General features: G+C 31.2%; 51 protein-coding genes and 1 riboswitch (2 of these 52 running past the window's edge). Of the genes, 27 read left to right on the top strand and 24 right to left on the bottom strand.

The features are described 5' to 3' along the window. From MHM83_RS11395 to MHM83_RS11405, 3 genes are all read right to left on the bottom strand, one after another. Nucleotides 1-76: the 5' end (the start) of a hypothetical protein gene (locus tag MHM83_RS11395; RefSeq protein ID WP_239179863.1), read on the bottom strand. Its footprint begins 635 nt before the window's first position; 76 of the gene's 711 nt are visible here — the first part of the coding sequence; its start codon is at nt 74-76; its stop codon lies beyond the left edge, outside the window. Nucleotides 77-183: 107 nt separating this feature from the next. Continuing rightward, nucleotides 184-405 carry a VF530 family DNA-binding protein gene (locus tag MHM83_RS11400; protein WP_073183920.1) on the bottom strand — a complete coding sequence of 74 codons (222 nt, stop codon included), beginning with the start codon at nt 403-405 and terminating at the stop codon, nt 184-186. An 18-nt stretch (nt 406-423) separates the two neighbouring features. Further along, nucleotides 424-969 carry a TlpA family protein disulfide reductase gene (locus tag MHM83_RS11405; protein WP_047788723.1) on the bottom strand — a complete coding sequence of 182 codons (546 nt, stop codon included), beginning with the start codon at nt 967-969 and terminating at the stop codon, nt 424-426. Between the two features lie 300 nt (nt 970-1,269). Here MHM83_RS11405 and gcvT point away from each other — a divergent pair, with 300 nt between their 5' ends. Then, nucleotides 1,270-2,352 carry a glycine cleavage system aminomethyltransferase GcvT gene (gcvT, locus tag MHM83_RS11410; RefSeq protein WP_073183917.1) on the top strand — a complete coding sequence of 361 codons (1,083 nt, stop codon included), beginning with the start codon at nt 1,270-1,272 and terminating at the stop codon, nt 2,350-2,352. A 259-nt stretch (nt 2,353-2,611) separates the two neighbouring features. Here the strand turns inward: gcvT and MHM83_RS11415 are convergent, their stop codons facing one another. Genes MHM83_RS11415 through MHM83_RS11430 form a run of 4 tightly spaced genes read right to left on the bottom strand, consistent with a single transcriptional unit; the run spans nt 2,612 to nt 6,924 of the window. Continuing rightward, on the bottom strand, nt 2,612-3,718 hold the full coding sequence (locus tag MHM83_RS11415) for an efflux RND transporter periplasmic adaptor subunit (protein WP_047788721.1): 1,107 nt from the start codon (nt 3,716-3,718) through the stop codon (nt 2,612-2,614). Nucleotides 3,719-3,740: 22 nt separating this feature from the next. Beyond that, nucleotides 3,741-4,985: an ABC transporter permease gene (locus MHM83_RS11420; RefSeq protein WP_159491010.1), complete on the bottom strand. Its 1,245-nt coding sequence runs from the start codon at nt 4,983-4,985 to the stop codon at nt 3,741-3,743. Between the two features lie 2 nt (nt 4,986-4,987). Continuing rightward, nucleotides 4,988-6,217, bottom strand: a complete 1,230-nt coding sequence (locus MHM83_RS11425; protein WP_167713780.1) for an ABC transporter permease — start codon at nt 6,215-6,217, stop codon at nt 4,988-4,990. 2 nt (nt 6,218-6,219) lie between these two features. Then, nucleotides 6,220-6,924 (bottom strand): ABC transporter ATP-binding protein, encoded by a 705-nt coding sequence (locus tag MHM83_RS11430; protein ID WP_073183911.1) that lies wholly within the window; start codon nt 6,922-6,924, stop codon nt 6,220-6,222. Between the two features lie 149 nt (nt 6,925-7,073). Here MHM83_RS11430 and MHM83_RS11435 point away from each other — a divergent pair, with 149 nt between their 5' ends. Beyond that, nucleotides 7,074-7,487, top strand: coding sequence for a thiol-disulfide oxidoreductase DCC family protein (locus MHM83_RS11435; protein ID WP_239179864.1), 414 nt, complete (start codon nt 7,074-7,076; stop codon nt 7,485-7,487). A gap of 80 nt (nt 7,488-7,567) precedes the next feature. Here the strand turns inward: MHM83_RS11435 and MHM83_RS11440 are convergent, their stop codons facing one another. From MHM83_RS11440 to MHM83_RS11455, 4 genes are all read right to left on the bottom strand, one after another. Then, on the bottom strand, nt 7,568-8,839 hold the full coding sequence (locus MHM83_RS11440; protein WP_239179865.1) for a CARDB domain-containing protein: 1,272 nt from the start codon (nt 8,837-8,839) through the stop codon (nt 7,568-7,570). Nucleotides 8,840-8,853: 14 nt separating this feature from the next. Next, nucleotides 8,854-9,942 (bottom strand): YncE family protein, encoded by a 1,089-nt coding sequence (locus tag MHM83_RS11445; RefSeq protein WP_239179866.1) that lies wholly within the window; start codon nt 9,940-9,942, stop codon nt 8,854-8,856. A 4-nt stretch (nt 9,943-9,946) separates the two neighbouring features. Beyond that, nucleotides 9,947-11,827 (bottom strand): TonB-dependent receptor plug domain-containing protein, encoded by a 1,881-nt coding sequence (locus MHM83_RS11450; RefSeq protein WP_239179868.1) that lies wholly within the window; start codon nt 11,825-11,827, stop codon nt 9,947-9,949. A 31-nt stretch (nt 11,828-11,858) separates the two neighbouring features. Further along, nucleotides 11,859-12,052, bottom strand: a riboswitch (cobalamin riboswitch). 9 nt (nt 12,053-12,061) lie between these two features. Further along, the gene (locus tag MHM83_RS11455) at nt 12,062-13,000 is read right to left on the bottom strand and encodes an ABC transporter substrate-binding protein (protein ID WP_239179870.1); all 939 of its coding nucleotides are present in this window, start codon (nt 12,998-13,000) and stop codon (nt 12,062-12,064) included. Nucleotides 13,001-13,101: 101 nt separating this feature from the next. Between MHM83_RS11455 and MHM83_RS11460 the strand changes: the two genes are divergently transcribed. The 6 genes from MHM83_RS11460 (at nt 13,102) to MHM83_RS11485 (ending at nt 17,928) form a co-directional block, all read left to right on the top strand. Further along, nucleotides 13,102-13,605: a bifunctional adenosylcobinamide kinase/adenosylcobinamide-phosphate guanylyltransferase gene (locus tag MHM83_RS11460; RefSeq protein WP_239179872.1), complete on the top strand. Its 504-nt coding sequence runs from the start codon at nt 13,102-13,104 to the stop codon at nt 13,603-13,605. 3 nt (nt 13,606-13,608) lie between these two features. Further along, a complete protein-coding gene (cobT, locus tag MHM83_RS11465) occupies nt 13,609-14,646 on the top strand; it encodes a nicotinate-nucleotide--dimethylbenzimidazole phosphoribosyltransferase (protein WP_239179874.1) in 1,038 nt (345 codons plus the stop codon). Nucleotides 14,647-14,648: 2 nt separating this feature from the next. Then, nucleotides 14,649-15,419, top strand: a complete 771-nt coding sequence (locus tag MHM83_RS11470; RefSeq protein WP_239179876.1) for an adenosylcobinamide-GDP ribazoletransferase — start codon at nt 14,649-14,651, stop codon at nt 15,417-15,419. Further along, a complete protein-coding gene (gene cobC / locus MHM83_RS11475; RefSeq protein ID WP_159615013.1) occupies nt 15,404-15,931 on the top strand; it encodes an alpha-ribazole phosphatase family protein in 528 nt (175 codons plus the stop codon). Before MHM83_RS11470 ends, cobC begins: the two co-directional genes overlap by 16 nt. A 12-nt stretch (nt 15,932-15,943) precedes the next feature. Beyond that, nucleotides 15,944-17,056: an ABC transporter substrate-binding protein gene (locus tag MHM83_RS11480; RefSeq protein WP_239179878.1), complete on the top strand. Its 1,113-nt coding sequence runs from the start codon at nt 15,944-15,946 to the stop codon at nt 17,054-17,056. A gap of 104 nt (nt 17,057-17,160) precedes the next feature. Beyond that, nucleotides 17,161-17,928, top strand: a complete 768-nt coding sequence (locus tag MHM83_RS11485) for a hypothetical protein (RefSeq protein WP_239179880.1) — start codon at nt 17,161-17,163, stop codon at nt 17,926-17,928. A gap of 53 nt (nt 17,929-17,981) precedes the next feature. Here MHM83_RS11485 and MHM83_RS11490 read toward each other — a convergent pair whose 3' ends face one another. The 8 genes from MHM83_RS11490 to MHM83_RS11525 all read right to left on the bottom strand — a co-directional run bounded on the left by MHM83_RS11490 (nt 17,982) and on the right by MHM83_RS11525 (nt 27,509). Then, nucleotides 17,982-18,590, bottom strand: coding sequence for an alpha-ketoglutarate-dependent dioxygenase AlkB family protein (locus MHM83_RS11490; protein ID WP_239179882.1), 609 nt, complete (start codon nt 18,588-18,590; stop codon nt 17,982-17,984). Between the two features lie 131 nt (nt 18,591-18,721). Then, entirely contained in the window at nt 18,722-19,918 is a 1,197-nt protein-coding gene (locus MHM83_RS11495; protein ID WP_239179884.1) for a hypothetical protein, read from the bottom strand. A gap of 84 nt (nt 19,919-20,002) precedes the next feature. Further along, on the bottom strand, nt 20,003-22,450 hold the full coding sequence (locus MHM83_RS11500) for a M1 family metallopeptidase (protein WP_239179886.1): 2,448 nt from the start codon (nt 22,448-22,450) through the stop codon (nt 20,003-20,005). Between the two features lie 103 nt (nt 22,451-22,553). Beyond that, nucleotides 22,554-25,286 (bottom strand): IPT/TIG domain-containing protein, encoded by a 2,733-nt coding sequence (locus tag MHM83_RS11505; RefSeq protein ID WP_167713771.1) that lies wholly within the window; start codon nt 25,284-25,286, stop codon nt 22,554-22,556. An 82-nt stretch (nt 25,287-25,368) separates the two neighbouring features. Next, nucleotides 25,369-25,929: a DUF4252 domain-containing protein gene (locus MHM83_RS11510; protein WP_167713770.1), complete on the bottom strand. Its 561-nt coding sequence runs from the start codon at nt 25,927-25,929 to the stop codon at nt 25,369-25,371. A gap of 57 nt (nt 25,930-25,986) precedes the next feature. Next, nucleotides 25,987-26,502 carry a DUF4252 domain-containing protein gene (locus MHM83_RS11515; protein ID WP_047788704.1) on the bottom strand — a complete coding sequence of 172 codons (516 nt, stop codon included), beginning with the start codon at nt 26,500-26,502 and terminating at the stop codon, nt 25,987-25,989. Nucleotides 26,503-26,542: 40 nt separating this feature from the next. Next, the gene (locus MHM83_RS11520) at nt 26,543-27,013 is read right to left on the bottom strand and encodes a hypothetical protein (protein ID WP_047788703.1); all 471 of its coding nucleotides are present in this window, start codon (nt 27,011-27,013) and stop codon (nt 26,543-26,545) included. Continuing rightward, a complete protein-coding gene (locus tag MHM83_RS11525; protein ID WP_047788702.1) occupies nt 27,000-27,509 on the bottom strand; it encodes an RNA polymerase sigma factor in 510 nt (169 codons plus the stop codon). Before MHM83_RS11525 ends, MHM83_RS11520 begins: the two co-directional genes overlap by 14 nt. A 158-nt stretch (nt 27,510-27,667) precedes the next feature. Between MHM83_RS11525 and MHM83_RS11530 the strand changes: the two genes are divergently transcribed. Then, a complete protein-coding gene (locus MHM83_RS11530) occupies nt 27,668-29,116 on the top strand; it encodes a S41 family peptidase (RefSeq protein ID WP_159616594.1) in 1,449 nt (482 codons plus the stop codon). 162 nt (nt 29,117-29,278) lie between these two features. On the opposite strand, the gene MHM83_RS11535 is transcribed toward MHM83_RS11530, so the two are convergent. Together MHM83_RS11535 and MHM83_RS11540 are read right to left on the bottom strand one after the other, a co-directional pair. Then, nucleotides 29,279-30,172 carry a DUF72 domain-containing protein gene (locus MHM83_RS11535; protein WP_239179888.1) on the bottom strand — a complete coding sequence of 298 codons (894 nt, stop codon included), beginning with the start codon at nt 30,170-30,172 and terminating at the stop codon, nt 29,279-29,281. Further along, a complete protein-coding gene (locus tag MHM83_RS11540) occupies nt 30,169-31,128 on the bottom strand; it encodes a patatin-like phospholipase family protein (protein WP_239179890.1) in 960 nt (319 codons plus the stop codon). Before MHM83_RS11540 ends, MHM83_RS11535 begins: the two co-directional genes overlap by 4 nt. Nucleotides 31,129-31,278: 150 nt before the next feature. Here MHM83_RS11540 and MHM83_RS11545 point away from each other — a divergent pair, with 150 nt between their 5' ends. From MHM83_RS11545 to MHM83_RS11625, 17 genes are all read left to right on the top strand, one after another. Next, nucleotides 31,279-32,325 carry a WD40/YVTN/BNR-like repeat-containing protein gene (locus MHM83_RS11545; RefSeq protein ID WP_239179892.1) on the top strand — a complete coding sequence of 349 codons (1,047 nt, stop codon included), beginning with the start codon at nt 31,279-31,281 and terminating at the stop codon, nt 32,323-32,325. A 178-nt stretch (nt 32,326-32,503) separates the two neighbouring features. Further along, nucleotides 32,504-35,449: an amidohydrolase family protein gene (locus MHM83_RS11550; protein ID WP_239179894.1), complete on the top strand. Its 2,946-nt coding sequence runs from the start codon at nt 32,504-32,506 to the stop codon at nt 35,447-35,449. Between the two features lie 19 nt (nt 35,450-35,468). Next, the gene (locus MHM83_RS11555) at nt 35,469-36,767 is read left to right on the top strand and encodes an amidohydrolase family protein (RefSeq protein WP_239179896.1); all 1,299 of its coding nucleotides are present in this window, start codon (nt 35,469-35,471) and stop codon (nt 36,765-36,767) included. Nucleotides 36,768-37,272: 505 nt separating this feature from the next. Next, on the top strand, nt 37,273-38,070 hold the full coding sequence (locus MHM83_RS11560) for a TrmH family RNA methyltransferase (RefSeq protein WP_239179898.1): 798 nt from the start codon (nt 37,273-37,275) through the stop codon (nt 38,068-38,070). A 238-nt stretch (nt 38,071-38,308) separates the two neighbouring features. Then, nucleotides 38,309-38,926, top strand: a complete 618-nt coding sequence (locus MHM83_RS11565) for a hypothetical protein (RefSeq protein ID WP_159616608.1) — start codon at nt 38,309-38,311, stop codon at nt 38,924-38,926. 210 nt (nt 38,927-39,136) lie between these two features. Next, entirely contained in the window at nt 39,137-40,153 is a 1,017-nt protein-coding gene (locus tag MHM83_RS11570) for a hypothetical protein (protein ID WP_239179900.1), read from the top strand. Nucleotides 40,154-40,234: 81 nt separating this feature from the next. Continuing rightward, entirely contained in the window at nt 40,235-41,563 is a 1,329-nt protein-coding gene (locus MHM83_RS11575; protein WP_159616612.1) for a hypothetical protein, read from the top strand. Nucleotides 41,564-41,888: 325 nt separating this feature from the next. Beyond that, nucleotides 41,889-42,686, top strand: a complete 798-nt coding sequence (locus MHM83_RS11580) for a hypothetical protein (RefSeq protein WP_239179902.1) — start codon at nt 41,889-41,891, stop codon at nt 42,684-42,686. A 94-nt stretch (nt 42,687-42,780) separates the two neighbouring features. Then, on the top strand, nt 42,781-43,641 hold the full coding sequence (locus MHM83_RS11585) for a hypothetical protein (protein ID WP_159616616.1): 861 nt from the start codon (nt 42,781-42,783) through the stop codon (nt 43,639-43,641). A gap of 151 nt (nt 43,642-43,792) precedes the next feature. Then, nucleotides 43,793-44,080, top strand: a complete 288-nt coding sequence (locus tag MHM83_RS11590) for a YciI family protein (RefSeq protein WP_159616618.1) — start codon at nt 43,793-43,795, stop codon at nt 44,078-44,080. A gap of 287 nt (nt 44,081-44,367) precedes the next feature. Further along, nucleotides 44,368-45,678: an erythromycin esterase family protein gene (locus tag MHM83_RS11595; protein WP_159616620.1), complete on the top strand. Its 1,311-nt coding sequence runs from the start codon at nt 44,368-44,370 to the stop codon at nt 45,676-45,678. A gap of 321 nt (nt 45,679-45,999) precedes the next feature. Continuing rightward, nucleotides 46,000-47,343: an adenylosuccinate lyase gene (gene purB / locus MHM83_RS11600; RefSeq protein ID WP_239179904.1), complete on the top strand. Its 1,344-nt coding sequence runs from the start codon at nt 46,000-46,002 to the stop codon at nt 47,341-47,343. Beyond that, nucleotides 47,343-47,759 (top strand): hypothetical protein, encoded by a 417-nt coding sequence (locus MHM83_RS11605; protein WP_159494876.1) that lies wholly within the window; start codon nt 47,343-47,345, stop codon nt 47,757-47,759. Before purB ends, MHM83_RS11605 begins: the two co-directional genes overlap by 1 nt. Before the next feature lie 3 nt (nt 47,760-47,762). Next, nucleotides 47,763-48,539 (top strand): TerC family protein, encoded by a 777-nt coding sequence (locus MHM83_RS11610; protein WP_047790579.1) that lies wholly within the window; start codon nt 47,763-47,765, stop codon nt 48,537-48,539. Between the two features lie 60 nt (nt 48,540-48,599). Further along, nucleotides 48,600-48,908, top strand: coding sequence for a hypothetical protein (locus MHM83_RS11615; protein ID WP_073183522.1), 309 nt, complete (start codon nt 48,600-48,602; stop codon nt 48,906-48,908). A gap of 44 nt (nt 48,909-48,952) precedes the next feature. Then, entirely contained in the window at nt 48,953-51,355 is a 2,403-nt protein-coding gene (locus MHM83_RS11620; protein ID WP_073183525.1) for a TonB-dependent receptor, read from the top strand. A gap of 13 nt (nt 51,356-51,368) precedes the next feature. Continuing rightward, a complete protein-coding gene (locus MHM83_RS11625; protein ID WP_239179906.1) occupies nt 51,369-51,935 on the top strand; it encodes a type 1 periplasmic binding fold superfamily protein in 567 nt (188 codons plus the stop codon). A 344-nt stretch (nt 51,936-52,279) separates the two neighbouring features. On the opposite strand, the gene msrA is transcribed toward MHM83_RS11625, so the two are convergent. After that, on the bottom strand, nt 52,280-52,936 hold the full coding sequence (gene msrA / locus MHM83_RS11630) for a peptide-methionine (S)-S-oxide reductase MsrA (protein WP_239179909.1): 657 nt from the start codon (nt 52,934-52,936) through the stop codon (nt 52,280-52,282). Between the two features lie 144 nt (nt 52,937-53,080). Between msrA and dnaX the strand changes: the two genes are divergently transcribed. Beyond that, nucleotides 53,081-54,784 (top strand): DNA polymerase III subunit gamma/tau, encoded by a 1,704-nt coding sequence (gene dnaX, locus MHM83_RS11635; protein ID WP_239179911.1) that lies wholly within the window; start codon nt 53,081-53,083, stop codon nt 54,782-54,784. Here the strand turns inward: dnaX and MHM83_RS11640 are convergent. Then, the gene (locus MHM83_RS11640; protein WP_047790574.1) at nt 54,773-56,596 is read right to left on the bottom strand and encodes a cation:proton antiporter; all 1,824 of its coding nucleotides are present in this window, start codon (nt 56,594-56,596) and stop codon (nt 54,773-54,775) included. The genes dnaX and MHM83_RS11640 overlap by 12 nt on opposite strands. A 58-nt stretch (nt 56,597-56,654) precedes the next feature. Further along, nucleotides 56,655-57,671 carry the 3' end of a penicillin-binding protein 1C gene (pbpC, locus tag MHM83_RS11645; protein WP_239179913.1) on the bottom strand. Its footprint extends 1,338 nt past the window's final position, so 1,017 of the gene's 2,355 nt are visible here — the last part of the coding sequence; its start codon lies off the right edge, out of view — the gene reads right to left on this strand; the stop codon is at nt 56,655-56,657.

Here is a 57,671-nt window from a genome sequence, read left to right on the forward strand (position 1 = left end):
GTTCCTTTACTGTTTTGGAACAAGAAATAATTAGCAGAAATAAAACAGGAAGTATGTAAAAAGTGGGTTTCTTCATCTAATATCAAAACTACACAAAAATGAGTAGACTATAAATACTAAGTTTGTGTATTTAACCTTTAGCTTGTACGGTATTTTATACTAAACTCTAAAGGGTTGTTTGATTTAATTACTTATCATTTCTAAGTACAACCTTTCTACTTTAGCTCTCGCCCAAGGTGTTATTCTTAAAAATTTTAAACTAGAGGTATAGGTTGGATTCTTTTTAAAGGCATTTATATTCAACATCTCTCCCATTTCTTCCCAACCATATTCCAAGTATAATTCTTCTAACATGGTGGCTAGTTTTATTCCGTGAAGCGGATTGTTTGGTTGTTCTTGACTCATGCTACAAAGGTAAATATTCTATTGTAGTAATTCGTCTAACAAAATTCTAAATTTATCACTATTCCAATCGGCAGGTCCTTTTTTATCTACGACAATAGTTCCATTCTTATCAATTATAAACGTCGCAGGAATTGAATTGCTTACCAGTTGACCTGGTACTTTTGATAAAATGTTATACGTTGGTAAATCATACCCTTTGTCTTTATAAAAAGCCTCAATAGTCGTCCAGTCTTCGTTACTCACAAATACAAATTCAACCTTGTCTTTATAATCGTCATATAACTTTTGAATACTTGGCATTTCGGCAATACAAGGTGGACACCAAGTTGCCCAAAAATTTACAAAAACTACTTTGTTCTTAGTTTCATTAAAATCTATATTCGAAGTATTTAAGCCTTTAAGATTCCAATTGTAGTCGTTTAACATTTCTCTTTTTTCTTCAGTAATAGTTGAAGGAGAAAACGAAACTAACCTAATAAAATAAATTTTAGTTGGTGGGTATAATAATAGGCCAATTATTATAACAAATGCAATGTTTAAGATTGTTTTTTTGTTCAGCTTCATTAAGTTTATCCTTTGATTCAGGTTGTCGTTTCAAACGTTAAGAAATTACAACAACTTTTTCTTTTAATTTTTCATCAAATCTACTATTCTTAGCTAAAACAAAGAAAATATTAACAAACATTTGGGTAATATACTCTTACATATTACTCAGATTCAACTGTATTGTTTGCTAATTTTTCAATACTTTAGCATCACTTTTTTAAACAAACAATACACAATAATAAAACCAACATGAATAAAATAATGTTTACTTATTATTTTATTCGTTAAAAGGTTACAAAAACAATAAAAAACAAACACATGAAAAATACAGCTTTATCACATGTACATGAGGCTTTGGGAGCAAAAATGGTTCCTTTTGCAGGTTATAATATGCCTGTACAATACGAAGGAGTAACTGCTGAACACGAAACTGTTAGAAAAGGAGTTGGTGTTTTTGATGTAAGTCATATGGGAGAGTTCTTTTTAAAAGGAGAAAATGCTTTGGCTTTAATTCAAAAAATATCTTCTAACGACGCTTCTAAATTAGTTCCTGGAAAAGCACAGTACAGCTGTATGCCGAATGCTGATGGAGGAATTGTAGATGATTTAATTATTTACATGATTGCTGAAAATGAGTATATGTTGGTAGTAAACGCTTCTAATATTGAAAAAGATTGGAACTGGATTTCTCAACACAACGATTTGAATGTTGAAATGGAAAATCGTTCTGAAGATTGGTCGTTATTAGCTATTCAAGGTCCTAAAGCTGCAGAAGCAATGCAATCGTTAACTTCAGTTGATTTATCGAATATTAAATTCTATACTTTTGAAATCACTGATTTTGCTGGAATTCCGAATGTAGTAGTTTCTGCTACTGGATATACTGGTTCTGGTGGATTTGAAGTATATGTAAAAAATGAAGATGTTGAACAACTTTGGAACAAGGTTTTTGAAGCTGGTAAAGATTGGGGAATTAAGCCTATTGGGTTGGCTGCTCGTGATACTTTACGTTTAGAAATGGGATATTGCTTATATGGTAACGATATTGACGATACGACCTCTCCTTTAGAAGCTGGCTTAGGATGGATTACTAAGTTTACGAAAGACTTTGTAAATGCTGAAGCTTTAAAAGCTCAAAAAGAAGCGGGTGTTACTCGTAAATTAGTTGCATTTGAATTAACTGAGCGTGGTGTTCCTCGTCATGATTACGAAATTGTTGATACCGATGGAAACAATATTGGTCGTGTTACTTCAGGAACGATGAGTCCGTCGTTAGGAAAAGGAATAGGGTTAGGATATGTTACTATTGAAAACTCTAAAGTTGATAGTGATATTTTTATCCAAGTTCGTAAAAAACAAATTCCTGCTAAAGTAGTGAAGTTACCTTTTTATAAAGGTTAATAATATTTCTTAAAAAAAAGCAGCTTTTAAAAGCTGCTTTTACCCCTTAAAGAATAATTTAATTTTCCCCAAAAAATTAAATTAAATGCTCATTTTTACTTTGAGCACTTCAAATATCTAGAACAAAAAAGCCTTTTTAGTTTTAACTTCCTTAAATGACACCTTTTTAGATATGAGTGTGTTATTTTATTCCTTAAAAGTAAAAAAGCAGCTCCTAAAAGAACTGCTTTAATACTGTAAATCAATAATTTAAATATTATTAATCTTTTTTCTCATCGTCTTTTGATGCTTTGTTCCAGATTTTAATTTCATCAGAAGCAGTAACTCCTTCTAAAACTTCAATATTTACTCCGTCTGAAACTCCTAGTTTTAACTCACGCTTTTCAAACTCCTCATCTCCCTTTTTTATTTCTACATAAGGCTCTTCTGTTTTCTTATCAAAACGTAATAACGATTCTTTAATAGATAAAACACTATCTTTTTTCTCTAATACTATATCTGCATTCGCACTGTATCCTGCTCTTACAAAATAATTATCATCAAGTTTTACATCTGCTTTAATTTTAAACTGTACAGCACCATTTTCTTCTGTTCCTTTTGGCGCTATAAAGTTTAATATTGCTGGAAATTTTTTATTTTCAATGGCTCCTAATGAAACTTCAATGTTTGATCCTTTTACTAATTTTCCTACTTCTGATTCATCTACTTTACCTTCAAAAATCATTTTCTCCATATCAGCTATTGTTGCTATGGTTGTACCTTCATTAAAGTTATTTGATTGAATAACTTGATATCCTTTTTTTACAGGAATTTCTACAACCATACCAGAGGTTGTCGCTCTAATATTTGTATTAGCTCCGGCAGAACCTACAGATCCTTTCTTAATTATTTGATAATCGTTTTGAGCATTTCTTAAGTCATTTTTTGCTTGATTGTATGATAATTGCGATGCTTCAAAATCTTGACTAGAAATTACGCCTTTGTCGAATAAGTTTTTATTTCTATCATATTGCGTTTTTGCATTGTTTAGTCTAATTTGTATAGAGTTAATCATTCCTCTGGCACTTTGTAACGATTGTTCGTTAGGTACTACTCTTACCGTTGCTAACAAATCACCTGCTTTCACTATTGCTCCTTCTTCAACAACTATTTTATCTATAATTCCTGCTATTTGAGGTTTTATTTCAACTTCTTCTAAAGGAACAACTTTTCCTGTAGCTACTGCTTTTTTAACAATTGTAGTTCTGAATGGTTTCTCTGTTTCATAGGTTACCACACTTTTTTGATTTTTCTTTCCTAACCAAATTAGGATGACTACAAATAATAGTGCTACTATTCCTAAGATAATTTTTGCTCTTTTGCTCATGATTAATTGATTATTTCTTTTTTTATTCTTCTCTTAATGCTTCGATTGGTTTTACTACTGTTGCCATATATGCTGGTATTAATCCTATTAAAGTTCCTAAAATTACTAGGATTGAAAAGGCTAGCATTACTATGGGTATATTTACGGTTGGATTTACTAATGTTGGATCGTCTCCTCCTCCTACTAAAAGATCTAATAGGAATAGAACAAGTCCTCCAAAAATAATTCCTAGCATTCCTGCCACAGTGGTTAAAAACACTGACTCTAATACTATTTGTCTTTTAATACTTATTGGAGTTGCTCCTAAAGCTCGTCTAATTCCAATTTCTTTCGTACGCTCTTTTACGGTAATTAATAAAATGTTACCAATGGCAAAAACTCCTGCTATTAAGGTTGCAATCCCAACAAACCATGTTAAAAACTGCATTCCTGTTAAAAAGCCCATTAATTTATCTATTTGGTCTCCTAAATTTACACTTCCAAAAGCTCTTTTATCTTCTGGGTGTACTTTATGCAAGTTTTTTAAGGTTAACAAAATATCTTTTTCCATCTGCTTGATATCTACTCCTTCATTAGCTGTAATCATCATCCAATCTACTTTATTAGATGTGTTGTATACTTTTTGAAAGGTTGTAAATGGAATGTAAGCTGTATCTCCATCAATATCTATAGTATTTGAAGGTTTATATACACCTACAACTTTGTAATTAACGTTACTAATTTTTACATACTGCCCAATAGGTACTTCTTTTTTATCAAAGAGTTGTTTGTACATATCTTCCGAAATAACACAAACTTTAGAGTTGTTCTTTATATCATTCTGATTGAGAAATCTTCCATAGATCAAATCTTTCTTTTGTACACGATCTAAAACGGGATAATCTCCACTAACCTGAAAATCACCTGATTTAAAATCTTTAACAACAGTACCATTAGTTTGATTTCTAGGCGCCAATAACTTTATTTCATTACTATATTCTTTTTCAAGAACTTCAATATCTTTAAATGTTAAATCAAATCTTCTTCCTTTTTGAAACCCTTTAAAAGGCATGTCTGTTCTCTGTGTCCATAAAAAAACACTGTTGGTAGCAAAATCTCCAAAAATTCTTTTAAAGTTATTTTCCATACCACGAGCAGCTCCTAATAAGACTACTAATATGAAAATTCCCCATAGTACCCCTACAATGGTAATACCTGTTCTTAATTTATTTTTACGAATACTTCCGTAAATTTCTTGCCAAGTGTCTGAATCAAATAAAAACTTCATAATTAGTCTGCTCTTAGTGCTACAATTGGTTTAATTTGTGCTGCCTTTTTTGCTGGTAAATACCCTGCAATTAATCCTGATAAGATTAAAATAATGGTAGCTCCTATTACAATTCCCGGACTTACACTTGGGTCTTTTATAAAGTATTTTTCTAAACTATCTCCAATAGCACTTAAAATATAGGTTCCTAAACTTAAACCTAAGTACCCTGCTATGGTTGTTATTAAAATAGACTCTTGAATTACCATACCAATAATTGATGCAGGTTTTGCTCCTAAAGCCTTACGAATTCCGAATTCTTTTGTACGTTCTTTAATAACAAAAATCATAATATTACTAATACCAATAATTCCTGCTATTAAAGTTCCAGAGCCTACAAATATGACAATAAAGTACAATGCAAACATAAATTGGTTGATTCCTTTGTTTGCTTCTGCCATATTTCTTACGGATAAAGCACTTTGGTCATCAGGGTGAATGTCTAACTTTTTACGTAAATCTCTTTCTAGTCGATTACCAAACGTAATAGCCTGATCTAAATTTAAATCTGGATTATACCCTATATTAATTTGACTGATATAATCGTTATTTCCGTATAGTTTTTGTGCTGTTGTTACAGGCATGTAGGTTAATCGTTCTTCATTATCTCCTCCTTTATCTGAAAATATTCCGACCACTTTATATGAAATACCATCAACATTTACTCTTTTTCCTAAAGCTGGTTTTTCTCCAAATAAATCTTGTTTAACAAGACGACCAATAATAATAACCTTTGCATTATTTTTTAAATCTAACTCGTTAATATACCTTCCTTCATCAATAATTGTTTTTTCTAAAAATTGATGATCTGGGTGTACAGCTCGTAATTGATAATTATTTTGATTGTTCTTATAAGTTATATTTACACTCTTGTATATTCTTGCTGTTAAATGTTGAATCTTGTTTTCATATTCATCTTTAACATAATCAAAATCCTTATTTTTTAGCTGAATTCTTCTTCCTGTTTGTAACCCTTTGTATGGCTTAGAGGTTTTCCACACTCTTACAAACATAGCATTGGTTGCATCGTCTACAAAAGCTGTTTTAAACTGATTTTGTAATCCAGATACAATTCCAAATAATAGTGTAAACAATAAAATTGCAAAAGCTACCGTAAATCCTGATAAAACCGAACGCAGCTTATTTTTACCAATACTTTGAAATATTTCTCTCCAGCGATCTAAATCAAACATAATTAAATTGCTTTTGCTTTATTCGTTGCTGTTTTTGTTAACTCATCGCTAATAATAACACCATCTTTTAACCGAACAACTCTATTAGTTTGTTCTGCTACTTCTTCTTCGTGTGTAATTACAAAAACAGTCATACCTTCATCGTTAATTTCTTTTAATAAATCCATTACCGAATCGGTTGTTGTAGAATCTAACGCTCCTGTTGGTTCATCTGCTAATACAACTTTTGGCTTGGTAGCTAAAGCTCTTGCAATTGCTACACGTTGCTTTTGACCTCCAGAAAGTTCATTTGGTAAGTGATTAGCCCATTCTTTTAACCCTACTTTTTCAAGATATTCTAAGGCTATTTCTAATCGTTCTTTTCTGCCAACTCCTTTATAGTATAATGGTAATGCTACATTTTCTAAAGCTGTTTTATAAGAAATCAAATTGAATGACTGAAAAACGAATCCTAAAAACTTATTACGTAATACTGCAGCTTTCTTTTCATTTAAGTTTTCTATCAACTGTCCGTTTAAGTAATAGTTTCCTTCATCATGTGTATCTAATAAACCTACAATATTTAATAAGGTAGATTTCCCCGATCCTGAAGACCCCATAATTGATACAAATTCGCCTTCTTTTATATGTAAATCTAATCCTTTTAAAACATGAAGTGAGTCTTTTCCTATAGGATAAGATTTGTGAAGATTTTCTATTCGAATCATAGTGTTAGTTAATTTTTAAATAAAAAATAAATACTAATTCTTCTAATCTACTAATAAATTATTGTTAAATCATTATTTACTTTCTTACAAGACGCTTAATTTTGATTTATGTTACAAGTTAACACTTAATTTTTTGAAAAAAATTAAATATGAACAATTTACCTAGTAATAAAAAAGTGATTTTATTTGATGGTGTCTGTAATTTTTGCAACGATAGTGTGCTAAAAGTTATAAAATATGATGTCAAAAATCAGTTTGTTTTTACTTCTCTTCAATCGGATATAGGAAAAGAAATTACACAATATTTAGGGATAGATACTTCCAAAGTTGATTCTATTATTTTATACGAGCCAAATGTTGCTTATGATATTAAATCTACAGCTGCGCTAAAAATTATGAATGCTTTTGGTGGAGTTTGGAAATTAACGCTATTTTTTTTGATATTTCCAGAGAGTTTTAGAAACTTAGTATACGATTACATTGCTAAAAATCGTTACAAATGGTTTGGTAAAAAAGATGCATGTATAATTCCTTCTAAAGAAATACAAGATAAATTTTTATAAAAAAATAAGCTCACCAAATTGGTGAGCTTATGCATAGCAATATTTCCCTGTCTATTGGTGAGAGAAAGTATGTTATAAATCTATTCCCTGTAAATAATTTTTCTTTTTCCTTCTTTATTAACTATATAAAAGCCTTTAGGTAAAGATTTCAACAACTCTTTCTCTTCTATATCACTAGTCAACTCTTCTTTTCTTATTAATTCTCCATTCATGTTTTTAATTGAAAGTAATTTACTGTCTCTTGATGAACGCCTCTTATAATTTTTAATATTTAATTTTATTGATGAGAACTCATTATTATCCTCACCTTCAGCTCCTTCATAAACGTCATTATTTTTGTCCACTTTTATATGCAAATACGCATTTCCTATAATACCATAAGTACTGGATAAGTCCCATTGACTAAACGAAATACTTCTTGACTGACTTTTATTTGGATTAATATTTGCTAAACTTATTTCCTTAATCAACCCAGCATCTTTTATTTTATTAGTTGTTGAAATGTAAAATCCAACTTTTGTTTTTCCAGATGCTATTTTACCTTTATTATCAGTTTTTAGGTATATCTGGAGTTCATCGTCAGTATGGATAGGAAAAACTGTATTATATAATATTGATACAGTACCTGTAGAAAGTGAAGGGTTTGAAATAATAACTGTAGACTTTCTTTCATCTATAACTAAATCTGGGTCACCTGGACATCCATTATTTGCTTTTTTCCCAGCTTCATTAGGGCATTCATCTTCATTATCATACACTCCATCTCCATCAGAATCTGTATCTATAAATATCCCGTTGTTACAACCTGTACAAATATCATTTATTGTAAACCTTTTTACCCCGTTTGTAAGTCCTGCATATGGGTCTCCTTCTGAATTAATTTGCATAGCAGGTATATGACCTGTTATCATAATAAAAACAGTCAATTTATATTCACCAGTAGGAAATTTATTATTGAAATTAATATCACTTAAATCTATTAAACCTGATCTTTCGGTATACACATCAAGACTTCCTCTTTTTTCTACTTCTTTTGCAGTAAAATCAATTACCTTATTATAAAAACCAGAAGGAATAGGTCCCCTAAAATTATACCCGACGTCATTATTTTCATAAATAGTCATTCCATGATATAAAAACCCATATGGTCTATATGGTGTTCCCGAAGGTCTAAACGACTTGAACTCTACATAGAATTTATAAGGTGTTCCATGTTTTTGTAGTGAATTAGGGGCTTTAATAAATTTAACACTCTCTTCAATAATTCCATACGAAGATGATGACTGAGAAAACAGAATGTTAGATTTTAAAAAATAAATAAATAGTACGAATAAATAAACTCTCTTTTCCATTTTTTTTTGTTTTTTTAATTAAAATAAATTTTTGAAGCTCCTACTCCTACTTTAGTTTTGTATACTTTAGCTTCTGTGTTTAAATCATAAACAGTTAAGTTAGATAGCTCAGAATTTGGAAATTCATAGCTAACAGTGTAAAGGTTATTATCCTTAACGTTCATTCCATATATTCCTCCTACTTCAACTCCTTCTGTTGCTAAAACTGTGGCTTCTTCATTTATTGAGTATACTTTTTCATCTTTTCCTTTATAGTAATGTATTTTCCCATTTTCATATGCCATTAAACTTGCATTCTCTTTTGCTGGAAAATCAATACTCTTTATAACCTCATTATTAGATAAATTAATAAAAGAAATAGAAGACGTAGTTCTGTCAATAACCTCCCAGCTTGAGTTATAAACTGGTTTCCCTTCAGATAAAACAATTAAATTTCCTGTAGTATCAAAAGCCATTTCATCAGGGTTATCATCTACTGTTATAGTTGAAATAGTATTGTTATTATTTAAATCTATTACAGAAACAATATTATTTGAACCATAGGCTCCTTTATGTGAAACATACAGCTTATTGTCTTTATTTAGTATTTGTTCAGGACCTATCGCAACATCTATTTTAGAATCAACTTCTAACGTGTTTAAGTTAATAACTGTTACATAATCATCATCAATATCATTTCCCCATTGTGTCTCTCCCCAGTTGGTCACATATCCTTTTCCGTTTACAATAGTCATATATCTTGGGTTTTTTAAGTCTGTAGTAATTTGTCCTTTCTTTTTGAAAGTATATCGATCAACGACTACAATTGTATTCACATCATTTAAAATAATATAAGCTTCTGTCTCAGAAAAAGCTATTGACTGAATTAACCCTCCTAACAAAGCTCCATTCTTACCTGCATAAATAAAGTTTTGAGATTCTGTTAACTCTTTATTGATATAAGAAATAGATCCGTCTTTATTATTAAAGACACCTTCTGCACTTACAATGACACCATTATCGTACTTGTCTCTAATTACTTCAACTATTTTGTCTTCACCAGAACAAGAAGTAAGAACTATACTTACTAAAAAAAGCTGTAAAAGTAGTTTTGTTATTTTCATTGGTTTAAAATTTATAATTTAAATTGATATTAAAATTTGTTCCAGGCATAGGACGTAAATTTGAGAAATAATACACTTTATTGAATATATTATTTAGCATAAACCCTAATGTTGGAAGTTTTGTTTGTTTTGTGGATAAGTTAAAATTCACTCCTACATTTTGAACATGTATTGATTCTAAAGAGTAAAAATCTAAGTTTGTTTCATTAGTATACACCTTACTTTGATGTAAGCTTTGTATAAAAAAATTAAACCTTTTATAATTATAATTGATATTAAAATTTAATAAATGCTCAGGTGCATAAGGAAGTGTTTTTTTTGTTTCTGTGTTTTCTGCCAAAGTAAATGTATAGTTAGAAGAAAAATCAATAATATGTTCCCCTATCTCTTTCTTATAACTTACAAAAGTTTCTACACCTTTATTTATTACATCGTTTACGTTTCTTGGTCTCCACAAATTACTACCCCCTGTTGGTAACCAAAGAATTTTATCATTAATATAGATATAAAATAATGTAGATTTTATGTTTAAATTTTTCTTTTTAAAAGAAGCTCCTAATTCTCCTTGTTTTGAGCTTTCAGGTGTTAAATTTAAGTTTCCTACTACAGGCCAATACATTTCATTATAAGTAGGAACTCGATAATTTGTTGAAAAATTGGCTAGAATGTTTAATTGATTAGTTAATCTATATTCTCCTCCTACGAATAACGACAGAGGCACATTAAAATCAGAATTAATTTCTTTTCTAACCTGTACATTAGTTATTAATTTTTCAATAGGCTGATATTTAACACTACCAACAAACGCTACAGAGTTTCTTGTTTTGGTATTAACATCTGTATTTTCACCATTAATATTTTCATACATCGTTTTGTAGTTAAACGATAAGATGTTTGATGGTTTATAGGTTAAAGAATGATTAACTAACGCTGTTTTAGATTTTCCAAAACTATAATTTTCAGCATCTTTATTTCCGTAATACCTATATTCCTGCGTTAGGTAAGCTAAGTTTAGTTCTTGTTTAAACTGTGACGAAAATGCATATTTCCACTGTAGTAAGTTTCTTTGATTAAAATCTTCATTTCGTTCACTTCCAGCAGACGGGTTCGGCAATCCATCAGAAAACAAACGATTTCCATAGTAGGCAGTCGAATAAAACGATAAAGAATTTGTAGGACTAAACTTATAACCTATGACAAAATTAACTCCGTAATTTTTGTATTTACCATTTTCATTAGTTAGTAAATTACCTTCGCTATCTTTATAACGTTCATCTATGTATGTGTAATCATTATCGGAATAATTAAACGTAGAAGCTAATTTTATACTCCACTTACCTGTTCCTGCTGAACTTTTAAAGAAATTAGACGTTGTATTGTAACTTCCGTAAGAAGTAAATAATTGAAATTTTTGATGCTCTTTAAACAACAATTCATCTTTCAAGTCTACCGTACCACCAATGGCACCAGAACCATATTCAGCACTATTTCCTCCACTTTGAACAATGATATTATCATTCAAACTTGCAGATAATGAATTAAAATCTGTTTGTCCGCTTCCTACAGCATTAATGGGAATACCATTCCATAAAACCAACGTATTTGAAGCCGATGTTCCTCTAAAACGAGCGGTACTCACACCTCCATTTCCATAATCTCTAAAAGCTATTGGACTATTATATCGTAGAAGGTTTGTTAAGTTGATAGGGTTTTTTGTTTGTTCTTTAACTCCAATCTTTAATTCTTTTGTAGCAATGCGTTTTTTTTCTACATTTCTCTTCCCGTTAACTATTACCTCTTTTAATTTATTAACAGTTATAGTATCTCTTTGGGAAAAAAGATTAGTTGTAAAAAACAGTATAAATATTATTGTTATTTTCTTCATTATACATTAAACTTTTATCCCGAAAGTTTTAATTAAATTATAATAATTGGCAGGTCTCCTGGCTTGCGTCTTGTAACATACCTTCCCATTAAAAAACAGTGGTTTGAGTAATTGTTACAAGCTTAATAGCTTACAGTTGCGGGAACAGCTTCGGTTTTACACCGAATTCCCTTTTAATTCTCTTTAATAGATGATTAAAGAAAAACCAAAAATCACGGCAAATGTATAGTATTCTTATAAATTAGCAACCATCAAGTCATGATAATTTGCGAATTTTGTTTGTAAGTTTTCTGGAAGCGTATAATAAGCTGGATGAATCATTTTTGCCAAACATTCAATTCCTTCTACTAAAGTTCCTGCAGAAGATTGTGTAAACATGGCAAAATCCGCAATATACACTTGTTTATTTTTTACCGCTCTCAAAGACGTCCATTCCTCTCTTTCTTCTAAAAACTTCATATCTTCAAGAGTTCTCTCAATTCCATACCCGCAAGGAGCGATAATCAATACCTCTGGATCGTATTTTACAATTTTATCCCAAGAAATTACAATACTATCTCCTGATGGATGCGATAACAAATCGATTCCACCTGCATAGCCTATTTGATGAGGAATCCAGTGTCCGCAATTGAACAACGGATCAATCCACTCTAACAACATCACACTTTTCGACTGAATTCTATATTCACGTTGTACGTCTACAATATCATAAATACGCTTTTTCAATCCACTTACATACGCCTCTCCCACTGCTTCCTGCTTCATTGCTTTTGCAATAGTTAATGCATTATCAAAAACATCTTCTAAAGAGTTGGGTGTGATAGAAATTAATTCTGGAACCTTTGGCAATTTATATGCTGACTTTGCAACAGATTCTGTATCAATCTGACAAACATCACATACATCTTGTGTAAAAACAATATCTGGTGCTATACTTTCTAAAACAGGTTCATCAACATAATACAACGTCTTTCCTTCTGCCTTGGTTTTAGAAAAAATAGCCGTTATTTCTTTACTCGTTAACACTTTTCCTTCTAACTTATATCGAACAGCTACTTCTTTTTCCTGTAAAGCTACTTCTGGACACTCAAAAGTTATTCCGTTTAAATAGTTCTGTAAGCCCATGTCATAAATCATTTGGGTTACTGCTGGCATAAAAGAAGATACTGTCATAATTCGTGGTTTTAGTTCAGCAAAAATAAACAGTTCTCTATTTTAATTTGTTTTTTATTAAAAATCTTTCCAATCTTTGTGTCAACAAAAAATGCGATTTCATGATATATTATATCTCAGGAGGTGAACGCTCAGGTAAAAGTAGCTATGCTCAAAAGCTAGCCGAATCTTTATCTGACACCCCTATTTACCTAGCCACCTCTCGTATTTGGGATGAAGATTTCAAACAACGAGTTGACAGACATATTTCTGATAGAGATGAACGCTGGAGCACTGTTGAAGAAGAAAAATGGTTAAGTAAGGTGATCTCTGACAAACAAACGGTGGTTGTTGATTGTGTTACACTATGGCTAACAAACTTCTTTGTAGATACAAAATACGATATTGAAAAGGCATTAGAAATTGCTAAAGAAGAAATTAACAAGTTGGTTGAAATTGACGCCAATATTATCATCATTTCTAATGAAATTGGTATGGGATTACATGCCAATTCTGAATCTGGAAGAAAATTTACACAACTACAAGGCTGGACGAACCAATACATAGCAAAATTGGCTGATAAAGCAACTTTTATGGTATCTGGACTTCCTTTAACTTTAAAATAACACATGACAACAACAATAACTCCTATATCAAAAGATTTACAGAACGAACTTCAAGAAGAAATCAACTTCAAAACCAAACCTATTGGTGCTTTAGGAAGTTTAGAAAAAATCGCCATGCAAATTGGTTTAATTCAAAATACCACTACACCTGTACTCTCAAAACCTACTATTATGGTTTTTGCTGGAGATCATGGAATTGCTACCACAGGAAAAGTGAGTCCGTACCCACAAGAAGTTACACAACAAATGGTATTTAACTTTTTGCAAGGAGGTGCTGCTATTAATGTGTTTTGTAAACAGAATAACATTCATTTAAATATTGTAGATGCTGGTGTGAATGCTGATTTTGAAACACATCCACAGCTTACCAATGCCAAAATAGCAAAGGGAACACAAGATTATAGTACTACCAAAGCTATGACTTCAAAACAATGCCAAGAAGCTTTAGAAAAAGGAAGACAATTGGTAAGAAAGGTGTATAGTGAAGGTTGCAATGTTATTGGTTTTGGTGAAATGGGTATTAGCAATACGTCATCTGCGGCTTTGTTAATGAGTTATTTTACCAATACACCTATTGAAAACTGTGTAGGTAGAGGAACTGGAGTTGATGATAAAGGACTACAAACAAAAATCGACATATTATGTGAAGTCTATAAGTTACACGCCGATTCTATTTCAACACCTATGGAAGCCTTAACTGCTTTTGGCGGATTTGAAATTGTAATGATGTGTGGAGCCATGTTAGAAGCTGCTTCTTTAAAAATGACTTTACTTATTGATGGTTTTATTGTTACTGCTGCCCTATTGGCCGCTCATGCTATGGAATCTGATATTTTAGACTATTGTATTTTTTGTCATAATTCAGGTGAACAAGGGCATCAAAAAATGTTAAAATTTTTAAACGCTGAACCACTTTTAAACTTAGGTTTACGTTTAGGTGAAGGCACAGGTTGTGCGGTTGCATTTCCTATTATTCAATCGAGTGTAAACTTTTTAAACGAAATGGCTACTTTTAAAAGTGCCAATGTTAGTGAAGCCTAGTTATGATAAAAAGACAAATCCATTATTTTTTAACTGCTGTATTGTTTTTTACACGAATTCCGTGTCCTAAATGGGTAGATCATTCTCCTGAAATACTCAACAAAAGCAGTCGTTATTTTTCTTTAGTAGGAATTGTAGTCGGAAGTATTGCAGCACTAGCCTATTTTGCCTCTTCTTATATTTTTCCTACGGATATTGCGATTGTAATTAGTATGATTAGTTCTATTTGGATTACAGGAGCTTTTCATGAAGATGGATTTGCCGATGTATGTGATGGTTTTGGTGGTGGATGGACCAAAGAAAAGATTTTAACCATTATGAAAGATTCCAGACTAGGAACTTTTGGAGTGAGTGGTTTGGTCTTTATCCTAGCGATAAAGTTTTTAGCTTTATATCATTTGCAAAACCTATCAGTTAATTTAATTCTAGTAATTATTTCAGGGCACAGTATTAGCCGATTTATCGCTACGGTTTTATTGTACACACATGACTATGTAAGAGATATTGACAGTTCTAAAATAAAGCCAACCACCAAACAAATGAGTAGTAAATCGCTACTCATATCAGCTATTTTTGGAATAGTACCTTTATTTTTCTTTCAAAAACCAACGGTATTTTTAGTATTACTTCCCTTATTACTTACCTATTTGTATATGGGGCACTTTTTTAAAAAATGGATTGGAGGTCAAACAGGAGATTGTGCGGGTGCTTTGCAACAAGTAGCTGAAATTGTTTTTTACTTAAGTTTACTTGTCTTATGGAAGTTATTTTAGTACGACATACCACACCTAATATTGCCAAAGGTATATGCTATGGTCAAGCAGACATAAAGGTTGCGACTACTTTTGAAGAAGAAGTGAGCAATATTCTAAAAAAAGTTCCTGTCAACGACGCTGATGTAACGTATTATAGCAGTCCCTTACAACGTTGTAAGATTTTAGCTGAAAAACTTTCAGCTAACGTAATTTTTGACAACCGATTGAAAGAACTTGATTTTGGTGATTGGGAACTCCAAAAATGGAACGATATTGATAAGAAAGAACTCGATATTTGGATGAACGATTTTGTAAAAACTCCTGCTAAAAACGGAGAATCTTATATCGATTTACACAATAGAACTACCAATTTTTTAACCGAATTAAAAGCTAAAAACTTCCAAAAAGTCGTGCTTGTTACGCATGCGGGTGTAATGAGAAGTCTTTGGTCGTATATGAATGAAATTCCCCTGGGAAAATCATTCGAACTAAAACTAAATTACGGAGATACACTTACCCTACATTTATAAAAACTTATTACTATGAAACGTTATTTACTTATTTTTTCTTTATTACTTCTGTTTTCACAATGTAAGCAAGAAACTAAAAAAACTACCGAAAAGAAACTAGTCAAAAGCACTGTAAAATACGCCAAGGGATTTGATATTATCTTAGAAAACGGAGTAAAAAAATTAGTGATCAAAAAAGCTTTTCAAAGCTCTCACGACCTATACTCTTATACGCTTACCGATAAAACCGATCTTTCTAAAAATGAAATTAAAGTTCCTATCGAAAAAATGGTGGTTACCAGTACTACACATATTCCGATGTTAGAACTTTTGAATGCTGAAAATACTATTGTTGGTTTTCCGCATACCAAATATGTTTCTTCAAAAAGAACAAGAAATAGAATTGACGAAGGTTACATTGTTGAATTAGGCTTGGAACAAGACATGAATACCGAAAAGTTGATTGATATTGAGCCTGAATTGGTTGTTGGTTTTGCTCTTCATCCAAATACGAAACTATACCAAAACATCAAAAAAACGGGGATTCCTGTGATTTTTAATGGAGATTGGTTGGAAGAAACTCCTTTAGGGAGAGCGGAATGGGTTAAGTTTTTTGGAGCTTTATACGGAAAAGAAAAGGAAGCAGATAGTATTTTCAACAACATAGAAGCGGAATATCTAAAAGCAAAAAAAATTGCTAAAAACAGCGACAAACAGCCTACCATCTTATCTGGAAGTATGTTTAAAGATGTTTGGAATGTTCCTGCGGGTGAAAGTTTTATTGCGACATTTTACAATGATGCCAACTTAAATTACTTATGGAAAGACACCAAAGGAACCGGTAGCTTACCTCTAAGTTTTGAAAGTGTATTGGAAAAAGGACAACACGCTGATTTTTGGTTTAACTGCGGCTTGTATGCTACTAAAGAACAGTTAACTACCGCAAACATTCATTACAAAGAATTTGATGCATTTACCAATAACAAGATATTTTCTATTGGACATAACAAAGGAGAAACCGGTGGTTTAATTTACTTTGAACTCTCTCCTGTACGACCCGATTTAGTATTAAAAGATTTGATAAAAATTACACACCCTAATTTGTTACCAGAATACAAATTGACTTTTTATAAAGAGGTTGAGTAACTTGGTTTGATTCTTAATCTTTAAACTAGTAACTTAGCTATCAATAGATATGGTTTATTGAAACAAAATCATATTCTTAGTCATATTATCCCTAATCTGAAAAAATGACTGAAGTTGAATTAAATGAACTAAAAAATATTGAAGAATTAAATTCCTCCGGTTGCCAATACACCATAATGTATATGGCTAGAATTCATTCACAAGCTGAATTTTTATTTGCTAAAGTCTTAGCTCTTCGTGGAAAAGTTTACTCTAATTATGAAGCTTCAGAAATAATAGAAGCATTTACAATTAAAACAATCTGTGATTGGGAATGGTATGTTGAAAAAATAATTTATGAGTGTTTAAAAATAGACACTTCGCAACTCTCTAAACAATTAGAATTGAACTTACCTAAAACTATTAGCAATGATGAATGTGTAGCTTATCTGAATGGATTGGGATATTTTGACTTAAAAAATGCGAGTAATTTAAAATCGATTGGAAGAAAGATCTTAACAGAAAAAAAGAATCCTTTTCAAAATATATCATCCGAAGCCAAAAATTACATAGATGATTTTTACTCTTTAAGAAATTATGTAGCACATAAGAGTAGTAAATCTAGACGAACTTTGATTAAAACCTACTCCAAATACAATCAAGATAAGTTTATTGAAGTTGGAGAATTTTTACTTTCAAAAACAGATAAAAACAAAAATAATATTCGTTTTCAAGATTTCGGAGGTTCATTTTGGCTAGCTTCATTTAATATAATGGAATTTGCTTACCCAAAAATATACAAATGGATAGTTCAAGATGAAAAAATTTACAATGACAAATGCCATTTACGTTTTCATCATTTAATGGAAATAAGTCCGAATAATCCTAAATAGATAAAAACTTAGACTACATCTTACACCGAATAAAATTAATTGTTAGTGCTAGCCTACCTCACAATCGTTCTAAACGTTAAGTTCACTCGTGGTCGGTGGACTTTTTTTGTAGGTGGTAATCGGTGTAACCAATGGGTTTGAGTTTCGTCTTTCATCACCAATAACGAACCATGCTCTAATACTTTGTACACCGTTTCTTTCGTCTGTTTGTGTTTAAAACCAAAACGTCTTTCTGCGCCAAAACTCAACGAAGCAATCGCTCCGTTCTTTTTTAAATCTTTTTCCCCATCACTATGCCACGCCATTCCTTCTGAACCATCGTGGTATAAGTTCAGTAAACAAGAGTTATAGGTTTCTCCAGTTTCTTTTTCAACTAATTCTTTTAACGCTAACAATTCTCTCGTAAACGGTAAGGCTGTTTTTGTAATGTTAGAATAAGAATATTCAAAAGGCTGTTCGGCATACCAAGCTACTTTTCGTTTGGTTACCATGCGTTTTCCAAAAATAATAGCTTCGTCATTGCGCCATTCGATAGAATTTAATAAAGCCTCATAATAATAGTCTGCTAGTTTCTTAGATAAAACTATTCCATAGTAGTTTACTGTTCCGTCTTTTGGAAGTAAGTTTTTAGGAGCATCGTCAAGTTGTGAGAATAAGTCCATCGTTGTAAAAATACGACTAAATAATAAACGACATAGCGAGGAGCAACAGCGACGTGGCTACCTCATCATTTTAAAAAGATTCCTTCATCCCGTTCCGAAGTTTCGGAAACGGGATTTGGAATGACGATGTCTTAATTTCTAAACTTATTTCGTGTGATAATATGTTTGAGTTTCTGTTTTAAGTCGGTTCCTGTATCGTATACCATTTGTTCGTTAGAAGGAAACGCTACCGAAGTTTCATCGAGTAAATCTATAAACGATTTATCCAAAGCTCTCCTGTCTCCATCATAATCGGCATAAATATGTTCAAAAATAAACTCACTTTGTATAGGAAAACGATGTAATAACTGATTTGTTCTATTGTCAATATATTTTACAACACCTGTAACTTTACTACTCTTAAATTGTGTAAACTTATAAAAGTTACAACGTATTCTTTTAAACTTATCTACTTTTATTTTGTTTCCTAAACTGTCTTTTACATAATTTCCGTTATTATCTCTTAAATACTTAAAACCATCTTTTATACGTCGTTCTTTAATAACTTCTTTTTCGTGTACTTGTTCAGGAGAAATTAAAATATCTGTAAAATCTAACTCTAAATCAAAATCATAACGAATATTTCTATCCTTTTTTGCGTGATATTGTGTCCATAAATCATTCAATCCATACGTATTAATCGCTAATAAATCTCTTTCTAATCTTTTTGGAATTATTTGATCTGTTCTATTTCTAACAGAAACATGTACATAATCAATTCCTTTAGCATGTGCTTCTTCTATTAAGTTTCTTGTATCTCTATAATTAGGACTAATATTGTCCAAGTGTCTTAATTCATCAAAAGCTCTTCTATAGTTAATTTTATTTCTATATCCTTCATTTAGCAAGGCTACACCATTTTCATACAAGTAACCAGCATAGTTTTCTTTTGCCGCAAGAATTTCATCAGTATAATTAACAAGTTTAAACTTGGCATTTCTACCAGAAGATAAAATTCGTAATGGCAATAATGGTTTTATTCGCTCTTGTCTGTTGTTAAGACGTTGATACAATGTATAAATTGTTTCAAAGTTTTCAGGATTTTGCTCTTTTTCTAAAAAAGAAATTCTGTCTAAATCTCTATCTGTTGCTTTTCTAAAAGCTTCCTGAAGCATTAGCACATGTGGTTGATTCTTTTCTTTGGTTTTATTCTTAGCTAATTTTTCAATAGATAATGAAATTGCCTTCTCATAATTACCAGAATTAAGTGCCTTTTCAGTAGTTTTTACACTACTACAAGATGCTAGTACTAGTACTGATAAAACAAGTAGTAAAGTAGTTTTTCTCATAAAGTTTAAGTTTCGCAAGAAAATTCAATTATTGTGCCAAAACTAAGTATTCTTTTTAACTTAAACTTTATGAAACTATACAATTTATTCAAGTAGCTTCGCCATAGCTATTTGAATAACTTTAAGATGCTTTTCTTTATTTGATGGCTTGTTAGTTTTTTGCATTTGAGCCATTTGACGTAACAAGTTAACTCCTACCTGATCAAAGTTATATTGTTTGTATTGAAGTCCTTTTGCTACAATATCGTCTGATAGGTTTTGAATAGCCTCTGTATTATTACTTTTTCCAATCTTATCAAATGCTTTTTTATACAATGATTGAATTTTCTTGTTTGGACTTAAAAACATTCCAGACATTACATTACTTGCTATGAAACTTAACTCTTCATCATCGTTTTCTTCTAAATAAATACGTGTTAATGGTGTTGCAATAATCTTTTTTACTGCTAAAGGCAATGTTTTTGATTTTTGAATGGCTAACTGCTTATCGATATAATACATTCCTACCAACGACTTTCCTAATACAGAATATGATTTACTTTCTAACCCTTTTTCAAACACCGGTTTTAATGCTGGATCTGTTAACTTTCCTAACGTTTCAATTGCCGCTGCTTGTACCAACGTTTTTGGATCGTTTTGAGCTATTTTCATTATTTGATCAATCACATTCTTTTTTGAATATTTATTGATTAAATTAATGTTCTCCAAGGCTAAAATCCTAATCTTATAAAAATCGTTATTCAGAGCGTCTGCAACGGCATTAAACCCTTTTTTATCATCTTGATGTTTTGCTACTTCTAACAAAGCTTCTCTTTTATGCACGTAGTTTTGAGCATATTTTAATTGATGAATATAATCGCTCAATACTTTATTTTCGTTAATATCGCACAACAATACCCCGTCTGCATTTACTTGAATTAAATCTGGATGGTTTGTAAAAGGAAATGTAAATGACGCATCTCTTCCTTCAACAAATACGTTATGTCTTGTTCTTTTACTTCCTTCGAAAACATCAATAGCAAACGGAAATTTAAATTCATTCATTTGAGATTGAATAATATTTACGGTTACTGTTTTTCTTAGTTTATTAAAGTCATAAGAAATAGATAACTTCGGATGTCCGCTGTTAAAATACCACTGATTGAAAAACCAGTTTAAGTCTTTACCACTTACTTTTTCAAAAGCTAAACGTAATTGGTGTGCTTCTCCTGTTCCGTACTTATTATCTGTTAAATACGTGTTTAATCCTTCATAAAAAGCTTCATCTCCTAAATAGTTACGTAACATATGTAAAATAGCGCCTCCTTTGTTATAACTAACCGCATCAAACATATCTTCTTTATCATCGTAATAAAAACGAACTAAATGTTTATCAAAATTTTGTCCGCTTTTATAACCTTCAATATCTTCAAACAAGTGTGCATCTGCCTCATCTTTTCCATATTTATACTCTAACCATAAATACTCGCTGTAATTAGCAAAACTCTCGTTTACAGTTAAGTTACTCCAACTTTCGGTAGTTACTAAATCGCCAAACCAATGATGAAAAACTTCGTGTGCAATGGTGTTTTCTTGTACGTTTTCATCAATTAATTGTCCCGGAGTTTGATAAGCTCTTTCCCCGTGAATTACTGCTGTGGTATTCTCCATTGCACCACTTACATAATCACGTCCAACAATTTGTGCATATTTATTCCATGGATATTCAATTCCTGTAATTTTTGAAAAGAATGCTAACATTTCAGGAGTATTCCCAAAAATATCTTTTGCATATGGTGCATATTCCTTCTCTACATAATAATCTACAGGAATATCTTTGTATTTATCTTTAATAATCTCATACTCTCCTACTCCCATAAAAAACAAATATGGTGCATGTTTTTGAGTAAAATTCCAATAATCGGTACGAGTTCCATTAGCATTGGTAGTTTGCTTCTCTAATTTCCCGTTAGAAAGCGTTACATACTTTTGCGGAACAGTCATATAAATTTCCTGTGATGTCTTTTGGTTTGGAGCATCAATTGTTGGAAACCAACAACTACTTGCTTCGGTTTCACCTTGCGTCCAAATTTGAGTTGGTTTGTTTTTATCAAAACCTGTTGGATTGATAAAGTACAACCCTTTTGCAGATGTAATAGCTGCACTTCCTTTTTGTTTTACCCTTTCTGGTCGCGCCGTATATTTAATATATAATGTAAACTCTTCGTTTCGCTTATAGGTACGAGGTAAGTTGATAATTAACTCATAGTCGTCATAATTATACTCTAGTGGTTGATTATTCATTGTTACTTTATGAATAACCATTGCTTTAGCATCTAACGTAACTTTATCTGTTTCATAAAAATGAGGTGTTAAGGTTACCCATTCTTCCCCATTCATTTCTTTTTCTTGAAAGTTAAAATCTACTTTTAACTTCGTATGAACTAAATTATGAACTTTATCTCTTTCAGCTCTATATACTTTATTTGATTGGGAAAATAAGCTTGCTGTAAAGAAAACAGCGATAAAAACAAGGAGTTTGTTAAATTTCATATGTTTTTGTTTAGAGTTCAAAAATATGAAATTCTATTGGGAGGCTTGTTAATGAGCCGTTAAAAAGAAAAAGCCACCAGATGATCTGATGGCTCTTATATACTTAATATAAATCTTTATTTATATAATATTTATTTAAGGTTTTATTATCATAGCCATATAAGTCTTTTCCTAGACCTATATAAAAGACTCCATCTTTAATATGTATAGAATTATCAAAGCCTTTAATTAGCATGGGGGTTTTTTCTTTCCAATTATTTTCTGTAAAATCATATTCATATATTCTATGTTCTTTACCTCCATCTGTTAAACCTCCTATATAATAAAGTTTATCATTATAGTACTTTAAAGCTACATTTTGATATGTACCAAAATGATTCCTTGGTCTTCCTATATAATTAAATTGTTTTGTTATGATATCAAAATAGAATACTTGTCCTTGCCAAGGATTAACAAAAATTTTATTGTCTCCGTAAGTTACTGTTTCATAATTGTAAGTGTTAAATTTTTCTCTATAAATTTTTTCTTTTGTTTTTACATTATATTCATATAACTTACTATAATCCATACCATAAAGTATATCTCCTATTAAGATTCCTTTATTAACAAATATGTCATTTTTTTGACTAGTCCAACTTTTATTTATTATATCATATTTATAAATATATTCATTAAGAGGTAATATTAATTCAGCATCTGTAACTGTCAACACCCTTTCTTCTCCCATAAAAGTTGAAAAAGGAGGTGGATTATTATCAATCATATCCCATTTTTCAGAACTGTGATTAAATTTAAAGACTCCTAAATAATTAATAAAATACCAATCTTTAAAATTTGATCCAGAAATACAAGTTCCTAAAAGGTTAATATTATCAAGCGTATTATTGATCAGGTTATGCGGCTCAACTCCTTTTAAGGTTGCTATATCAAATTTTTGATCTCCTACAGATCCTGTAATTTTTATATCACCTTCTAGTTTTCTGTAATAAGGAAATTTAAACTCAGATTTTGTAGGGCTACTCAATATATTTTCACAATTTTCTCCATTTGCTTTAATGGACAATCTTTCAATATTATCTCCATATACGATATAATTATCTTTTCTTGTAGCTTCATTTTTACTAACCGAATGTACTTCTGATTTCTCTATTTCATATTCTACTTCATTTGACTTTTGTCCACCAACCTCTACGTATAATCTATGTGTACCAGGAGTTGTATTAATTCCTAATCTAAATTTAATTTCGGTATTCTTTACTGTATATGAAGAATTATTAGGGTTTGTAACTAGCTCTCCATCTATATAAATTTTATTAATTCTGCCATATCCGAAGTCGTTTCCTTTAATAGTAACGTTATCTGCGTACATGTAAACTTTTTTATCTAATGAGTTAATTTGAGGTGGATAAATTTGTATCATAGAAGAGTCATATCCAAATTGATTTTCTAGTTCCACTTTTAATTTACCCTCTTCTTCCATAACAAAACTTGGGTAATATGTATTTAAATGTAACCACTCGTTTAAGGATATCTTTATAGCACCATCATCATCTATTTGATAGTTATTTCCATACTTTACAGGGGTATTTCCTATTTTTAAATTATTTCTATCAATAAAAGCATCTGTTTTAATAACAACTTCATCTGTAAAGTGATATTTTGGTTTGCCAAACTCTAAAATTTTTGGAGCTCTCATTTTTACTGTAGCTACATCTACAAAACCATTAATCTCAATTTTTAACTCTGGATTGGAGGTATAAAAATATCTGTTTACTAATATTTTGATTTCTTCTTTATTGTAACTTAATAAAGTTTGATTTGATCCTCCTATAGTTACTCTTGGAATTTCATTTCCTTGTTTAAAATAATTTCCTTTAATCGTAACTATATCAAAAAAACCTATTGTTTCAGGGATAGTAGAAATAATATATGGACTAGTAGTTTGATAAAAACTTTTCTTCTCTGTAATTCTATCTAAAACTTTTAACTTTAAATCTACTTTCCCTTTTGATAAACCCTTTGGTACTATAACCAATAAAGTATCTTTATAATCAGTATACTTAATTTCTGTTTTAATATTATCTAACCATAACTCTGATATAGAATGGTGTAAATTTTTACCATAAAGTTTTAATACTTCTCCTACATACCTTTCTTTAGACTCAATAGAATCTAATATAGGGGCGTTTATTGTATATATGTCTTTTATGTTTTTGGTTATTGCACAAGTTCTTACTCCTAAACTTAGGTTAGAAGTTTTTAAATATGGAGGGATAACAACTTTCATTATGGAGTCTGAGACTGAAAAAGGTCTATATCCTCCTCCATTGAAATAAATTAGATTACGAAATTCAGAATCACAAAAATTTTTACCTTTTACTGTTAAAGTATCGTAAATAAAACCATTCTTAGGATAGATACTATCAATAACTATAGGTGTTGTAAAATTGCTTATAAATTCTAATGTATCACTAGTAATAATCTTATCTTTAAACTTTACAAAAGAAAAGGTTTTATAAATTGAGTCTTTTAATAACTTCTCTGTTATAGACGCATCAAAAAAACTTGACTGTAAGCCTGTGTATTCTTTCTCATAGAATTCTTTTTTAGATTTTCTAAACCATTTTATTCCATAAGAAACAATGTTATCATAGCTTGTATTGTGAAACTCTAGTTCTGTCTTTGTACTTACTCCATTTATTGTATTATCGACAATATTGTAAGAACTAATTTTTACCTCATCAACTAAAGACTCTTCATTTTCTTCAGTGTCACACGATAATATACAAAACGTAATTAATGGCACTAAAAATAACTTTAAAGTAATATTTTTCATATAATTTTTTTGAAAATTTGCCAAATATATAAAAAAGCCACCAGGTAATCTGATGGCTTCTCTATATTTTCAATACTAATTTTTATTCTGTTTCTTCAGATGAACGATGTTTATCATCGAAAATCATTTTAAATTGCTTTAAATCTAAATTCCCTGCATCCATCTTAGCTTTTTGCATCATTTCCATAATCTTTCCAACATTCATGTTTTCTCCTAAAATTCGTGCAACTCCCACTCCCATTTCTTTTCCGTAACCAAAAGCTACGATTTCGTCAATAGCATCAGCATCTCCTGTGTAGTAAATTGCTGCATTCGCTCCATCTTTTTTGAATTTCATTAATTCTTTATAACTAGATTTTTTAAAGATAGCTTTCAGCTTTTCTTTTTCCGCCTCATAACTAGCTTCATCTAAATTCTTATAAGGAACTCCTGTTATGTTTATTTTTTTAATACTTTCATAAGCTTGCTTATCTTCTTCAGATGCCTTATCCATACTTAACTGTAATACACTAGCGGGTACATCAAACGTAATAAAGCCTTCCTTTTCTTGGCTTTCTACCAAATAGCTTTGTAAAGATTCTGTTTTACAAGAAACTGTTACAAACGCTACTAGTAACATTGAGTATATAAATAGTTTTTTCATTGTTGTTAGTTTTTGATTAAAAGCAGCGTTAACTGGTTAACGCTGCCTTATTTGTTTTTATTTGTTCTTCTTTCCGTCTTTAGAAAACGTCTCTGCTAATTTTGACATTTTGTTGATGTCGATATTACCAGTTAACGAAACTATTACAGATTCTGGTGAGTTACCATTAGAATTTTTGTCTTTTACAAACATTAATACTTCGCTTACAAAGTCTTTGTTTTTTGTAGACTTTACATAGATTTTAACACGAGAATCTTTGTCTTTTACACGCATTAACTCTATTAAATTACTTTTTTTAATGGCAGACTTTACCATGCTTTCCATTTCAGCAGACACTTTTGCGCTTTCAGTTGAAAATACTTTTAATTCTTGTAAGTCTTGAATCATTTTAAAAACCTCCATTGCTTCATTATCTTCTGACTCTACTTTGAATTTAGATAAAATCTCAAAAGCATCTTTATTTACTACCACTGATGATACCTCATCTAGGTCTTCTAATTTATCGAACATTGATTGTCCGAAACTAACATTAGCTATAAATACGAATGCGAATAATAATATTACTTTTTTCATGATTTTCTTGGTTTATAAGTACTTGGTTTTACTTTCTTAATTAATTTACTGTGTTTATTACTTTGTTTACTGTTTCTTCATAGGCTCCTAATTGTTCAATAGCATCATTTCCTTTTTTTAGGTTGTTTGAAACTGCATATAATGCATCGTTTCCTTTGTTTAAATTGACTGAAACTAGCTGCAACGCTTCTTTAATTTGTGCAAACTGTTTACGTTGTTGATACTTTTTGTACTCTTCATTACCCATGAATACACTAAATAGTAAGACTACTGACGCTGCTACTGATAACCATTTCCAGTTCTTCTTAGTTTTCTCAGGTTTTAACTGAATGGTTTTCGTAAAGGTTTCGTCTTTACTTTGTTTAAAATAGCCAAACATCATACTATATTCTTGCAAATGCGGTGCCACGTTGTTTGAGGTAAAATACTCTTGTAACGTTTGCTCTTCTTGCAATGTTGTTTCTGCGTCTAGGTATTTATCTAATAACTTCTCTATGTTAGCTAACTCCATAGTTGTGTTGTTTTATTAATTCTTGTCTTATTGCTTTTCTGGCTCTTGATAATGCTACTCTTACAGCTGTCGGTTTCATATCAACCATTTTACATATTTCATCAAAATCATATTGTTCAATATCTCTTAATTGTATGATTATTTTTTGCTGCTCTGGTAACTTCTCTATAAGCTCATGTACTCGGTTTACACTGTCGTTATGTTCTACTCTCTTTTCTAGAGGAGTGTCTTTCTCTTTATAGTTACTATGAACCAATGTTAAATTACTTGCTTGTTTAGACTTTAATCTGTCATAACAGTAATTCTTCGTCATGGTCATAGCAAATGCCTCTACATTTTTATAATTAGAGAGCTTCTCTCTATTTCTCCACAATTTAAAGTACAGCTCTTGTGTAGCGTCCTCAGCTTCTTCAGTAGAAACCAATAATCTTTTCGCTAAACGAAAGACTTTGTCTTTAAATGGTAATACAACTTTTAAAAAGTCCGATTGGTTCATGGTTTGGTTAATTAGTTTTGTAAGCCTATTAAAACAATTGCGTCTTATTTAACAGGTTTACATATCTACGACGACGCAGTTTCAAGTTTGTTACATCAATAATAAAAAAAATAATATTATTCAGTAAATTGCGTTGTTGTTACAACTAATATACTCTTATGAAATTATTAAAAGCATCCCTAATCATCTTTTTTTCAATACTACTTGTTTCATGTAGTGAAAAAGACGATGCACCCAAAAATATTGAAGTCCAAAATTTCGTTTGGAAAGGTTTAAACGCTTACTACTTATGGCAAGACTTAGTCCCTGACTTAGCTGACAGACGTTTTAATAACGATAATGAACTGTATAGTTATTTATCAGGATATGACGATCCTACTAATTTATTTTACAGTTTATTGTACATGCCTAATGAATACCCTAAAGATCCTAACAGAACCTATTCATGGATTGTAGACGATTATATTGCATTAGAAGAATCTTTTGCGGGAATACGTCTTACAAGTGGGATGAAATTAGAAGGAGCTGACTATGCTGATGGTTCTGGAGGCTATTATATATATGTATACGATGTTGTTACTGGTTCTAATGCCGATGCACAAGGAGTTACTCGTGGAATGATTATTACTGAGATTAACGGAACAACTATAACCAGAAGCAACGTAAATGATTTATTAGATAATGATACATTCACTATTCATTTAGCTGATTATAACGGAGGAAATCCTGTTAGTAACGGAACAACTATTACAGTTACCAAATCTCAAGTAACAGAAAACCCTGTAAAAGTTACCAATGTAATTACTAATGGTAGCCATACCATTGGGTATTTAATGTACAATCAATTCTCTAGAAACTTTGATGGAGAGTTAAATGCTGAATTTGCTAAGTTTCAATCAGCAGGTCTTACCGACTTAATCATCGATTTACGTTATAACGGTGGTGGTTCTGTACAAACAGCTACTTATTTAGGAAGTATGATTACCGGACAGTTTAACAATGAGTTATTTGCGAAACAAGTATGGAATCATAAAGTAATGGAGGTAACAAACCCAGATTTATTAATCAATAACTTTACTAATCAGATTTTAAATAAAGACCAACAAGGAAATGTAGTATTGGATGAAGCTATTAATAGCTTAAACCTAAATACTATTTACTTTATAGTTTCTGATGATTCTGCCTCTGCATCCGAATTAGTTATCAATGCACTAAAGCCTTATATTGATGTAAAGTTAGTAGGAACTCAAACTTACGGAAAGCATGTTGGTTCTATTACCTTATACGATTCTGACGATTATACTCGTAATGGCGATAACTTAAAGAGTCATACGTGGGCAATGCAACCTATCGTATTAGAAATTCAAAATAAAGATGGTGAAAATGCTCCTGAAGGGTTTATTCCTGAGGTTATCATTGATGAAGATCCAGGTAACTTAGGTATTTTAGGAGACCCTAACGAACCTTTATTACAAAGAACCATTCAATACATTACTACAGGAGCAAAAGGAGTACCTACCATGAAAAAAGGAGTTCAATTTTCTCCATCATGGAATTCAAATATGATGCGCCCTGATTATAACAATATGTATGTGGAGTTAAAATAATATAATTATACTATATATATAAAATCCAGCTTACTCAGCTGGATTTTTTAATACTATTTATTCAATAACCTACCATCTTATTACACACGACACTAGCATACGGTACCATTAGACACCATTGTCTTGTGATTAAAGACAGTACTGTCTGAAGTTTAAGACAAATTACAACAAACTCATTTGTTGGTTATTCTCTTCATTAGGAATCTTTAAATCAACTCCTAATTCCTTATTTAGCTTTTTTATAAAGTAGGCTGCCAACAATGGTGATTCTACTTCTAAATTTTGATGGATAAAAAAGTGAATATTCTCTAATCCTAAATCATTCCATTCTTTTAAGCGAACTACCCAATCATCCAAACGTGTATAATCTGATGGGTGATTTGCTCCAACATAACGAACAAAAGCCTCGTTATTCGTTAAACGCATATGCATCATATCTCTTCTACCTGCTGTATCTACTAACACATTGGCTATGTTATGTTCTTCAAACAGCTGTGTAAACTCTTCAAACACCATTGTATCTTCAAACCAATCTGGATGGCGTACCTCTATAGCTAATGGTATACCTTTAGGCCAGCTCACTACAAAGTTTTGTAATCTATCAAAGTTTTTATTTCCAAAATTAGCATGTAACTGTAAAAAGATGGTACCTAACTTCTCTTGCAAATGCGAGGCATTATCTAAATAAACATTCACCGCATCTTGTACACCCTGTAAACGCTTCCAATGGCTTATCTCCTGCCCTAGTTTGGGAAAGAATTTAAAGTTCTCAGGGGTTTTAGCTTTCCACTTTTCAAACTGTTCTGCAGGAAACTGTCGGTAAAAAGTAGCATTAAGTTCTATAGAGTTAAATTGTTTCGAATAATACTCCAATTCATCTTTGGTTCCTCTCGGATAAAATCCTTTTAAATCTGCTTTATTCCATTTTGCACAGCCCACATACACATTAGGCGTGCCACCCTTTTCATAAGAGTTTAATAGCTCTATTGTTTTAGGGTGTGTTTCAGGTAATGTAAAATCTATTAACTCTGGTTGTGCTACTTTTCCAAACTTCATACTTCACTATTTTCTATTCCTTCCTCTATTTCCTGATTATCTACCATTTCTGGTCTAAATTCTGTCATTCTATCATCATTCAGTTTTTTCGCATACTTATAACCCGATTTCCACCATTTCTTCATTTTCTCTTTATCAAAAACTAACGAATTGGTTGTTAATACCGTTGGCGTATAGTATAAATTCAGCTTTACATTATGTTGTTTTGCAGAAAGCTTTCCTATGGTAATATTATGTCGCTCAACATTCTCCAACATAAAATCAAAGGTATCCATCATCAGTGAAAAAGGGTTCTTAGCAGGCAATCTATTCATTTGTGTTACCTCTGTTGCTAAAATAATGGCATCCACCTCCGTCGCACCTCTTGCTATGGCTTCTCGTATAGGTATTAAACTTCCAAAACCACCATCTGCATACTGACAATGATCCTTTTCCAGTAAACTCATAAAAGGCACATAATTGCACGAACCCCAAATCCAATCGCAAAAATCTTCATATTCACATTCTAAGATAGATTTGTACTCAATTTGATTCGCGGTTAAATTAGATACTGTGACCACTACCTCTTTATTCAGCCTTCTAATTTCGTCGTACATTTCTTTAGTAACACTTTTACTTATAAGCTTTCGTAAGTTTTTACTCTCACCAAAAGTTTTACGACCATTTAAAAAGTTCCAAATCGTGTTTCTATGTCGTATAGAAACCACCTTTTCTCCATGTACCGATTTTACTCTGAACGGACTGTTACTAAAAATAGCTTTTTGATCTACCGAAGTATATATTTCTTTTAATTCATCAACCATACCCAAAGCCAAATGCGAAACCATTAAACTACCTGTTGATGTTCCTAAAAGCATGTCGTAATCTTTATTTTTATAATTCATTAGGTATTGTGCAACACCGCCCGCAAAGGCTCCTTTACTTCCTCCTCCTGAAATTACTAAGGCTTTTTTCATTGATTTAAGTTTGGTTTTCCTATTTTTAGTTCTGTAAAAATATCAAAAATATGGAACCAACATAGGTAAAGTAAACTTTCTCTACATATTTACTAATTAATTTAAATTCCTAAGGTTACTTGCTCCATTTAAAACAACTAAAACAAACACATGAAACGATTATCATTCCTTTTCTTACTCTCTTTAACAATACTATCTTGTAAGCAAGAAAAGAAAACCCCAAGAACTTTTGAAACTATTAAAATTACCGAGTTTAAACAAGATAGCACCAGTATTAGAGCTATACTAGCTATTAGTAACGATGAGTTAATTTTTGCAGGCTCTAAAGGAGATATTACAACAACAAAAGATGGTGGTAGAACATGGCAAACACAAAGTTTAAAGTATAACGATACTATTATACCGCACTTTAGAAGCATTGCTAAAAATGGTGAAAATATATTTGCCTTATCGGTAGCTAATCCAGCCTTACTATATAAAGGAAATGAAAACAAGTATGAATTGGTATATACAGAAGCACACGAAAAGGTTTTTTACGACTGTATGCAATTCTTTGCCGATGGAAAACATGGTATTGCCGTTGGTGATCCTACAGAAGACTGTCCGTCTATTATTCTTACCTCAGACGGAGGAAATACATGGACAAAACTACCTTGCTCACAGCTGCCTACTTTTGAAGAAGGAGAAGCCTTCTTTGCAGCTAGTAACACCAATATTACTATTGTTAACAATACCGTATGGATAGGTTCTGGAGGAGCCAAAGCTCGTATTTTAAAATCTACTGACTTTGGGAACACTTGGGAGATTTTTGATACTCCCATTGTACAGGGTGACGGACCACAGGGAATTTACTCTATTGATTTTTACGATGAAAACCATGGAATTGCTATTGGAGGAAACTACTCAAAACCAGAAGACAATAACGCTAATAAAGCAATTACTACCGATGGTGGTAAAACATGGACACTCGTAGCTAATAATACCAATCCTAATTACAAAAGCTGCGTACAGTATGTACCTAACACTAACGGAGAAGAAGTTTTTGCTGTTGGAAAAACAGGAATATCATTTTCTAACGATGGTGGACATACTTGGAAACAAATAAGTAAGGAAAGCTACTATGCTATTCAGTTTATTGACAGTAATACAGCCTGGTTATCTGGTCATGAAAAGATTGGAAAGCTAGTTCTTAACTAAACTATCTTAGGGTAAGTAAACAAAGAACTATAAGAAAACCCATTTTAAGTCTATTAGGTAAGCCTTGGTGGATTAAATTCTTGGCTATCACCCTGTGATTAATTCTTAATGTTTTGTTAAAAGGAATTGTTTTCCTCTTTAACTATCTATTTTTATGAGCTAATCAACTCAATTTTAAATGAAAAAAATACTATTCTTACTCTTATCCCTGTGTATTAGTACCTCTTTTGCACAAGAGTACTTTCCTACCAACACAGGAGTAAAGTCATCCAAAAACAACGTGTATGCATTTACCAATGCTACTATTTATGTTACCCCTACCCAAGTAGTAAAAAAAGGAACACTACTTATTAAAGACGGTAAAGTTGTTGCTGTAGGTAAATCCGTTAACATACCCAACGAAGCACAAGTAATTAACCTAGACGGAAAGTCTATGTATCCTTCGTTTGTAGATGCCTATTCAACCTTTGGTATCGCAAAACCTAAACGTGAAAGTGGTCGTGGTAAAAGACCTCAATACGATGCTGGTAGAAAAGGATATTACTGGAACGACCATATTCGTCCTGATGTAGACGCTTCTACTGAGTTTAACTTTGATACTAAAAAAGCTAAAGAATTATTGTCTTTAGGTTTTGGTGCTGTAAATACACATCTAGAAGACGGTATTATGCAAGGAAACGGAGTTTTAGTCGCTTTAAACCCTAACAGTTCTGATGCTTACAGAATATTAGACAAACAATCAGGAAACTACTTATCGTTTTCTAAAAGTGCTAAAACACGCCAAAGCTACCCTACTTCACGTATGGGAGCCATGGCACTATTACGTCAAACATATTTAGACGCTGACTGGTATGCTAAAGGAAATGCAAAAAATACCGATTTAGCTTTAGAAGCTCTAAACAATAAAAAAGAGTTACCTCAAATATTTAATGCAGGTGGATATTTAGATAATATGCGTGCTGATAAAATTGGTGACGAATTTGGAATTCAATATACCATTGTAGGCGGAGGTAACGAATACGAAAGAATTAATGATATTAAAGCAACCAATGCTACGTACATTATTCCTATTAATTTTAGAAAGGCATACGATGTATCAAATCCATTTTTAGCAAATAAAATTGCGTTGAGTGATATGCGCTCTTGGAATCAAGAACCAGCAAATCCTTCAATTTTAGCAAAAAACAAGGTTCCTTTTGCATTAACTACTTACAAGTTAAAAAAGGCAAAAGAATTTAGTAGTAACCTTCAAAAGGCTATTACTTACGGATTAGATAAAACTACAGCTTTAGAAGCATTAACTACAGTACCTGCCCAAATTTTAAAGAATGATAAAATAGGAAACTTAAAAGCTGGTAGTTATGCAAACTTCTTAATTACTTCTGGTGATATTTTTGACAAACAAACTACTTTATATGAAAACTGGGTGCAAGGTGATAAAAACACCATTAACTCAATGGATATTAAAGATATTACAGGTAAGTACACATTAACAGTTAACGGAAAATCGTACGATATGACCATTACTGGTAAAGGAGCTAAACAAACAGCTTCTTTAAAAAGTGGAGATAAAAAGGTAAACAGTAAATCATCTTTTAGCAATGACTGGTTACATATAGCTTTTAAAGATGGTGACAACTATACTCGCTTAACAGCATTAGTACAAAACAAGCAACAAATTACAGGTACAGCTACCGACAACGATGGGAATGAAAGTGTTTGGAATGCTACTTATACTGGAAAAGCTGACGCTAAAAAGAAAGGCGACAAGAAAAAAGAGACCACTCCAGAAGTAGTCACTGTTTCTTTCCCAAATATTGGTTATGGTAATACTGTTAAACCTCAAAAAGAGACTATTTTAATTAAAAATGCTACGGTTTGGACTTCTGAAAACAGCGAAGTACTAAACAATACCGATGTATTAATTAAAGATGGTAAAATAGCCAAAATAGGTACTAACTTATCTTCAAGAGGTGCTACAGTTATTGACGGAACTGGTAAGTATGTAACCGCAGGTATTATTGATGAGCATTCACATATTGCTACTTCAGCAGTAAACGAATCAGGTCATAACTCAACAGCTGAGGTTACTATTGAAGATGTTATCAACCCTAACGATGTAAATATTTACAGAAACATTGCGGGTGGTGTTACTTCTATTCAAGTATTACACGGTTCTGCAAATCCAATCGGTGGACGTTCAGCAATTATCAAACTAAAATGGGGAGAGAATGCTGACGGAATGTTATACAACAACACACCTAAGTTTATCAAATTCGCCTTAGGTGAAAACGTAAAACAATCTAACTGGGGAGATTTAAATACCATTCGTTTCCCTCAAACACGTATGGGAGTTGAACAAGTATATATTGACTACTTCCAAAGAGCGAAAGAATACGATGCTAAAAAGAAAAGCGGACAACCATATCGTAAGGATATTGAGTTAGAAACCTTAGCAGAAATTATTAATAAAGAACGTTTTATTTCTTGTCACTCTTACGTACAGTCAGAAATCAATATGTTGATGAAGGTTGCAGAACAATTCAACTTTAACATCAACACCTTTACCCACATTTTAGAAGGATACAAACTAGCCGATAAAATGAAAGAACACGGAGTTGGTGGTTCTACTTTTGCTGACTGGTGGGCATATAAATACGAGGTTAACGACGCTATACCATACAACGCTGCTATTATGCACAACCAAGGAGTTACCGTTGCTATTAATTCTGATGATGCAGAAATGTCTCGTAGACTGAATCAAGAAGCTGCTAAATTGATTAAATATGGAGGTTTAAGCGAACAAGAAGCTTGGGCTACAGTTACTATCAATCCTGCAAAACTATTACACTTAAACGACCGTACAGGTAGTATTAAAGAAGGTAAAGATGCTGATGTTGTAGTATGGAGCGGAAATCCACTTTCAGTATATTCTAAAGCAGAAAAAACAATTATTGACGGAGCTGTTTATTTTGATATTGAAAAAGACTTAGAAAAGCGTAAAGCTATAAAAGCAGAACGTGCTAAGCTAATCAATATGATGTTACAAGAGAAGATTAAAGGAGGTAAAACACAAGCTCCTAAAAAGAAAACTCAGAAATTATTTCACTGTGATACAGAATAAGAACTTAAAAACACACAACATGAAAATTAAATTAATATATAGTTTATTATGTTTCTTATTCTTAGGAAATATAATAGCGCAACAAACACCAGCACCCAAGCAAACTGAAGCTTATAGTATTGAAGGTGCTACAGCACATTTAGGAAACGGAGAAGTAATTGAAAACTCCTTAATCATGTTTTCTAACGGTAAAATAGCCCATGTAGGAAATGCTAATAGCAGAATTGCTCGTATGGGAACTGTTATTAATGCTAAAGGAAAACACGTATACCCAGGTTTTATTGCAGCAAACACCTCTTTAGGTTTAGCTGAAATTGATGCTGTACGTGCAACGAGAGACTTTGATGAGGTGGGTTCAATGTTACCACACATTCGTAGTATTATTGCCTATAATGCAGAAAGTAAAGTAGTAGAAACCATGCGTCCTAACGGAGTATTAATGGCACAAATCACCCCACGTGGTGGTGTTATTTCAGGAACCTCTTCTGTAGTACAATTAGATGCTTGGAACTGGGAAGATGCGACTATTAAAACCGATGACGGTGTTCACATGAACTGGCCTCAGGTATTCTCTAGAGGTCGTTGGTGGATGGGTGAAGATCCAGGGTTAAAGCCTAACAAAAACTATCAAAAAAGCATTGATAAGCTTACAAAATTTTTCGCCAATGCAAAAAGCTACCTAACAGGTAACAAAACCCCTAAAAACTTACCATACGAAGCTTTACAAGGTATTTTAAACGGTACACAAAAAATGTTTGTACACGTATCAGGAGAAAAAGGAATTACTGATGCTGTAAATGTATGTAAAGAATTAGGAGTTAAAAACATCGTGATTGTTCGCGGACAAGAGGCTGAAAAAGTTGCTGACTTATTAAAAGGAAACAATGTACCTGTTATTTTAGAACGTGCACATCGTTTGCCTAATGGTGAAGATGCAGATTATGACAGACCTTTTAGAGCGGCTAAGATATTAACCGATGCTGGTATTTTAGTAGGTTTAGGTATGGAAGGAGATATGGAACGTATGAGCACACGTAACTTACCTTTTTATGCAGGAACTTACGCTGCTTACGGGTTAGGTAAAGAAAAAGCCTTACAATTAATTACTCAAAACAATGCTAAAATTTTAGGTATTCACAACAACGTAGGAACCTTAGAAGTTGGTAAAGACGCTACCCTATTTATTTCTGAAGGTGATGCTTTAGATATGCGTACCAATATTTTAAAAGATGCTTTTATACAAGGTAGAAAAATTAGCCTAGAATCGCATCAAACAAAATTATGGAAGCGTTATGCTAATAAGTATAAAAATCAATAGAATGTCTTTCTAAACTAAGAGATAGCCACGTCATTATCATTCCTCGCTATGACAACAATTTTAACGTCATTCCGAGGAGTTTGTCGAGCCTTTCGACTTCGCTCAAGATAAACTTAAGTCGAAATAATGACGAAGGAATCTCTTCGATTTAATAAACTATTAAACATCATTCCGTAAAAAGAATGATGTTTTTTTATGCACGGATAATAGGCATACGTTACTGTATGGTAACTTCATACACCACTATATTATAACACTATACAGTAGTGTCGGGTGACCTCATACACTACTGTATGAAGCTTAATACAAACTAGTACACCCCATATTTTAGTTTTGTTTGAAGGTTCAAACAGTGGCATCTGGTGTTAAACAACAGTAGGGTTTGGTGTTGGGCAACAGTACTGTTGTTTGCCTAACAACAGCAATAGCTAGTAATTATTCTTTTAGTAAGATGGTATTTTATTATAAAACAGAATAGTACTTTTGTATTTAGATATCACAGCAGATGAAACAGATTAGTAGTACACAAAACGCCTATATAAAAGAGCTTTTAAAGCTTCAAGAGAAATCTAGAGAACGTAAGAAGAAAGGACTCTTTTTAGTAGAAGGACAACGCGAAATTTCGTTAGTTGTTAAAGGAGGTTATGAAATAGACACCCTGCTGTTTGTTGCTGATATGTTTACCGAAGAAAGTGTAAACAAAATTCTAAATAAGGCTGCTAATTGTATAGAAATAACAAAAGATGTATACCAAAAGCTTGCCTATCGTGATACTACCGAGGGTATTATTGCTGTAGTAAAAGCTAAAAACTTCGATTTAGACACTATTGAATTCAACACCACTACCCCACTCGTATTAGTTATGGAAGGTATTGAAAAACCAGGAAACATTGGTGCTATGCTTCGTACTGCTGATGCTGCTAATGTGGATGCTGTTTTTATCGCCAACCCTAAAACGGATTTATTCAATCCTAATATCATACGTTCTAGTGTGGGGTGTGTATTTACCAATCAGATAGCTACAGGCACTTCTGAAAACATTATAGCGTACTTACAAGAGCACAACATTCATATTTACAGCGCTACCCTACAAAACTCAAACGAATACCATAAAAACGATTATACTAAGGCTACTGCTTTAGTAGTGGGTACCGAAGCTACAGGATTAACGCAAGTTTGGCGAGACAAAGCTACTCAGAATATCAACATCCCAATGCAAGGGGAAATAGATTCTATGAATGTATCGGTTGCCGCAGCTATCTTAACTTTTGAAGCCAAACGTCAACGTAATTTTGTACAGTAAGCTTACTTATCAATATTGAAAACATCATTTTAACCGTACATTTTTGTACGGTTTTTTATTTTGTTTTATCTTGGCTAGCGCTAATAAAAAAAAGAATAAAATTGCTATAGACTTCTTTCCTAAACAAGTAAGCTTAGCAATAATATAAAAGAACAGTAAAGTACTCTTATACTTCCCTTTTGGTTGTATAACGATGTATTTTATGCTTATATAAACAAGTTGTAAATAATTTAAAACAATGGGTACAAGAAAGAAATTAATTATATTATTATCGTTAACTTTAACATTAACAAGTTGTTCATCTATTAAAAAGACAAGTAGTTCTACCGATAAAGAAAAAATTTCTATAATCATAGAAAAGCCAAATGAAAATTATATTTGGAGGAAAGGACTATTAACATTAAATGTTAAAATTATAAATAACAGCAATTCTAAAATTACCATTGTTAAACCTTCTTCTGACCCTAATTTTCGACCAGGGAAATATTATGCTTCTATTGAGAATGAGTTTGAAGGAACATCTTGTATTTCAGAAGTAAGTTTTTATGATGAAGACCCACCGAAACATTATGCCTCTATTTCTGACTTTATAACCATTGAAGCAAACAGTGAAAAGTCTTTTGATTTTTCTAATGAACACTTAAATTATTGTGGTGAAAATTCTCAAAATTCAGATACTGCCTGTGTAAAAATTAAAATGTACGGAAACAAAACTAAATATGATGCGAACAGTGATTTTATATTAAATAATTATGCTGGTTATAGCATAGAAGAGAAGAATAAAATTATTGAGTTATACAACACACTACATACAGTAGATATTGAAAGTAATATTATATGTGTGAAAGTTAAGTAAAACTATTTACAACGATATATAACTGTAATTACGGCGGATTCATAACTTACTTATAAGGACTAAAAAAACAAACTACTTTAAACCGTACATTTTTGTACGGTTTTTTATTTTGTTTTATATTGGCTAAGCTTAAACAAAAAGAACAGTAAAGTACCCCAACACCTACAAAATTGTCTATATAAACAAGCCGTAAGGCATAAAAAAGAACTAATGAACAAAACATTAAGTCTTCAGAAAAAACTAATAATCTTTGGTTTCCCTATGTTGATTATAGGATTGATGATTATGGTTTCAAAATCATCAGTTTTTGACAAACATCCAATGAGTCTATCAACTGGAATTACATTTGATTTATTATTGACAGTTCCTTTAATCTACTTTTTACTAATCAGGAAAACAAATATCCCAAAGACTACAGTCGTCCCTTTTTTGATTATTGGAATGGTAGTTTGTTCTGTAATACTTCCTTCACAAAATCAACATTATCTTAATCTTTTTAAGACTTGGGTGTTTCCTATAGTTGAACTTTCAATAGTATCTTATGTAATGTACAATGTAAGCAAAGCTATAAAGCGGTATAGGCTAAATAAACATGAAGATGTTGACTTTTTCACAGCTTTAAAAAATACTTGCTATGAAATACTTCCAAAAAGATTAGTTATTCCTGTTGTAACCGAAATTGCTGTTTTTTACTATGGTTTTATTAATTGGAAAAAAAGAAAGCTGAATGAAGATGAGTTCACTTATCATAAAGATAGTGGGACAGTTGCTCTGTTAATTGTCATAATTTTTATTATTGTTATAGAAACTATTGTTTTACATGTTCTTCTTCAGAAGTGGAATGTTACAGTTGCCTGGGGTTTAACTTTTTTAAGCATTTATTCTGGAATTCAACTTCTTGGATTTCTAAAATCTATATACAAAAGACCTATATCAATCAAAAATGAAAAACTATTTCTTCGATATGGAATTATGAACGAAACGACTATTGATTTAAAAGATATCGAGAGTGTCGAGATTTCGTCAAAGGATATAGAATTAAACAAAGAAACACGAAAATTATCGTTTTTAGGTGAATTGGAAAGTCATAATGTAATTATCAGATTAAAAGAAGAAAACGAATTGACTGGACTGTATGGAATTAAACGTAAGTACAAGAATTTAGCATTGCACGTTGATAAGAAAAATGAATTTAAAAATCAAATAAATAATGCTTTACAACATTAATCATAAATAATGAGAATAATAATATTTCTTACTTTACTTTTTCTAACTCAATTCAGCCTTGGACAGACAAGCCGAAAAGAAATGGCTGAATCGAAAATCTATGTTCAAGCAACATACTTTAACCAAAAGAGTGATTTTATCGGACTTCAAGTAAGAACAGACTTAAAAGACACATTGATAGAAAACAGACATTTCATAAAATTCAAAACGGAAGATTTTGTTAACTATCCCAACATTGAAAAAACCGAAATTTATTTCGAGTCCTTTGAAAATGGTAATTATAAACTTCTCAATAGAAATCTTAAAACAGTTCATAATATTGACTACAATGAAACGAAAGAACAAACAGCCACACTTTTTGGAGAACAAGTAAAAACCTCACTTGAATATATTGACACAAGAAGTAGTTACCCTAGAGACAGTCTCATAGCGACTGAAAAAACACCAAGAAAATATTATAGAACTAACAATTCAGATATTTATGCTGTAATTATTCCTGACTTGAAAACATTAGCAGTTTCGAGTAATGGACAGTTTTATACAAAACAGCTTTTCGGAGATAACTACAATGATATATCAAAAGGTATAAAAAATAACTTTAAGGCGAATAACCGATTTGACATACAATCAGGAGACGAAATACAATTATTTTATCGTAGAAAATGGTATAATGACTCAACAGGTATAGCTGAATACCAAGACAAGCAGTTTAAAAATGTTAAACACATTGGAGATACAATAATTGATGGGAATAAGTTTTTAAGAATGGAAATTGAAGGCTACAATTATCTTAGTGGTTCAAAAGATGGTCCAGAAGAATTTTTAATACAAGTTACCGACAGTGGTTACTATTACGGTAATCAGTTCGTCCAATTTAAAGAATACTCAACAGAGCTCAAACTTATTGAGCAAAATGGACAAAAAGGATTTTTTCTTCAAGGTGTAAGTAAGGACACAATAAGTGGATTTACCTATGAAAAAATTGTTCAAGCCAGACCTAGCCCTTATCGATATTTTATTCTTCCTTTTTTCCCAATCTCATTTGTGGAGTTTGGTAACGTACAAGGAATAATCACCTATTCAAAAATTAAGGGAATTAAAAAAGGAACAAAACGAGAAAGAACTTATATAACAGACAAAAATAACATTAGAGACATTTACAGTATTTCGGACAAGAAAGTTGCATTAGAAATCTACTTTTTAGACAAACTCGATATTGAGATTGAAATCAAAGACTATAAAAATAATGAAGTAATCGGTTCTTTAAAATCTAAGTCTAAAAAAGGAATAAACTCATTCATGATAAAGACAGTAAAGTTAGAAAAAGGAAAATCATACAGTGTCCAAATAAACTATCTAGGAGACAGTAATTCGGGTAGTTTCTCAAACAGATTTAAATCAAAATATTAAAAAAATAAGATACATAATATTAGCTACTGTGAAAAGTACTAGTTCCGTTTCTTAAAGTTATTATTTCTTTTTTTAATTATCTCATATCAACAATTAAACAACGCATAACTTACTTCGCATTCTATTTGGTTCATAGCTCACTTGTGAAAAATAAAAAAACTACTTTAAATCGTACATTTTTGCGTGGTTTTTTATTTTGTTTTATCTTGGCTACCATTGAATAAGAAGAATAAAATTGCTACAACTTTCATTTTATCTATCAAAAATAGAATTCTGCTAACAGTTTTATTCTCATTTAACTTTAGTCATTAGACAGCTAAACAAAATGAAAAGATTAAGAAATACAGCGATATATTATATCATTTTTGGAGCTTTACTAGCTACTAGTTTTTTCTTTTTTAAACTATGGTTCATTTCAATATTAGGGTTATTACTTCTACTAGTCTATCTAGGCTTACGGTTTGGTTTTAAAAAGGAAGAGATAAAAAATAATTTAACAAAACAGCAACTCATTTTATGGGATGCTTTTTTAATCCTTTTTCCTTTTATATATGTTATTGTTTTTAGCTGGTATGTATGGAGACCTTACAACCAAGCTATTGTTTTACCTAAAAACTATGAAGGTATTGTAGCTATACAATATAATAAACCTGACGGGCAACCAAAAAAGTGGACTGGTGGTTTTTTAGGCATAGGTGCTTCTCGACTAATTAAAGTAGATAGCACCGGTATGGCTAAATCGCAATTTACATATCATAACAATGCTGTACCTTTTCTTGGTGCACATCAACATAGTTCTCCCAAAGGATTAAAAATTTATTATGAAGATGATTTAAATAATGAAATAATCAAAGATGCTAATGGAGTAAGTTTCACTTATGAAAATAAAGATGAAAATAAACCAAGTATTTACTTTATAGAATATAGATTTACATATAAACCAATAGTAATATTTGTTATCACAAAAAAAGAAAACTACCATTATTACTTTATGAATGAAAAGGAAAAAGAAAAATGGAGAAAAGCTAAACAAAAAAAATCAAATTATTATATAGATGAACTTCCACATAGGTTAAAACAAACCTTTAAGAATAGTAGCAGTTTATATAACATTTACAATTAATTTCATATGACAGTTTCCACAGTTGTTAGCTAATAAAAAAACATTCCATCTTCATAAGTTAAAGTACCCCTAGAAGAAATACAAATCAATAAATATGAACCCTATATCAATAAAATTTCAAGCATTTATCCCTAAGTCATTAGGAAAACCGTTATTAAGTTATTTTCAAAACTCAGAACATTTTAACTCTTTAACCAATAAAGAAGAGTTTATTAGAAAAATTAGAAATATAGATGCCAAAGGTTTTACTTGGCTTCCAGAACCAGGAAATAGTTTTAGCCATAAATATTTTGCAACCGATAAGGTAGAAATGCACCACCATCATAGCGAACATTCAACACGTTTAGCAATACAAATGGAAATAAATCCTGCTAAAATTGGCAATATGACTAGAATGGATGGAATTATTAAACACGACAAACATAAATTTAAATATGGAGGACTGAATAGTCAACATTCGGGTTTAAGTCACCAAGTATGTGCCTATATAAAAAAAGTTCCTGAATTGGTAGATACAGGAAGTGTATTTATTGAAACTGGACATCATTATGTAGGTGTTTGTAGTGATACTATTTCTCATGATCGTTCTGATGAACTCCCTTTAAATATAGATATACAAAATTCGTTATCAGGCATGTATTTTCATGAATCAGGAACAGTTTTAAAAAATGATACCACTACCATAAAGGTATCAGCTTCTGCTGGCTATCCTTATGCTGAACCTTGGTCTCCAAATATTGATTTTGAGTTAGAATTTATATTCTATAAAAATTTAGCAAATAAATCGCTTAGTATAAGCGTAAAAGGTTTTCACGACAGTTTCCCTGCCTATGAATTGATTGTAAATCGTAACGTTGCATACTCTCACAACCCTTCTCATTATGGGCATACAGGACCTGGTTTTACAAATTTAAACACAAGAAAGTATTTTAATGTCAATAATTGTAGTCTGTAAGTTATTAGACTTTTAGCATAATTTAGAATAGACCATTCAATGATATTGATTTTTTTATAGGTATTAATCCTAGTAACTATTTATAAGCCAAAACCACTATGATTCATACCCAAACAAACGTAAAAAACTATAACTGAATAAAAAACTTTAAATGTTTATTATTAATCTGACTTATAAAACAGAACTAAAAAAAATTGACCACTTTCTTGACGAGCATATTGAATTTCTAAATGAGCAATATGAATTAGGGAATTTTCTAGCTTCTGGACGAAAAATACCAAGAACAGGTGGAGTAATATTATCGAATGTCAAATCTAGATCTGAATTGGAAAAGATTATAGAAAAAGACCCTTTCAAGAAAAATGAATTAGCAGATTATGAACTGACTGAATTTGTACCGAGTAAAACTTGTAAAGAATTGAAGTTCTTAATGGAATAAAAGAATACGAACAATTGTATATAGCCACAATTATTGCAGGTTCATAGCTCAACTATTAAAATTGAAACATCTTTTTAACCGTACATTTTTGTACGTTTTTTTATTTTGTTTTATCTTGCTAACGCTTAATAAAGAAAGTAAAAATTGCTAAAAACTTCCTTTTTCATTTCCTAAACAAGAAAGCTTAGAAATAAAAATAAAGAACAGTAAAGTACTCTTATGCCTCCTTTTTAGTTGTATAACGATGTATTTTATGTTTATGTAAACAATAAAACGTTAAAAAAACTATGTATTTAAGACCTTATATTTCTGTCATTACATTTTTTATATTATTTCACTCATACTCTCAAAATCATAAAGTGGTAAACTGGATTAATGAAAATGCAATTAAAATTGAAGATGCAAATCCTGATACTAACATTACGATATTCAACAATAGCATTCCGAAAAAATTTGCAAATGCCAAATTATTCGGCTTTGGAGAAGCTACTCATCAAGGAAAAGAATTTTTCAATATAAAGGCAAAATTCTTCAAATATTTGGTTAAAAACCAAGATGTAAATGTGTTTATTATGGAAGATTCATATACCTCAGAAGCAGGAATCAACGAATGGATAAGCGGAGGAAAAGGAAACGCAGAAACTATTGCGAAAAATTTTAGTGTTGGATTTTGGTATTGTCAAGAAGTGGTCGATTTATTAGAATGGATGAGAAATTATAACCTTAATAAACCGCAAGAAGAGCAAATTCGTTTTTATGGTATGGATATTCAAAATGTAAAAAATGTAAACAGAGAAATACGAGCTTTGTTCAAAAAATTTGAAATCCCTGTGAGTGAAGAACTTCTTTTAGAGGTAGACAAGTGTGTAGAAAAAAAAATCATGTACAATAAACCAACTGATTGGGCGGATATTCAAATACCAAAACTAAATAAAATTAAAAGCCTTTTACTGAGTTTTAAGAGCAAAATAAAAAATCAGGAGAATATCGAAGAAGTTATTTCTGGAATAAGAGTCTTAGATTATCTCACTAAATACACATATTACGTACAAAATAATCATAGTCAAGATAGAGATTTGAAAATGTTTGAAAATGTTAAATGGATAGTAGAAAATAAATCTAATAACGGTAAAGCTTTTATATGGGCTCATAATAGCCATATTAATAATAAACAGGGTGGTGGAAATTATAATAGAAGAAATATTTTTAATTTAGGCAGGCATTTAAAAGAATATTATAAAAACGATTATTATAGTGTAGGGTTTGACTTTGGTACAGGTACACAAGCTGGTTATTTTTCTAGTAAAGATGAAAAACTCAGTTGGAAAAAAGTTGAAATAAAAGAACCTTTTGCTAAAACTTATGCTGAGACACTTAATTTGGCAAAGGACGAAATTTACTTTATTGATATGTCAATAGCTTTAGATGGTAATTCATCTAATTTCTTCAAAAAGAAAAGCAAACAAATAGATGTAGGCGGTGGAGGTTTCAAACCTAAAAAAAATAATTTATACAAAAAAAAGTTTTCAGAAATGTACGATGGATTAATCTTTGTAAAAAACATTTCACTTCCAACTTATAATCTGATTACTAACTAAACGTTTTACAACAAAGAACTGAGGTAAAAAACAAGTTAACTTATTACACACCGCTATTAAAGCTAGTTTTTTACCCTTACCTATAGCTACTATTCTATCATAGAGCTCTCTACGCTCTTTAGAAACTATTCAATAAAGTGTGTTGTTAATTATAAAAAACAATAGATTTATGGATATGAAAGACAATAAATTTGATTCCAAAAGTTTTAAAGCCCAAGCAATAAAAGAAACTCAACTTTAAGTACTAAAATTCCTTTAATTAAACTCTAAAAAAAAGGGAAGTATTTTCTATTTTTGTGCCTTTCAACACAACAACAAAACATGAACTTAACAGAATTAAACGCCATCTCTCCTATTGATGGCAGATACCGTAACAAAGTAGCAAGCTTAGCGAACTATTTTTCAGAAGAAGCTTTAATAAAATATCGTGTAAAGGTAGAAATTGAATATTTCATTGCTTTATGTGAAATTCCATTACCTCAGTTAGCCGATTTAAACAAAGATTTATACGCTGATTTGCGTAAGATCTATGAAGATTTTTCTGCAGAAGACGCGCAAAAAATCAAAGAAATTGAAAGCGTTACCAATCACGATGTAAAAGCTGTTGAGTACTTTATTAAAGAAAAGTTTGACAAGCTAAGCTTGAATAAGTATAAGGAGTTTATCCACTTCGGATTAACGTCTCAAGATATTAACAATACCGCTATTCCTTTATCTATTAAAGATGCAATGGATGAAGTATACTATCCAACTTTAGATACCTTAGTTTGCAAATTAGCTGATTTATCTGAAGAATGGGAAAATGTACCAATGTTAGCAAGAACTCACGGGCAACCAGCCTCTCCTACTCGTTTAGGAAAAGAGTTTTTTGTATTTGTAGAGCGTATTAACAATCAAGTTATTCACATACAACATACACCACATGCTGCAAAGTTTGGTGGAGCTACAGGTAATTACAATGCACACAAAGTAGCGTATCCAAATATTGATTGGAAAAACTTCGGAACTCATTTCGTTGAGGAGATTTTAGGTTTACACCATTCCTTCCCTACTACGCAAATTGAGCACTACGACCACATGGCAGCTTTATACGACGGATTGAAACGTGTAAATACGATTTTAATTGATTTAGATCGAGATGTTTGGACCTACGTTTCTAACGACTACTTTAAACAAAAGATTAAAAAAGGTGAAGTAGGTTCTTCTGCAATGCCACATAAAGTAAATCCGATTGATTTTGAAAACTCAGAAGGAAATTTAGGAATTGCAAACGCTATTTTTGAGCATTTATCTGCTAAGTTACCTGTTTCAAGATTACAACGTGATTTAACGGATAGTACAGTATTACGTAACGTTGGAGTTCCTTTTGGGCATACGTTAATCGGTTTTGCTTCTACGTTAAAAGGATTGAACAAGTTATTATTAAACGAGGCTAAGTTTGCAGAAGATTTAGAAAATAACTGGGCAGTAGTTGCTGAGGCTATTCAAACTATTTTACGTCGTGAAGCCTATCCTAATCCATACGAAGCTTTAAAAGGATTAACGCGTACGAACGAAAAAATAAACAAAGATTCTATCGCTAACTTCATTGATACTTTAGAGGTTTCTGATGCGATTAAGAATGAATTAAAACAAATTACACCATCTAATTACACAGGTATATAATGAGATATTTACTTACTTTTTTAGTTTTAGTCTTAGCTATTTCGTGTACTCCAGACAAAAAAGGAGATCCAACACGTTTTGTTCATGGAACCTTTGAAATTCCTGCTGGTGACAATTATGGAAAAACAACTATTGTAAGAAAAGATAGTTTGCAAATTGAAGAGTACACCAAAAAAGTAAGTATTTCTACAGATAGTTTGGTTACCGAAAAGGAGATAAAACACATAGATACACTCTACATCAAATGGAAAAATAATTTTGCATACACTTTGCGAATGAAAAATCCTAAAACTGATTTAGATAAAGATCCTATATTTGTTCAAATAACTAAAGTAACCGATAGCTCTTATAATTTTACAGCTCGTATTGGCTACTCTAACTTTAAACAAAAAGGAACTGTATATAAAGTGCAATAAACTATGGAAATTTTCTTACAAGCAGATACTTGGATAGCTTTACTAACTCTTACTTTTTTAGAAGTAGTACTAGGGATTGATAACATTATATTTATCTCTATCGCCTCCAACAAACTCCCTGAAAATCAACAAAAAAAAGCTGCTAGAATAGGCCTCCTTTTAGCGATGATTTTTAGAATTCTTCTTTTATTAGGAGTTTCTTATTTAATAAGTATGAAAGACCCTATTTGGAATATTGACTTATCTTGGTTAAAGGTAGGTGTTACAGGGCAAAGTTTAATTTTATTTGCAGGAGGTGTATTTCTCTTATACAAAAGTACTAGCGAGATTCACCATAAAGTGGAAGGAAAAGGAGATGAAGATGCTACAAACACCTCTAAAAAGAAGAAAACATTACTAAATGTTATTACTCAAATAGTGCTAATTGATATTGTTTTTTCTTTTGACTCAGTTTTAACTGCTGTGGGTATGACCAACGGTATTCAAGGAGCGCTAATAATTATGATTATTGCCGTAATTGTCTCAATATTAATCATGCTAATATTCGCTACTCCTATAAGTAATTTTGTAAACAAGCACCCTACTATTCAAATGCTAGCCTTGTCTTTTTTAATTTTAATTGGGTTTATGTTAATCACTGAAGGAGCACACTTATCTAACATGATTGTTTTTGGGCAATCTGTAGGTGCAATTCCAAAAGGATATTTATATTTTGCAATAACATTTTCTTTATTAGTTGAAATGCTTAATATGAAAATGCGAGGTAACTCAAAAAAATAAAAAAAAGTTAAAAACCCTGTTTGTACAAAAACAAACAGGGTTTTTTATACATTTGCACTAATGTTAATATTTAAAAAACATATAGTTTCCCTAAGTATAATTGTATTACTTATACCTTCAGTTATACAATTAGTTCATGCTTTTGAAAAACACGAACATACTATATGTATATCTAAAAATGATAAACATTTTCATAAAGGAGAAATAGATTGTTCTACTCTTCATTATCAGTTTCAAGTATTTTCTGAAGAAATACTTCCTATTTTTGATGTAATTCCTAGAACTTTTTTTAAATTAACATCTTTTCTAGGTGAAATTACATCTTCTTTCTATATTATAAAAAAACTCTCTAGAGCACCTCCTTTTTAAGTTTTATAAAAATTAAAACTTAAATAATAATATAAAATCTTTACATGAAATCAAATTGTATCATTTTGATGCTTATGCTTGTATTTTTTTCAACAGCATATGGTCAAAAATGTGAATATACATTTTCTGGTTTAGTTGAAGACTTTCACGATAAATCTCCTATTGTAGGAGCTACGGTATACATTAAAAATCAAAATAAATATGCTGTTACTAATATTGAAGGAAAGTTTACAATTAAAAATGTATGTTCTGGTAAAATTATAGTTGAAGTATCACATGTAGCTTGTGAGTCACAAACTATTGAACGTAACATTTCTAAAAACACTTATTTAGTTATTGATTTAGAACATCATGAAGAAGAACTAAATGAAGTAAATATAAAAGGTATTACGGGCTTAAAAACTAAAACAGCACAAGAAACAGTGTTAAAATCAAATGTTTTAGAAAAAAATAGTGACGCTACTTTAGGAGATGCCCTTAAAAATATTTCTGGTGTCTCATCTATTAATACAGGGAATAGCATAGTTAAACCTGTAATTAATGGATTACATGGTAGTAGAGTTTTGGTGTCTTTTAACGATGTTAGATTACAAGATCAAGAATGGGGTGTAGAGCATGCTCCGAATATTGATATTAATGCTGCTAACTCAATTTCTGTAATTAAAGGAGCAAATGCTTTACAATACGGAGGTGACGCTATTGGTGGTGTAGTTATACTTAATCCAAAAAATAATATTCTTAAAGACACTTTATTTGGAAAAACAATTGTATCACAACAAACCAATGGTCGTTTGTTTTCGGTAGCAACCAATGTAAATAAAAACTACGAAACAGGTTGGTATGTAAACGGACAAGCATCATATAAAAGATCGGGTGATTTTGATGCTGCAAACTATAAACTTACTAATACAGGTATTAACTCAAAAGCATTAACTGTTAATACTGGTTTTCATAAATTTGAAAAAGGTTTTGATTTATTTTATAGTTACTTAGATAATCAAGTTGGTATCTTAAGTGCTTCTCATTTTGGTAATATTACCGATTTAGTAAATGCAATAAATAGTAGACAACCACTTATTATTGATGATTTTAGCTATACTATTAATAATCCAAGACAAGAAGTAACTCATCAAATTTTTAAAACTAAATTTTATAAACGTTTTAAAGCTTTTGGTAAGCTATCGTTGCAATATGATTATCAAGTGAATCATAGATTAGAATTTGATAAACGAATTGGTGATAGAAAAAACTTACAAGCAGTAGACTTAAAACTTAAAACTCATAGTTTTAAATCTGATTTGTATTTAGATTCAAATACAGACCAAATTTATAAATTTGGTATAAGTGGTTTGTATCAATCAAATTTTTCAGATCCAATAACTAAAGTTAGACGATTAATACCAGATTATGATAAATATGCTTTTGGAGCCTATGTTATTTCTAATTTAACGTTTGACAAACTGTATATAACAACAGGTGTTAGATATGATTTTAACCATATTGATGCTAAAAAATTCTATCAACAATCTAGATGGGATAATTTAAATTATCAAAATGATTTTGGTAATATAGTAATCAACCCAAATGTATCTGGTTCTCAACTACTAACAAATCCAACATTTACTTATCATAATATATCAGCTTCTGCAGGTATTACCTATAATGCAAATGATCGTAATTCTTTTATATTTAACTATGGTTTAGCAAACAGAGCTCCAAATCCATCAGAACTATTTAGCGATGGATTACACCACTCTGCTGCTAGAATAGAATTAGGAGATTTACGCATTAAAACAGAAACTTCTAATAGGTTATCTGCCTCTTACAAGTACACTAATAAAAAGGTTAACCTAAATTTAGAAGCTTTTTACAATCATATTAAAGATTTTATTTACATAGAACCAAGTGGGCAAGAAACTACTAATAGAGGTACTTTTCCTGTTTGGTCTTATAAACAAGTTAACGCACAGTTATTTGGTATTGATGCCAGCACTCAATACAACATTAATAATAATTTTGTGTTAACAAACAAAAGTTCATTTTTAAGAGGTACTGATGTATCTAACGACAGACCGTTAATAGACATTCCTCCTTTTAAAACAGTAACTTCGCTAGCTTTTAAAAAAGAAAACTGGCAAAATTTTTATGCTTCTATCGAAAGCGAATACAACGCAAAACAAAACAAGTATCCTAATAATAACTTTAATGCCTTTATTCCTACATTAAATCAAAATGTACTTGTTGATATTAGCACACCTCCAGCAGCATATCATTTATTAAACTTTTCTTCAGGGTTTGATTTTAAATTAAATAAAACAAAAGTTAACATTAATTTATATGTAGACAATATTTTAAACAAATCTTATCGAAATTATTTAAATAGATTACGATATTTTGCTGACGACTTAGGAAGAAATTTTAAAGTTCAACTAAAAATTAATTATTAAAAAACATTTAAAAATGAAAAATATTAAATTATTAGCCATATTATTTATTTCTGCATTAGCAATTACTTCTTGTTCTAGTGATGATAACCCAGTACCAGTTAACGAAGAAGAAGTTATTACTACAGTAACTGTTAAATTAACTCCACAAGGAGGTGGTGATACCGTTACATTACAAAGTAGAGATTTAGATGGTGATGGCCCTAAGGCTCCAGAGGTTACAGAAGGTACTTTAAGTGCAAACACAACATATAATGGAGAAATTACCTTGTTAAATGAATTAGAAGATCCAGCTGAAAACATTACTAAAGAAGTTGCTGAAGAAGCAGACGAACACCAGTTCTTTTATAATGTAACAGGTGGTATTGCTAGTACTTTCTCTTATGCTGGTGATAATGATGCCAATGGAAATCCTGTAGGTATTAATTTTACGGTTGCAACTGGTGCAGCTGGAAGTGGAAATTATGTTTTTATCTTAAGACACGAGCCAAATAAAGGAGCTTCTGGAGTAAAAGAAGGAGATATTACCAACGCTGGTGGAGAAACAGATGTACAAGTTTCTTTTAAAGTAGAAATACAATAATTATAACAATCCATATTATAAAAGCCTCTTAGTAACTATGCTGCTAAGAGGCTTTATATTTAAACCAACTTTTACTTGATAAAGTTTTTAATACTTTTCTTTTTTAGCAAACTTGGATATTTGCGTTTGAACCAGTTTAGTTGAGAAATTGAAAACTACTTTTTCTGTATTGGAATATACTACTACCGATTCTATATGTTCTACACAACCCAGTTACATTTACCAGAAAATTTACTCCTAAAAATATTTTTATAGAAATAACCTTTACTCTATAAAAAATAACTCCCCAGTAACGCTGTTGCTGGGGAGCTTTTATATAAACAAACTTTAACTTAATAAAGTTTTTAATGCTTTTCTTTTTTAAGCAATTCCGGAAACTTACGTTTAAATCGGTTTAGTCGAGGAATTGATACTTTTTGCACATACGGATTCTCTGGGTGCAATCGTTCATAGTTTTGATGATACTCTTCCGCAGGGTAAAACTTCTCCATCTTTTTAACCTCCGTAACTATTTTCCCTTGATAAACATCTTTATTTAACCTTTCAATAGTATTTTCTATTAGCTGCTTTTCCTCTTCTGTTTTGTAAAAAGCTATTGATCGGTATTGTGAACCATAATCAGGATGTTGCCCGTTTTTAGTGGTTGGATCGTGTGAACCAAAAAACACCGTTACTAATGTTTGAAAACTAACTTTTTTCGGATTATAATATACAGCTACAGATTCAGCATGTCCTGTTCTACCTGTTCCTATTGTTTTATAGGTTGGATTTTTAGTATGTCCTCCTGCATATCCTGATACAGCTTCTTCTACTCCATTTACACTTTCAAAAATTGCTTCTACACACCAAAAACAACCACTTGCAAAGTAAGCTACTTGTGTTTCTGAGCTTGTTTCTACTGACACCTCTTTTAGTTTTTCTTCTTTTTTTTGTGAAAAACTTAATAACGTTACCGCTAAAACAACAACAGTAAATACTGTTACTTCCTTAAATATCTTCATATAATTCCTATTATTTATATGTTAGTTGGTCGTACAAAGAATACAATTTTTACAATTGTTTACAACTTTAATATTTCCTTAAGAATTTTGTTTGCGTGTTGCCACTGTGTTTTCTATTTTTGTTCAAGTAAACAGTAGATTTTAATGGAACATTTTATAGTATCGGCACGTAAATATCGTCCTCAAAATTTTGAAGATGTGGTAGGGCAACAAGCTATTACCAATACGTTAGAAAATGCTATACAAAACAACCATTTAGCTCAAGCTTTATTGTTTACAGGACCTCGTGGAGTTGGTAAAACATCGTGTGCTCGTATCTTGGCTAAACGTATTAACCAAGAAGATGCAACTACTGATGATGAAGATTTTGCTTTTAATATTTTTGAATTAGATGCGGCTTCTAACAACTCGGTTGATGATATTCGTAATTTAACAGATCAAGTTCGTATTCCGCCTCAAACAGGAAAGTACAAGGTTTATATTATTGATGAGGTTCACATGCTTTCTCAAGCCGCTTTTAATGCTTTTTTAAAAACGTTAGAAGAACCGCCTGCACATGCTATTTTTATTTTAGCAACTACTGAAAAACATAAAATTATACCAACGATATTATCTCGTTGTCAAATTTTTGATTTTAAACGCATTGGTGTTTTAGATGCTAAAGAGTATTTAAAAACAATTTGTGCTAAAGAAAACATTACTGCTGAAGATGATGCATTACATGTAATTGCTCAAAAAGCTGACGGTGCAATGCGTGACGCCCTTTCTATTTTTGATAGAGTTGTAAGCTTCTCTGGAAACAATTTAACTCGCGAAGCTGTTACTCAAAACTTAAATGTGTTAGACTACGATGTGTATTTTAACATTACCGATTTATTACTTCAGAATAAAATTCCAGAAGTCTTAATGGCATTTAACGATGTATTGGGAAAAGGTTTTGAGGGACATCATTTTATAAACGGTTTGGCTTCTCACTTTAGAGATTTGTTAGTTGCAAAAGACCAAGCTACCATAGCTTTATTAGAAGTTGGTGATAATACTAAGAAAAAATATTTAGAGCAAGCTTCTAAAGCCAGTATGCAATTTTTACTCCCTGCTATAGACAAGGCTAATGATTGCGACTTGAAATATCGAGGAAGTAAAAACCAACGCTTATTGGTAGAACTTACTTTAATGCAAATTGCCTCTATCACTTTTGATGGAGCAAAAAAAAAATCTAGCAACTACATAATTCCTGCTACTTTTTTTACCGCTTTATCTCCTTCTGTCAAAAAAACTGAGGTAAAGCCTATTGTTACAAAAACTCCTAAAAAAATGGAATCAGTACAAGTAACTAGTACTGAAACAAAAGAAAAAACTCCCACTAAACCAGTTTTAAAGAACATTAAACGACGTACTTCTGCTTTATCTTTAAAAAGCTTACAGCAAAAGAAAGAAGTAAAAAGTACTATTGATACAGAGGAAAACTTCGATAATCATCCAAGAACTCCTTTTACTCAAGATGAGTTAAAAGATGCTTGGAAAAAATATTATTTCCAATTACAAGGTTTTGGAGAACGAAGTATCGCTGCTATTTTAGCTTCTGGTGAGCCCAAGTTACAAGAAGATTTAACGATTATTTTTTCGTTACCTAATCACTTAATGAAGTCGCAACTTGAAAAAGGAAAACCTAAATTATTACGTTTTTTACGAGAAAAATTAAATAACTACGGTATCCAAATTAATGTTATTGTTAATGAAACTGTAGAAAAAAAGTTTGCCTATACTCCTCAAGAGAAGTACGACAAACTAAAAGAAAAAAATCCATTAATTGAAAAATTAAAGAGTACTTTTGGCTTAGATGTTTAAATTCTTACCTACGTAAACTAACTTCCAATCTTCTATTTTCTTTACTTTTTTCTCAAATTCTGAGATTAATAGAATTTCATTCTTTTGACTCTTAACGAAAATTGGAATCGATTTTTGATCTCTGTTAATTTCTTCAATTTTCTTCTTATAATCATCAATAGAATTAACTACTGTTTCGTGAATTTCAGGGAATTCTCTTACAGCTTCCATTAAATTAATATAATCATCTTCTATTGTAAATAAATGATCTTCGTCTTCGTAATCTTTTGTAATAACTTCCTGTGAAGTTGCTAAACGATAAGCTCCTTGCTCTCCAAAAATAGAGGAGAAATTAGAAATTACAAATTTGTTAATTGAATCACTTCCTGTCATTGCTATTAAATATCCTACATCATTAAGTTCAATATTGTCTGTAAGTTGATCATCATAAATATTTACTTCAATTGATTCTAATCCTTCTTCTTTGGCCTTTTCAACATTTTCAATATTAGAATCAATCAACACCACTCTTCTTTGGTTTTGTTTTAAATACTTAGCAATCATTCTAGCTAAATCTGAAGCTCCAACAATCATTATTGCATTTGAACGTTTTAAAAATACACCAACTAATTTAGCAAATAACCTTGCTGTAGTAGCGTTTAACAAAACAGTTCCTAACACCACCATAAATACTAAAGGTGTAATATATTCTGCTCCTTCAATTCCTTGCTTTAACAGCTTGCTTCCAAATAACGAAGCAATACCTGCTGCAACAATACCTCTTGGCCCTACCCAACTAATAAATAGTTTTTCGTTAGTTTTTAAATTAGATTTTGAGGTACTTAAAAATACTGCTAACGGACGTATCACAAACACAATTAAAGCAAATAGAAGCAATGTTTTCCACTCATATAATAGTGTTAGCTCTTTATAATCAATATTTGCTGATAATAAAATAAATAGAATAGAGATTAACAAGACACTTAATGATTCTTTAAAGTACAGTATCTCTTTTAAGTTCTTTAATTTACTATTACCAAGTACCATTCCCATAACCACAACAGCTAATAATCCTGATTCATGAGCAAATAATTCAGATTCTACAAATACTAATAAAACAGTGGATAAGGAAACTACATTTAATAAATAATGTGGCACCCATTTTTTATTAATTACAAAGATTAAAGCATGGGCAAAAGTGAAACCGAAAGTGGTTCCAAAAAGGATAATTTTTAAGAATTCTAATAAGGCTGTTCCAGTAAATCCAGCACCTCCACCTACACTTATAAATTCAAAAACAAGTACAGCTACTAATGCTCCAATAGGGTCTATTAGTATTCCTTCCCATTTTAAAACTGCTGAGACATCTTTTTTAAGCGGTATGTTTCTAAGAATTGGTGTTATTACTGTAGGTCCAGTAACAATTATTAATCCAGAAAATAAGAATGACAACTCCCAACTTAATCCAAATACATAATGAGCAATTATAGCTCCTCCAAAAAAGGTAACTGCAGATCCTAATGTGATTAATTTGGTGATAACAGGACCTATATTTTTTATTTCTCCGCGTCGTAAGGTCAAACCTCCTTCAAAAAGAATAATACTAATTGATAATGACACAAAATAGTACAGTCCTTCGCCGGGGAATAACCCTTTTTCACCATCCCAAATAGGTTCTATCCATTTACTTCCATCATCATTAAAAAATTCTGCTGCAATAGGTCCAACAAGCAATCCTATTAAAATTAAAGGTAAAATTGCTGGAATTTTAAACCTCCAAGCTACCCATTGAGCTAAAATTCCAAGTATAATTATCCCTGCTAGTTCTAACATATTTTATATTTAAAAAAACTAAAAATACAGCTTTTAATTAAACCGTATTTATATTTATTTAATTTTTTAGTTCAATAATCCTTTTCAGCTCATTCCCAAAATCATCTATAACTGTTATTGTATGAACTCCTTTTTTTGGCATAACAGCTTGTTCATGATACTGTTCTGTTATTCCAATAAATTGTTTATTTAAATACCAATATACTTTTGCCTCTGCATTGGCGTGTGTGAGCTTTAAAATTATAGGATTTAACTTATTATTCTCTCCTCGTGTTAACGATATTTTTGATGTGAGCTTAGCAGGAAAAACAAAATCCATTGTATTACTTTCCAACTGGTTACAATCTGATCTATATTTTGGAAGTGATCTGTAATCTGCGTTATTCTGCTGATAATAATAAGCCATTAGTGGTGGTAATACAAACCATGGTTTTGTTATCATGTTAGAAATTGATTCGCAATTTGAGTTCACTCTATATTTTTCAGATATATCTACCGTTATTTCTTGGTGATACGGGCATGACTTGGCTTTCATAGCACTTTTTTGAACTCTTTTGGTTATTACTGAAGGACAAATTGTCTTAGCTAAGAACCCGCTTTTCTCACAAATAGCAGCTTCTATTAAATCTTCATAGGGTTCTAAAAACCAGTTAGATTTCGGTAACACATCAAAAACATTAAACATTAATGGAGCTGCACTTCCAACTCCTGTTAAGTCTGGACGTCCCTCTCCATCAGAATTTCCTATCCACACCCCTACTACATATTTTGGGGTAACTCCAACTGCCCAAGCATCTTTATTTCCAAAACTTGTACCTGTTTTCCATGCTATTTTTTGAGACGAATCATAATACTTCCAAGCTTGATCTGTATAAGGTCTATTTACCTCTATTAAAGTGTTTAGTGTTAAAAATGTAGCTCCAGCATCTAAAGTTATATAGTCTTCTTGAACTTTACCAAAATCTGGAGTTCCTTCTGACAAAAAACTAGGTTCTATGAACTCATTTTGGTAATACTTATGTTTTAGTTCTTCATAGTGATTTACAATTCCTGCGTATCCTGCAAAGGTTTTACA

It is taken from the genome of Tenacibaculum sp. Mcav3-52, assembly GCF_022347665.1.
Classification (GTDB): Bacteria; Bacteroidota; Bacteroidia; order Flavobacteriales; family Flavobacteriaceae; genus Polaribacter; species Polaribacter mesophilus.

What these genes read in the sequence shown, in the direction of transcription:
- cobC (WP_159615013.1), top strand. Translation starts at nt 15,404, where the DNA reads ATGGAAGTTATTTTAGTACGACATACCACACCTAATATTGCCAAAGGT.
- MHM83_RS11455 (WP_239179870.1), bottom strand. Translation starts at nt 13,000, where the DNA reads ATGACAGTATCTTCTTTTATGCCAGCAGTAACCCAAATGATTTATGAC.
- MHM83_RS11495 (WP_239179884.1), bottom strand. Translation starts at nt 19,918, where the DNA reads ATGAGAAAAACTACTTTACTACTTGTTTTATCAGTACTAGTACTAGCA.
- MHM83_RS11545 (WP_239179892.1), top strand. Translation starts at nt 31,279, where the DNA reads ATGAAACGATTATCATTCCTTTTCTTACTCTCTTTAACAATACTATCT.
- MHM83_RS11525 (WP_047788702.1), bottom strand. Translation starts at nt 27,509, where the DNA reads ATGAACCAATCGGACTTTTTAAAAGTTGTATTACCATTTAAAGACAAA.
- cobT (WP_239179874.1), top strand. Translation starts at nt 13,609, where the DNA reads ATGACAACAACAATAACTCCTATATCAAAAGATTTACAGAACGAACTT.
- MHM83_RS11625 (WP_239179906.1), top strand. Translation starts at nt 51,369, where the DNA reads ATGAAAAATATTAAATTATTAGCCATATTATTTATTTCTGCATTAGCA.
- MHM83_RS11405 (WP_047788723.1), bottom strand. Translation starts at nt 969, where the DNA reads ATGAAGCTGAACAAAAAAACAATCTTAAACATTGCATTTGTTATAATA.
- dnaX (WP_239179911.1), top strand. Translation starts at nt 53,081, where the DNA reads ATGGAACATTTTATAGTATCGGCACGTAAATATCGTCCTCAAAATTTT.
- MHM83_RS11450 (WP_239179868.1), bottom strand. Translation starts at nt 11,827, where the DNA reads ATGAAGAAAATAACAATAATATTTATACTGTTTTTTACAACTAATCTT.
- MHM83_RS11570 (WP_239179900.1), top strand. Translation starts at nt 39,137, where the DNA reads ATGAACAAAACATTAAGTCTTCAGAAAAAACTAATAATCTTTGGTTTC.
- MHM83_RS11535 (WP_239179888.1), bottom strand. Translation starts at nt 30,172, where the DNA reads ATGAAGTTTGGAAAAGTAGCACAACCAGAGTTAATAGATTTTACATTA.
- MHM83_RS11485 (WP_239179880.1), top strand. Translation starts at nt 17,161, where the DNA reads ATGACTGAAGTTGAATTAAATGAACTAAAAAATATTGAAGAATTAAAT.
- MHM83_RS11610 (WP_047790579.1), top strand. Translation starts at nt 47,763, where the DNA reads ATGGAAATTTTCTTACAAGCAGATACTTGGATAGCTTTACTAACTCTT.
- MHM83_RS11580 (WP_239179902.1), top strand. Translation starts at nt 41,889, where the DNA reads ATGAAAAGATTAAGAAATACAGCGATATATTATATCATTTTTGGAGCT.
- MHM83_RS11515 (WP_047788704.1), bottom strand. Translation starts at nt 26,502, where the DNA reads ATGAAAAAAGTAATATTATTATTCGCATTCGTATTTATAGCTAATGTT.
- MHM83_RS11590 (WP_159616618.1), top strand. Translation starts at nt 43,793, where the DNA reads ATGTTTATTATTAATCTGACTTATAAAACAGAACTAAAAAAAATTGAC.
- MHM83_RS11565 (WP_159616608.1), top strand. Translation starts at nt 38,309, where the DNA reads ATGGGTACAAGAAAGAAATTAATTATATTATTATCGTTAACTTTAACA.
- MHM83_RS11620 (WP_073183525.1), top strand. Translation starts at nt 48,953, where the DNA reads ATGAAATCAAATTGTATCATTTTGATGCTTATGCTTGTATTTTTTTCA.
- MHM83_RS11550 (WP_239179894.1), top strand. Translation starts at nt 32,504, where the DNA reads ATGAAAAAAATACTATTCTTACTCTTATCCCTGTGTATTAGTACCTCT.
- gcvT (WP_073183917.1), top strand. Translation starts at nt 1,270, where the DNA reads ATGAAAAATACAGCTTTATCACATGTACATGAGGCTTTGGGAGCAAAA.
- MHM83_RS11400 (WP_073183920.1), bottom strand. Translation starts at nt 405, where the DNA reads ATGAGTCAAGAACAACCAAACAATCCGCTTCACGGAATAAAACTAGCC.
- MHM83_RS11480 (WP_239179878.1), top strand. Translation starts at nt 15,944, where the DNA reads ATGAAACGTTATTTACTTATTTTTTCTTTATTACTTCTGTTTTCACAA.
- MHM83_RS11585 (WP_159616616.1), top strand. Translation starts at nt 42,781, where the DNA reads ATGAACCCTATATCAATAAAATTTCAAGCATTTATCCCTAAGTCATTA.
- MHM83_RS11415 (WP_047788721.1), bottom strand. Translation starts at nt 3,718, where the DNA reads ATGAGCAAAAGAGCAAAAATTATCTTAGGAATAGTAGCACTATTATTT.
- MHM83_RS11540 (WP_239179890.1), bottom strand. Translation starts at nt 31,128, where the DNA reads ATGAAAAAAGCCTTAGTAATTTCAGGAGGAGGAAGTAAAGGAGCCTTT.
- MHM83_RS11505 (WP_167713771.1), bottom strand. Translation starts at nt 25,286, where the DNA reads ATGAAAAATATTACTTTAAAGTTATTTTTAGTGCCATTAATTACGTTT.
- MHM83_RS11460 (WP_239179872.1), top strand. Translation starts at nt 13,102, where the DNA reads ATGATATATTATATCTCAGGAGGTGAACGCTCAGGTAAAAGTAGCTAT.
- MHM83_RS11500 (WP_239179886.1), bottom strand. Translation starts at nt 22,450, where the DNA reads ATGAAATTTAACAAACTCCTTGTTTTTATCGCTGTTTTCTTTACAGCA.
- MHM83_RS11530 (WP_159616594.1), top strand. Translation starts at nt 27,668, where the DNA reads ATGAAATTATTAAAAGCATCCCTAATCATCTTTTTTTCAATACTACTT.
- MHM83_RS11560 (WP_239179898.1), top strand. Translation starts at nt 37,273, where the DNA reads ATGAAACAGATTAGTAGTACACAAAACGCCTATATAAAAGAGCTTTTA.
- msrA (WP_239179909.1), bottom strand. Translation starts at nt 52,936, where the DNA reads ATGAAGATATTTAAGGAAGTAACAGTATTTACTGTTGTTGTTTTAGCG.
- MHM83_RS11425 (WP_167713780.1), bottom strand. Translation starts at nt 6,217, where the DNA reads ATGTTTGATTTAGATCGCTGGAGAGAAATATTTCAAAGTATTGGTAAA.
- MHM83_RS11430 (WP_073183911.1), bottom strand. Translation starts at nt 6,924, where the DNA reads ATGATTCGAATAGAAAATCTTCACAAATCTTATCCTATAGGAAAAGAC.
- MHM83_RS11420 (WP_159491010.1), bottom strand. Translation starts at nt 4,985, where the DNA reads ATGAAGTTTTTATTTGATTCAGACACTTGGCAAGAAATTTACGGAAGT.
- MHM83_RS11510 (WP_167713770.1), bottom strand. Translation starts at nt 25,929, where the DNA reads ATGAAAAAACTATTTATATACTCAATGTTACTAGTAGCGTTTGTAACA.
- MHM83_RS11490 (WP_239179882.1), bottom strand. Translation starts at nt 18,590, where the DNA reads ATGGACTTATTCTCACAACTTGACGATGCTCCTAAAAACTTACTTCCA.
- MHM83_RS11605 (WP_159494876.1), top strand. Translation starts at nt 47,343, where the DNA reads ATGAGATATTTACTTACTTTTTTAGTTTTAGTCTTAGCTATTTCGTGT.
- MHM83_RS11445 (WP_239179866.1), bottom strand. Translation starts at nt 9,942, where the DNA reads ATGAAAATAACAAAACTACTTTTACAGCTTTTTTTAGTAAGTATAGTT.
- MHM83_RS11435 (WP_239179864.1), top strand. Translation starts at nt 7,074, where the DNA reads ATGAACAATTTACCTAGTAATAAAAAAGTGATTTTATTTGATGGTGTC.
- MHM83_RS11470 (WP_239179876.1), top strand. Translation starts at nt 14,649, where the DNA reads ATGATAAAAAGACAAATCCATTATTTTTTAACTGCTGTATTGTTTTTT.
- purB (WP_239179904.1), top strand. Translation starts at nt 46,000, where the DNA reads ATGAACTTAACAGAATTAAACGCCATCTCTCCTATTGATGGCAGATAC.
- MHM83_RS11640 (WP_047790574.1), bottom strand. Translation starts at nt 56,596, where the DNA reads ATGTTAGAACTAGCAGGGATAATTATACTTGGAATTTTAGCTCAATGG.
- MHM83_RS11615 (WP_073183522.1), top strand. Translation starts at nt 48,600, where the DNA reads ATGTTAATATTTAAAAAACATATAGTTTCCCTAAGTATAATTGTATTA.
- MHM83_RS11440 (WP_239179865.1), bottom strand. Translation starts at nt 8,839, where the DNA reads ATGGAAAAGAGAGTTTATTTATTCGTACTATTTATTTATTTTTTAAAA.
- MHM83_RS11555 (WP_239179896.1), top strand. Translation starts at nt 35,469, where the DNA reads ATGAAAATTAAATTAATATATAGTTTATTATGTTTCTTATTCTTAGGA.
- MHM83_RS11575 (WP_159616612.1), top strand. Translation starts at nt 40,235, where the DNA reads ATGGCTGAATCGAAAATCTATGTTCAAGCAACATACTTTAACCAAAAG.
- MHM83_RS11520 (WP_047788703.1), bottom strand. Translation starts at nt 27,013, where the DNA reads ATGGAGTTAGCTAACATAGAGAAGTTATTAGATAAATACCTAGACGCA.
- MHM83_RS11595 (WP_159616620.1), top strand. Translation starts at nt 44,368, where the DNA reads ATGTATTTAAGACCTTATATTTCTGTCATTACATTTTTTATATTATTT.